The following is a 54436-nucleotide window of genomic DNA, read 5'->3' as shown; positions in this document are numbered from 1 at the left end:
GTGCAGGCGCAGCAGCAGGCGGACCTGGTGCCACGGGGCGTCCTGGGGGTGCGGTGCCGGGTCCGGCGAGAGTCCGTGGACCAGTGCCTGGGCGTTGTAGGGACTGCCCGCGGCGACCAGCGGCAGGGCGGTCACGGCGTCGGCGAGGCGCTCCTCGGCGGCGGCGGCCAGGGGGCGCGGGTCACAGGGCGTGGCCTCGGGAGCGGCGGCGCCGCGGTTCGGGCGGGCGGTGACGCGCAGCGGGACCTCGCTGGCCAGTAACGCGACCTTGTCCGCCACGGCGTGGAAGCGGCTGCTGCCCAGCGCCTGGAGGGCGGTGGAATGCGCCCGGGTACGGGCCAGGGTCAGCTGCCGGTCGAGCAGAGCGCCCGCCTTGGCCGCGCCCACGGTGAGGCTGCCGCGGTCCGGAGAGGCGGGACGGGCGGGGACGGGCACGCTGGTGGTGGTGCCGGTGGTGGCGGAAGCGGTTGGGCCCACCGGGCGCGGGGCCGGGAACGCCGACGAGCCGGAGAGCCGGTGCAGGGCCTGGAGCAGCCGTTCCAGACGGGACGCGTACGCGTGCTCCATGGCCAGCGTGCCGGACAGCCAGGCCAGCTCGGGGCGCATCTCCTCGGCCCAGCTCGCGTCCAGGAGCGGCTGGAAGGTGTGCAGGGTGCCGCTGATGCGGCGGGCCGCACGGCGCAGGGCACGCACCGCGTCCACGTCGTCGGCCGGCGGAGCCGTACGGCCCGGGCCGCCCGTGCCCGCTCCCGGGCCCGACGCTCCCGTTCCCGCCCCGGACCCGGACCCGGACTCGCGGTGCCGGCGCAGGGCGCGCAGGAACTCCGTGGCCTGGGCGCGCAGGTAGTCCGCGAGGGCGTTGATGTCCGCGCCCGTACCGGCCCCGGTGCGGGCGAGCGCGCCCGTGCCCGCCCCGGCACGTGCGCCGCTTGTACCGGTCCCGGCGTGTGTGCTGCTTGAGCCTGTGCGGGCTGTGGGGTGTGTGCTGTCCGAGGTCGTGTGTGCGCCTGCGCCGCTCGTACCCGCCCCGGCGTGTGTGCCGCCTGAGCCCGTCTCGGGTCCGGCGTGTGTGCTGTCCGAGCCCGTCGCCGCCCCGGCGTGTGTGCCGCCCGGGCCCGGACCGGGTCGGGTGCCCGGGCCCGCGCCCTGGTCGGGGCCCGTTTTCCCACGTGCGCCCGCCGGCCGGGGTGGTCCGGCGGTCGCCGTGGGGTTCGTCGGGTGATCCGTCGGGTGATCCGTCGGGTCAAGGTGTCGCTGTGCCACGCCGGCGCCTCCGGGCGTCTATGAGCATCTCCTGGATGTTGCGCAGGGGCTGGCCGTCCGCGTCGGTCGCATGCCGGGTCCACTCGCCGTCCGGGCCGAGGTGCCAGGAGGCGGTGGTGTCGGACATGCCGTTCTCGAGGAGCCGGTTCAGGGCCGCCCGGTGGGCCGGGTCGGTGACCCGGACCAGGGCCTCTATCCGGCGGTCGAGGTTGCGGTGCATCATGTCGGCGCTGCCGAGCCACACCTCGGGCTCGCCGCCGTTGCCGAAGGCGAAGACCCGCGAGTGCTCCAGGAAGCGGCCGAGGACCGAGCGGACCCGGATGTTCTCCGAGAGGCCCGGTACCCCGGGGCGCAGCGCGCAGATGCCGCGCACCCACACGTCGACCGGCACACCGGCCTGGGACGCGCGGTAGCAGGCGTCGACCACGGCCTCGTCGACCATCGAGTTGACCTTGATACGGACGTAGGCGGGACGCCCCGCGCGGTGGTGCTGGATCTCCTTGTGAATGCGGGAGACCAGGCCGTCGCGCAGCGACTTGGGAGCGACGAGCAGGCGACGGTAGGTCTCGCGCCGGGAGTAGCCGGAGAGGCGGTTGAACAGGTCGGAGAGGTCCGCGCCGACCTGCGGGTCCGAGGTGAGCAGGCCCAGGTCCTCGTACAGCCGGGCCGTCTTCGGGTGGTAGTTGCCGGTGCCGACGTGGCTGTACCGGCGCAGCGTCTCGCCCTCCTGCCGTACGACCAGGGAGAGCTTGCAGTGGGTCTTCAGGCCCACCAGGCCGTAGACGACGTGGCAGCCGGCCTCCTCCAGCTTGCGGGCCCACTTGATGTTGGCGGACTCGTCGAAGCGGGCCTTGATCTCGACCAGGACCAGGACCTGCTTGCCGGACTCGGCCGCCTCGATGAGCGCGTCGACTATCGGGGAGTCGCCGGAGGTCCGGTACAGCGTCTGCTTGATCGCGAGGACGTCCGGGTCGGTGGCGGCCTGCTCCAGGAACGCCTGCACGGAGGTGGAGAAGGAGTCGTACGGGTGGTGGAGCAGGACGTCCTTGGTGCGCAGGGCGGCGAAGATGTCCGGCGCGGACGCGGACTCGACCTCGGCGAGGTCGCGGTGGGTGCCGGCGACGAACTTCGGGTACTTCAGCTCGGGCCGGTCCAGGCTGTGGATGCGGAAGAGACCGGTGAGGTCCAGCGGGCCGGCCAGCGGGTAGACCTCCGCCTCGCCGATCTTCAGCTCGCGGACGAGGAGGTCCAGGACCTCGCGATCGACCGACTCCTCGACCTCCAGGCGGACGGGCGGGCCCAGGCGCCGCCGCATCAGCTCCTTCTCCAGGGCCTGGAGCAGGTTCTCCGTGTCGTCCTCCTCCACCTCCAGGTCCTCGTTGCGGGTGAGGCGGAAGGTGTGGTGCTCCAGCACTTCCATGCCCGGGAACAGCTCCTCCAGGTGGGCCGCGATCACGTCCTCGACGGGGACGTAGCGGCCCGGGGAGGCCTCCAGGAAGCGGGAGAGCAGCGGCGGGACCTTGACGCGGGCGAAGTGCCGGTGACCCGTGACGGGGTTGCGGACGACGACCGCGAGGTTGAGGGAGAGGCCCGAGATGTACGGGAAGGGATGCGCCGGGTCCACCGCGAGGGGGGTGAGGACCGGGAAGATGCGGTGCCGGAAGAGGGTGAACAGGCGGGCCTGCTCCTTCTCGGCCAGCTCGTTCCAGCGGACCAGGTGGATGCCCTCCTCGGCCAGCGCCGGGGCGACGTCCTCGTGGAAGCAGGCGGCGTGCCGGGCCATCAGCTCGCGCGAGCGGGCCCAGATCATGTCGAGGACCTCGCGCGGCTTGAGGCCGGAGGCGGAGCGGGTGGCGACACCGGTCGCGATGCGGCGCTTGAGGCCGGCGACGCGGACCATGAAGAACTCGTCCAGGTTGCTGGCGAAGATCGCGAGGAAGTTGGCGCGCTCCAGCAGCGGCGTGCTCGGATCCTCGGCCAGTTCGAGCACACGTTCGTTGAACGCGAGCCAGCTGCGCTCGCGGTCCAGGAAACGGCCCTGCGGGAGCCGGGCGCCGCCGTCCTGGGACTCCTCCGACTCCTCGTACGCGTCGAGGTCGGCGTCGATGTCCGGCTCCAGGCCGGAGACCGCGGCGGCCACGGTGTCCGGGCGGTGCGCCGTGATGGAGCCCACGGAGGGCTGCGGGTGCTGCGTCTGCTGCGGGTGCTGCGTCGGCTGGACCTCTGCCTGGGTGTTCGGCTGCCTCATGAACCCATTCTTCCGCGCCGCGCGCCGGTCAGGCGCGTCGGAAGGCACGGAAGGCCCGGAGGACCTGAAGGGCCCGGAAGGCTGCGGCTCGGTCGGCTTCATTCGGTGAGCCTCGCAAGGCTGTCTGAATCAATGGTTACGGGGACATGACGTGCGGGATAGCTACGGGCCTCCGGTACCCGCCTCGACACCCGCCTCGATGCGGGCCTCCCGTCGGGCCTCCGCAGCGTCCGGCGAACTCCCCTGAGATCGTGTGAACCGATCCGCCGGGCCCGTGCGATGAGGAGATGTGAGCGAGACGAGAAGCGACGGGGAGCTGCTGCGGGCCGTCGCGGCGGATGCCGACCGGCGCGCCTTCGAGGAGCTGTACCGCCGGTACGCGCCCTGGCTGACCGCCCGGATGCGCGGCCGCTGCGCCGACCCCGCCGTGGTCGACGACGTGGTGCAGGAGACCTTCCTCGCGGTGTGGCGCGGCAGCGCCCGCTATCGGGAGGACGGGGACGTGGCCGGGTGGCTGTGGCGGATCGGTTCGCGGCGGCTGATCGACGTGCTGCGCGGCGACGGTGCGCGCGGGCGGCTGCGGCAGGCGCTGGCCCGCCTGCGGCACCGGGACGAGGTCTCGGCGGAGGAGCGCGTCCTCGCCGGGGTCGAGCACGGCGACCTCGCCGGCGCGCTCATAAGGCTCTCGCCGGAGCTGCGCGCGGTGCTCCAGGCCACCGTCGTCGACGGGCTGACCACCCGTGAGGCGGCCGTCCTGCTCGGCATCCCGCCGGGCACGGTCAAGACGCGGGCGATGCGGGCCCGCCGGCAGCTGCGGGAGGCGCTGGCATGACGATCGAGGACAGCCGACGCGGGGACGCCTGGCACGTGGACGAGGACGACCTGCGGGCCTACGCCCGGGGTGAGTTGGCGGCGCCCGCGCTCTGGTCCGCCGACGCCCACCTGACCGCCTGCGCCATCTGCCGAGGCACCCTCGCCGCGGTGAGCGACACCGCAGCGCTGGACGCCGGCTGGGAACGGCTCGACGCCGAGCTGGACGCGCCCCGGCCGGGCCGGTTCGAGCGGCTGCTCGTGCGGTGCGGCGTGGGCGACGGCACGGCGCGGCTGCTCGCGGCCACCCCCGTTCTGCGCCGGTCCTGGTTCGGCGCGCTCGCCGCCGTGCTGCTCGTGACCTTCCTCGTGGCCGTCGCGGCCGGCGCCGCAGACCGGCCCACGCTGTTCCTGGCCTGCGCCCCGCTGCTGCCGCTGGCCTCGGTGGCGCTCGCCTACGGGCCCGCGCTCGACCCGACGCACGAGATGGCCGTCGTCTCGCCGATGCACGGCTTCCGGCTGCTGATGATCCGCACGGTCGCCGTGCTCGTCATGGCGCTCGGGGTGGGCGGCCTGGCCAGCCTCGCGCTGCCCGGGTTCGGACCGGCCGCCCTGGGCTGGCTGCTGCCCGGGCTCGCCCTCGCCACGACCGGGCTCGCGCTGGCTCCCCGGCTGGGGCCGGTGACCGCGCCCTCCGTGCTCGTGATCGCCTGGGCCGCCGTGTTGCTGGCCGCCGACGCGGCGCGCGGGGCCGGGGAGGGCACGCTCGCGCCGTTCACCGCGGCCGGGCAGGGCGTGTCCGGGCTCGTGGCGGTGCTGGGTGCCGGGCTGCTCTTCCTGTTCCGCGACCGGTTCGACGTCTTCGCGCGCGGCCCCGCGTGAGCTTCGCCGATCCCTCCTTCCTCTTCCTGATTCCCTTCACGTACGGGAGTGCCGTATGACCCCCACCGTTTCCGCCTCCGGGCTGAGCCTGCACTACGGGCGCACCCGCGCCCTCGACGACGTGTCGCTGCGGCTCACCCCGGGCGTCACCGGGCTGCTCGGGCCCAACGGCGCCGGGAAGACCACCCTGCTGCGCGTGCTCGCCACCGCCGTCCCCGCCGACCGGGGCGCCTTCACCGTGCTCGGGCACGACCCCGGGACCTCGCGCGGCCGCCAGGAGGTGCGGCGGCGGCTCGGGTACCTGCCGCAGACGCCCGGTTTCCACCCTGACTTCACCGCCTTCGAGTTCGTCGACTACGTGGCGATCCTCAAGGAACTGGCGGACCGCCGGGAACGGCACCGTGAGGTCCGGCGGGTCCTGGAGGAGGTCGACCTCGGGGACGTGCGCGGACGCCGGATCAAGAAGCTGTCCGGCGGCATGCGGCAGCGGGTCGCGCTGGCCGCCGCGCTGGTGGGCGACCCGGGGTTCCTGGTGCTCGACGAGCCGACCGTCGGTCTCGACCCCGAGCAGCGCATGCGGTTCAGAGAGCTGATCGCCGAGGCGGGGGAGGGGCGGACCGTGCTCCTGTCCACCCACCAGACCGAGGACGTGGCGATGCTCTGCCACCGGGTGATCGTCATGGCGGCCGGTGCGGTGCGGTTCGACGGCACCCCGGCCGAGCTGACCGCGCGGGCCGCCGGAAGGGTGTGGAGCAGCGCGGAGAAGGACCCCGGCGCGAAGGCCGGGTGGCGCACCGGCACCGGCTCCTTCCGGAACGTGGGCGACCCGCCCCCGGGAGCCGAGCCCGCCGCCCCCACCCTGGAGGACGGCTACCTGCTCGTCCTGGACGACGCCGGCACGGAGGTGGCCGCGTGAGCGCCGTACGGGTGGAGGAGCCCGCGCCCGTGCGGGCACCGCTCCACGACCGCGGAGCGCGGGCCGTGCTCGCCCTCGCCCGGTTCGAGGCACGCAGGCTGCTGCTGAGCATCCCTGTCGTCATCGCCTTCGTGGCGTACATCGCCTGGATCGTCTGGCGTACGCGCAACTCATGGGACGGCAACCCCGTCCTCCAGGACGCCGACCGCGCCACCCAGTCCATGCCGATGCTCGTCGGGCTCGCCGTCCTGCTGTGCGCCGCCCGCGCGGTCGTGCGCTCCGAACGGCACGGCACCGAAACCCACTTCGCGACGCTGGTCCTGCAGCCCTGGCGCCGTACGGCCGCCCACGCGCTGTCCGTCGTACCGGCCGCCCTGCTCACCGCCGTCTGCGTGGCCGGGCAGTTCGGCTGGGAGGCGCTCAAGCCGGGCGCGGTCGGGCACGGTTCGCCGGCCGAGCTGGCCGTGGGGCCGCTGACGGTGCTGGCCTTCGGGGCGCTCGGGGTGCTGCTCGGCCGCGTGACGATGTCCGCCTTCGCCGCACCGCTGCTGGTGGTCGTGCTCCTGTTCGTCTTCGTCCTCGGGACCGGGCCGAGCGAGGCGAGCGGGCTGTCCTGGCTGGCACCGGCCGTCCCCGTGATCGGCCCCGACTCCCTGCCCTCCGACCTGCTGGGACGCCCCGCCGCCTGGCACGCCCTGTACCTGGTGGGCGCGGCCCTGTGCGTCGCCTTCCTCGCCATGGCCGTCGCGGGCGGGCGCGGTGCGTTCGTCCGGGCCGGCCTCGCCCTGAGCCTCGCCGCCGCGGTGACCGGTGGGGTGCTCCAGGCCCGGGGGGTGACGCCGTCGCCGGAGCTGACCGCGGCCCGCGAGCACGTCTCGGCGGACCCCGACCTCACCTGCGCCGAGCACGGCGGTTCGACGTACTGTGCGCTCCCCGAGTGGGCGCCCCGCACCGGCGCCTGGGCCGAGGTCGTGGACCGGATTCAGGCCGTGGCCGGCGGCTCCGCGCACGACCGGCCACTCGTCGTACGGCAGCGGATCGACGCCCGCTACGGACCGGGCACCGACACCTCGATCCCCGCGTCGACCGAACCGCACCGGGTCACCGTGGGCACCGCCTGGGGCGGCAACCGGGTCCCCGAGTTCTCCAGCGCGGTCGCCGCCGTTCTCGTCGCGGGCACGGAGGCGGCCGGCAGCGAGCTGTGCGACGGGCGGATGGTCACCGTCATGTGGCTCTCCCTGAGCTGGCAGGACGACCCGATGGGCGCCCTGCGACGGGTCCGGCTCGACGACAGCGTGACGGGCTCCGCGATCGTCCTGTCCCCCACCGACCCGCTGTCCATGACCGAGGGCCAGACGGACGTCGTACGCCGCCTGCTGGAGAACCCGCCCGCCGGGACGGGAGCTCGGGTCAAGAAGCACTGGGCCGAACTGACCGCACCGGGCGTCACGACCGCCCGCGTCGCCGAACTCCTCGGTGTGCCCGGCCCGAAGAAGGCGGACTCGTGCGAGGACTGACGGCACCCCGGGGATCGCTGACGGTGGACCTGGTCGGCCCCCTGTGGCGCACGCTCCCCTGGCGTGTCCTGACCGCGGCGGGCGCCCTCGGCCTGCTGGTCGCGGCCACGCCGGCCGTGACCGGCGCCGAACCGGCCCCCTGGCAGACGCTGTTACTGCTGCGGGGCGCCGCCCTGACCGGCGCGCTCGGCCTGGCCTTCCTGCTGGACGACCCGGCCCGTCACCTCACCGCGCCCGTGCCGACGCCGAGGATCGTCCGGCAGGCGATGCGCGTGGCCCTGGTCGCGCCGCTTGCCGCGCTGTGGTGGACGGCCGTACTGCTCCTGACCCCGTCGGCGTCCCGGCCCCCGGCCGGCGGGGTCACCCTGGAGGCGGTGACGGTGGGCGCCTTCGCCCTCGCCGCCGCGGCCCTGGCCGTACGGCTGACGGACGAGGCCCGTCCGGGTCCGTTCGCCGCGGCGGCCCTGCTGCTCACGGCCGTTCTCGCGCCCCTGCTCGCACCGGAGGGCTGGGCGCTGTTCGTCCAGGCCGAGGACCCGCGCTGGTCCGCCGGGCACGAGCGGTGGGCGGTGCTGGCGGCGGCGGTGGGCCTGCTGGGGGCGGCGTGCGGGCCGGAGCCGCTGGGGCGCGGACGCGGCGGCCGGCGACCGGCCCTCATACGGTCGGGCGGCCGGTGACTGCTTTCCGTGCGGGTGGGCGGCCGATCACCGGCCCTCATACGGCCGGACGGCCGGGACCGTTCCCCGGATGGCCCGGCGGCCGGTGACCGGCCCTCATACGGCCGGACGGCCGGGACCGTTCCCCGGACGGCCCGGCGGCCGGTGACCGTTCCCCGGACGGCCCGGCGGCCGGTCATCGCTCCCCGGACGGCCCGGCGGCCGGGACCGCCCGCCGTACGGCCAGGCGGCCGGTGACCGCTCGCCGGACGGCCCGGCGGCCGGTGACCGCTCCCCGGATGGCCCGGCGGCCGGTCATCGCTCCCCGGACGGCCCGGCGGCCGGGACCGCCCGCCGTACGGCCAGGCGGCCGGTGACCGCTCGCCGGACGGCCCGGCGGCCGGTGACCGCTCCCCGGATGGCCCGGCGGCCGGTCATCGCTCCCCGGACGGCCCGGCGGCCGGGACCGCCCGCCGTACGGCCAGGCGGCCGGTGACCGCTCGCCGGACGGCCCGCCGGTGGCTCACGTCTCCGTGCGGTACATCAGGTCCGTCTCGTGGGTGGTGAAACCGAGGCGTTCGTAGACCGACACCGCGGCCTTGTTGTCGGCGTCGACGTACAGCATCGCCGTGGGCAGGCCCTGCCCCTCCAGGTGCCGCAGGCCGATCGTGGTGAGGGCCTTGCCCAGGCCGCCGCCCTGGGTGTCGGGGCGGATGCCGAGGACGTACACCTCGCCGAGCCCCTCCTCCGCGTGCACCTTGGTCCAGTGGAAGCCGATCAGCTCGCCGTCCCGCTCGGCGAGGAAGAAGCCCGCCGGGTCGAACCACGGCTCGGCCTTGCGGTCGTCGAGGTCCCGCTGGGTGAGCGAGCCCTGTTCCGGGTGGTGGGCGAAGGCGGCGGCGTTCACGGCGAGCCAGGCCGCGTCGTCCCGCCCGGGCACGAAGGCGCGCACGCTCACGCCCTCCGGCAGCACCGGCTCCGGCAGCTCCAGTCCGGCCAACGGGCGCCGCATCTGCCGCAGTTCCCGGAAGAGGGAGAGCCCGAGCACCTGCGCGAGATGCCGGGCGGCGGAGTGCCCGCCGTGCGCCCAGACGCGCAGTCGCTTGCCGGAGGCGGCGAGCAGGGCGGAGCCCAGGGCCCGCCCGTGGCCCTGACCCCGGTGCGAGGGGTGGACGACCAGCTCGGCGGCCGGCGGCTCGACCGGGTCGGTGCCCTCCAGCTGGGCGTAGCCGACGAGTTCGCCGTCGCCGACGGTGAGCAGCAGATGCGCGACGCCCTCGCGCGCGGGCCCGCGCAGCTGCAGCCGGCCCTGCTCGGACACGGCGTGCTGCCCGTCGTTCCGGGCCGCATCGGTGAGCAGGGCGAGGACGGCGTCGGTCTGCTCCGGCGTGAGTTCGGCGAGGGTCTCGATCGAGCGGGGGCGGCCGGGCCGCACGGTGTCGTCGCTGGTCATGCATACGAGAGTAAGGGGCGGGCGGGGCGGAGCGGCGGCAGTGGGCGAGGAGGAAGCAGGGGGTGAAGTTAAACCAGGTCGTAACCCGGAAGCCCCTGTCGCGCTACGCGCGTTGACTCTAGGCTGCTGCGCCGACGAGCCGTCTCCTCAGCGGCTCGCGCCACGCACACCCACAGGGGGGCGCATGCCAGCCACAGCACAGTCGCACCAGCCGCGTCGCAGACGCCGTACCAGCCGTCTCCTCGTCGCGGCCGCCACCGTCGTCACCGCCGGGGCGCTCGCCGCGGCGGCCCTGCCGGCCTCGGCGAGCACGGGCGGAGACGGCCGGGGCCACGGCGGCCACGGGAAGGGCCACGGCCGCTACCAGGACGTCCAACTCCTCTCCTTCAACGACCTGCACGGCAACCTGGAGCCGCCCGCCGGATCCTCCGGCCGCGTCACCGAGGCCCAGCCGGACGGCACGACGAAGACGATCGACGCGGGCGGCATCGAGTACCTGGCCACCCACCTGCGCGAGGCCCGCAAGGGCAACCGTTACTCCATCACCGCCGCGGGCGGCGACATGGTCGGCGCGTCGCCCCTGCTGTCCGGCCTCTTCCACGACGAGCCGACGATCGAGGCGCTGAACAAGCTCGACCTGGACGTGACGAGCGTCGGCAACCACGAGTTCGACGAGGGCGCCAGGGAACTGACCCGCCTCCAGAACGGCGGCTGCCACCCCACCGAGGGCTGCTACACGGACAAGAATTTCGAGGGCGCCGACTTCCCCTACCTGGCGGCGAACGTCCTCGACGAGAAGACGGGGAAGCCCCTCCTCAAGCCCTACTGGGTGTGGAAGCAGCGGGGCGTCAAGGTCGGCTTCATCGGCGTGACCCTGGAGGGCACCCCGAACATCGTCTCGGCCGCGGGCGTGAAGGGCCTGAAGTTCAAGGACGAGGTCGAGACGATCAACAAGTACGCCAGGGAGCTGCAGCGCCAGGGCGTGAAGTCGATCGTCGCGCTCATTCACGAGGGCGGCTTCCCGGCCTCGTCCTCCTACAACTACGACTGCGACTCCCCGGGCGCGGGCGACGGCATCTCGGGTCCGATCGTCGACATCGCCAAGCACATCACCCCGCAGGTCGACGCGCTGGTCACCGGCCACACCCACAACGCGTACGTCTGCACGATCCCCGACCCGGCGGGCAACCCGCGCATGGTCACGTCGGCCTCGTCCTTCGGCCGCCTGTACACGGACACCACGCTGACGTACGACCGTGCGACGGGTGACATCGCCCGTACGTCGGTGAAGTCGGCGAACCACGTGGTGACGCGCGACGTGCCCAAGGCGCCGGACATGACCCGCCTGATCGACAGGTGGAGCACCCTGGCCGCACCGATCGGCAACCGCCCCATCGGTTACGTCTCGGCCGACATCGACCGGAACGGCACCGAGTCCCCGCTGGGCGACCTGATCGCCGACGCGCAGTTCGCGTACGGCAAGGCGCAGGACCCGGAGACGGACCTGGCCCTGATGAACCCGGGCGGCATCCGCGCCCCGCTGACCTACACGGCCTCCGGCACCGAGGGCGACGGCGTGGTCACCTACGCCGAGGGCTTCACGGTCCAGCCCTTCGCCAACACGGTGAATCTCAGGGACTACACGGGCGCCCAGCTGGTCCAGGTCCTCAAGGAGCAGGTGAGCGGACCGAACGAGGCGTCCCCGAAGATCCTCCAGATCTCGTCCGGCCTCACCTACACCCTGGACCTGACCAAGTCGGGCGCGGACCGGGTGGTGACGGACTCCATCCGCCTGAACGGCGCCCCGATCGACCCGGCGGCCACCTACCGCGTCGCGTCCAACAGCTTCCTCGCGGGCGGCGGCGACGGCTTCACCACGCTGGGCGAGGGCACGAACGAACGCGTCGGCGCGGACGACCTGGCGGCCTTCGAGCAGTACCTGACGGCCAACTCCTCGGCGACCGACCCGATCACGCCCCCGGCGGCGGACCGGATCACGGTCGTGCAGTAGGTGCGCGCACGGGGCACTCACCCGAGTGCCCCGTGAACGGGGCGCAGCCGCGGCCCCGTGACGCCGCTCAGGCGTCGAAACGTTCCCGCGCTCCCTCGATGTGACCGAGGTGCCGTTGGGTCCAGTCGCAGATCGCGTCGACCGTGGCGCGCAGGGCGCGGCCCGGTTCGGTGAGGGTGTACTCGACCTTCGGCGGCACGGTCGGATGCACCGTGCGGTGGACCAGGCCGTTGCGCTCCAGCATCCGCAGGTTCTGCGTGAGCATCTTGTGGCTGATGCCCTCCACCTCGCCGCGCACCTCGCTGAAGCGCAGGGTGCGCTCGCCCAGCGCCTCGATGATCAGCAGCGCCCACTTGTTGGCGACGTCCGAGAAGATCTCCCGGGCCAGGGAGTCCGCGCGCCGCAGGTCCGCGTCCTCGGGCAGGCCGTTGAGCAGTTGCTTGGTCACCATCAGGTACCCCAGTCACCGAAAAGTGCGTTCTTCCAGTTCAGCCCTCACTCTCCTACGGTTTCCGAGTAACCACAAGAGAGCCAGACGGAAGGGCGAGCGCCATGACCACTCCCGATGTCTTCCGCTTCGACGTGCCGGCCGAGGACGACTTCGGCTACTCCCAGGCGATCAGGTCGGGCGAGCTGGTCCACGTCTCCGGGCAGCTCGCGTTCGACGAGGCGGGTGAGTTCCCGGACGGGGGCGACTTCGCCGCCCAGCTCCGGCGCACGCACGCCAACATGGACCGGGTCCTGGACCACTACGGAGCCACCCGCAACCAGATCGTGTCGCAGACCCTGTACGTCGTGGACCTGCGGCAGCACGCCGCCGCGGTGGCACGGGGCAACCTGGCCTACTTCGGCGGGCACCGTCCGGCCGGCACGGTCCTGGGCGTGACCGGGCTGACCCTGCCCGGTCAGGTCGTCGAGATCGGCTTCGTCATCGATCTTCGGCTGCCTGCCTGAGGTCTCCCTCCGGCGGCGGCACCGGCGCCCCCGGCAGCCGGATCGTGGCGGTGGTGCCGCCGCCCTCGGCCCGGGTCAGGTCCACCGTGCCGCCCGCCTGCTGCACCGTCCTTGCCACGATGGACAGGCCCAGGCCCGAGCCGGGCAGCGCGCGGGCGCTCGGGGAGCGCCAGAAGCGGTCGAAGACGTGGGGGAGTTCGTCGGCGGGGATGCCGGGGCCGTGGTCGCGGACGGTGAGGACGCCGTCGGCTAGGCGGACGTCGATGGTGCCGCCGTCCGGGCTGAACTTCACCGCGTTGTCCAGGATGTTGACCACCGCGCGTTCCAGCGCGGCCGGTTCCGCCCGTACGTACCAGGGGTGCACGTCCGCGTTGATCGTCAGCTCCGGGCCGCGCAGCCGGGCGCGGCGCAGCGCCGACTCGACGACGTCCTGCCAGGCGAGGATGCGGGTGCGGCCCGCGTGCTGGCCGGTGTCGGGGCGGGAGAGTTCCTGGAGGTCGCCGATGAGCGCCGCCAGCTCCGTCATCTGGGCCTTGACCGAGGCGAGGAGCGCCTTGCGGTCGGCCTCCGGGATGGGGCGGCCGGTCTCCTCGCTGCGGGTGAGCAGCTCGATGTTGGTGCGCAGGGAGGTGAGCGGGGTGCGCAGTTCGTGGCCGGCGTCGGCGATCAGCTGCTGCTGGAGGTCGCGGGAGCTGGCCAGGGACGAGGTCATGCTGTTGAAGGAGCGGGAGAGGCGGGCGATCTCGTCGTCGCTGTCGGCCTCGACCGGGATGCGGACGGTGAGGTCCTCGGTGCGGGCGACGTGTTCGACGGCCTCGGTGAGTTCGTCGACGGGACGCAGACCGGTACGCGCCACCCACAGACCGGCGACGCCGGCGCCGAGGACTCCGATTCCGGAGACGAGGAGGAGGATCAGCGCAAGGTCGTTGAGCGTGGTCCGGGTGCCTTTCAGCGGTACGGCGGCGATGAGCGCGGCGCCCGCTCTCTCCTGCGTGACCGGGTTGGTGATGGTCACCGGCAGGGTCAGCACGCGCAGTTCGGTGCCGTCCTCGGCCGTGCCGTTGCGGAAGCTGCCCTCGCGGGGCGAACCGTTCTCGATCACCTCCTGGTCGGCTTCCGTCACCTTGATCTGACCCACCGAGGTGCTGAACAGACAGACCGTCCCGGTCGCCGTGACCACCTGGGAGTAGGTCGTCCGCAGGCCGTTGACGCCTTCCCGCGGGGTCTGCGAGCAGTTGTTGAGCGCTTCCCTGGCCTGGTCACGCTGCTGCGGGTCGTTCAGCATCGTGGCCTTCTTGAGGTCACTGTCGACCTGGTCGTACAGCCGCCCCTGGACGATGAACCAGCACGTCACCGAAACCGCCGCCACCGCGAACGCCACCGCCGCCGCCACCAGCAGCGACAGCCGCGCCCGGATGGGCAGGGCGCGGACCCGGCGGGCGAGAGAGGTCACTCCGCGCCGCCCTGCCGCAGGACGTAGCCGACGCCGCGGACGGTGTGCACGAGGCGCGGCTCGCCGCCCGCCTCGGTCTTGCGGCGCAGGTACATGACGTACACGTCGAGGGAGTTCGAGGACGGTTCGAAGTCGAAGCCCCAGACGGCCTTCAGGATCTGCTCCCGGGTGAGGACCTGGCGCGGGTGCGCCATGAACATCTCCAGCAGGGTGAACTCCGTGCGGGTCAGCTCGACCGGGCGTCCGGCCCGTGTGACCTCGCGCGTCGCCAGGTCCATGGTCAGGTCGGCGAAGGCGAGGGTGTCCTCGTCCTCGGCGGTGGCCTCCACCGCCGCCGCGTAGGAGCTGCGGCGCAGCAGCGCGCGGATACGGGCGAACAGCTCGTCCAGCTCGAACGGCTTGACCAGGTAGTCGTCCGCCCCCGCGTCCAGGCCGGTCACCCGGTCCCCGACCGTGTCGCGGGCCGTCAGCATCAGGATCGGGGTGAGGTCGCCCGCGCCGCGGATGCGGCGGGCGGCGGTCAGGCCGTCCATGCGGGGCATCTGGATGTCCAGGACGACGAGGTCGGGACGGTACGCGGCGGCCTTCTCCAGGGCGTCGGCGCCGTCGACGGCGACCTCGGTGCCGTAGCCCTCGAAGGCGAGGCTGCGCTGGAGGGCCTCGCGGACCGCCGGCTCGTCGTCGACGATCAGGATGCGCTGGGTCTCACGGTCACGGTCGCCGTCTGCGGGGCTCATGGTCTCGGGATCCTCGGATGCGGTGGGTACGGGAGCTGCCAACGACTTCAGCGTCGCACGTTCCGGGGCCTGTATCGGGTTCCCCGTCAGTTGCTCGCACCCGCCCGCAGCCCGGGCAGGTCCGCCTTCACCGTGTTGATCGGGATGGCGAAGCCCAGGCCCACGCTGCCCGCGCTCGCGGAGGACTCGGTCGCCGAGTACATCGCGGAGTTGATGCCGATGATGTTGCCGTTCATGTCGATCAGGGCGCCGCCGGAGTTGCCCGGGTTGAGGGACGCGTCGGTCTGGATCGCCTTGTACGTCGTCGTGGACGAGCCGGTGTCGCCGTTGAACTGCTGCCCGCCGAACTCGAACGGCCACTGGCCGCCCTGCCGCTGCTGCTGTTGCTGCCGGCCCTCGTCGGTCGAGACGGTCACGTCGCGGTCGAGCGCGGAGACGATGCCGCTGGTCACGGTGCCGGTCAGGCCCTCGGGAGAGCCGATGGCGACGACCTGGTCGCCGACCCCGATGCCGTCGGAGTCGCCGAGGGTCGCGGCCTTGAGGCCGGAGGCGTTCTCCAGCTTGATCAGCGCGAGGTCCTTCTTGCTGTCGGTGCCGACGACCTCGGCGGTGTACTGCTTGCCGTCGTTCGTCGTCACCTTGACGGACGAGGCGCCGGCGACGACGTGGTTGTTGGTGACGATCTCGCCGTCGTCGGTGATGATCACGCCGGAACCGGTGGAGGAGCCGGCGTTCGAGGTGGCGTTGATCTCGACGATGCTCGGGCTGACCGCCTTCGCGACCCCGGAGACCGTGCCCTTCTGGCTGGAGGGCACCACGTTGGTGCTGGTGGAGCTGGAGGCGACGGTGTCGCTGCCGGTCAGCTCCTGGATGCCGAACGCGGTGCCGCCACCGACGGCGGCCGCGACGATCGCCACGGCCACGAGCAGGGCGGCGGGGCCGCGCCGCCTGGCCGGGCGCTTGCCGTGCGGCGGCTCGGGCAGCGGCTGCGTGGGGTGGTTCCCGGGCGGCTGCGCCGGCGGGGGCGGCCACTCCGGGTTGACGGGAGAGGAGGCGTGCTGGTGGGTTCCCTGGTACGGGTTCGCGTGCTCGTACTCGCCGTTCGGGCGGAGGCTCTCGGTCATGTCCATGAGCTTCCCGCGCTCGGATGAGAGCGGCCTGAGTGCTGTCTGAGAAGCCCGGCAGAACCTCGTATGCCCGATATAAAGGCGCCTGCCGTGGGGGAGCCGTGGGGGAGGCTACGCGCAGCCGCAGGACTGCCGGACCACCAGCTGCGACGGGAACACCTTCAGCCGCTCGCGCCGGGAGCCCGCCACCCGCAGACCGTCGTCGAGGACCAGGTCCACGGCGGCCCGCGCCATCGCCGAGCGGTCCGAGGCGACCGTCGTCAGGGGCGGGTCGGCGAGATCCGCCTCCTTGATGTCGTCGAAACCGGCCACCGCCAGCTCACCGGGGACGTCGATGCGCAGCTCGCGGGCCGCGCGCAGCAGGCCGATCGCCTGGTCGTCGGTGGAGCAGAAGATCGCGGGCGGGCGCTGCGGCCCGGAGAGCAGCTCCAGGCCCACGCGGTAGGCGTCGTAGCGGTTGTACGGCGCCTCGAAGAGCCGGCCCTCGGTGGAGAGCCCGGCCTCCTTCATCGCGCGCTTCCAGCCCTCGACGTGGTCGGAGACCGGGTCGCCGACGGACGGGGTCTCGGCGGTGCCGCCCATGCAGGCGACGTACTCGTACCCGTGCTCCAGCAGGTGGCGTACGGCGAGCTGGGCGCCGCCCAGGTCGTCGGTGACGACGGCGACGTCGTCGATGGCCTCGGGGCGCTCGTGCAGCAGGACCACCCGGGCGTCCCAGGCGTCGATCTCGGCGGCGGCCAGGTCGTTCAGTGCGTGGCTGACCAGGATCAGGCCGGAGACGCGCATGCCGAGGAAGGCGCGCAGGTAGTGCACCTCGCGTTCGCCGACGTAGTCGCTGTTGCCGACGAGCACCATCTTGCCGCGCTCGGAGGCGGCCCACTCGACCGCGTGCGCCATCTCCGCGAAGAACGGCTGGCGCGCGTCCGGCACGATCAGCCCTATGAGGTCCGTGCGCCGCGACGCCATCGCCTGGGCGACCCGGTCCGGGCGGTACCCCAGTTCCTTGATCGCGGCGAGGACACGCTCGCGCGTGGCCGGGGCGACCGGCCGGGGTCCGTTGTTGATGACGTAGCTGACGACGGCGGTGGAAGTCCCCGCCAGTCGCGCCACGTCATCCCGAGTCACCTTGGCCACGCGCGGAGTCTACGCGGATGGACCCGCTCCGGGCAGGGCGTATCACACCTTGGATGACCTTGCGCCGGCCGCCTCGCTCTGCTCGGCGGCCGGCTTCTCGGGCTTCCCGGCCTGCTCGCTCTTCCCGGCCTGCTCGCTCTTCCCGGCCTGCTCGCTCTTCCCGGCCGTCTCGCCCTTTTCGGAATTCTCCGGCTTCTCCGGCGTCACGAAGCGGTAGCCGACGTTGCGGACGGTGCCGATCAGCGACTCGTGCTCGGGGCCGAGCTTGGCGCGCAGCCGCCGTACGTGCACGTCGACCGTGCGGGTGCCGCCGAAGTAGTCGTAGCCCCACACCTCCTGGAGCAGCTGGGCGCGGGTGAACACGCGGCCCGGGTGCTGGGCGAGGTACTTGAGCAGCTCGAACTCCTTGAAGGTCAGGTCCAGGACCCGGCCCTTGAGCTTCGCGGAGTACGTCGCCTCGTCCACCGACAGGTCGCCGTTGCGGATCTCCATGGGGGAGTCGTCGCCGCCGAGCTGCTGGCGGCCGGTGGCCAGCCGCAGCCGTGCCTCGACCTCCGCGGGGCCGGCGGTGTCGAGCAGTACGTCGTCGATGCCCCAGTCGGCGGTGACGGCGGCGAGCCCGCCCTCGGTGACGATGAGGACCAGCGGACAGCTGAGCCCCGTGGAGCGCAGCAGCTGGCACAGGCTGCGGATCTGGGGAAGGTCGCGGCGGCCGTCGACGAGGATGACGTCGGCGCCCGGGGTGTCGACGAGGGCGGGGCCCTCGGCGGGGGCGACGCGCACGTTGTGCAGCAGCAGGCCGAGAGCGGGGAGCACCTCCGTCGACGGCTGGAGGGCGTTGGTCAGGAGCAGCAGAGAACTCATCGCGCCCCACCTGCCTGGGACGGTTTGTGGTCGTGCCCGGTTCGCTCGCCCATAACGTCTGGTTCCTCCTGGGTCCCTGCGAGGACGTTTGCGGCACTGCTTCGTACATGTGGCGTCCGGGAGGTGAATGCCCGACGACCGCCCGACGACCGCCCGGCATCGCTCCCGAAAGCACAAAAGGACCCGGGGGCTACGTTGCCCGAGTCCTCTGCCCAGCAGAATAGCCGATATGAGCAACCGACCGGCGGGCCATGTGGCGCGTTCCACCCGTCGTCCAGAGAATCGTCCGCATCCCGAGACGCCCCGGGGAGCGCCGCGCCGCACGCCCGCGCGCACCTTCCTCCGTACGGCCGACGGTGTCCCGGTCGACGCCGTGTACGAGCCGGGACCGAACCGGCGCGACCCCTCTGACCTGGTCTTCGTCGTCGCGCACGGTTTCACGGGCGACGCCGACCGACCGCACGTACGGCGGATCGCGGCGGCGTTGGCGCGGCACGGCGCCGTCGTCACGTTCTCCTTCCGGGGCCACGGAGCCTCCGGCGGACGGTCCACGGTCGGGGACCGCGAGGTGCTCGACCTGGCCGCGGCGGTGGCGTGGGCGCGCGGCTTCGGGCACGCGCGCGTGGCCACCGTCGGCTTCTCCATGGGCGGCTCGGTGGTCCTGCGGCACGCCGCGCTGTACGCCGGCGACGAGGAGGCGGGCACGGACGCCGTCGTGTCGGTCAGCTCCCCCGCCCGCTGGTACTACCGGGGCACGGCACCCATGCGCCGGCTGCACTGGCTGGTGATGCGCCCCGCCGGTCGCCTGGTGGGCCGCTACGGCCTGCGCACCCGGATCCACCACCGGGACTGGGACCCGGTGCCGCTGTCGCCCGTGGAGGCGGTGGAGCGGATCGCGCCGACGCCACTGCTGGTCGTGCACGGCGACCGGGACGGCTACTTCCCCCTCGACCACCCCCGGATGCTGGCCGAGGCGGCCGGCGACCACGGCGAACTCTGGCTGGAACCCGGCATGGGCCACGCCGAGAACGCCTCCGACGAGGCGCTGCTGCACCGCATCGGCGACTGGGCGGTGGCGGCGGCGGGCTAGCCTGACGTTGTTCATCGCCGACGACGAAGGAACGAGATGGCAAAGGTCACGGTGCGCTACTGGGCCGCCGCGAAGGCCGCGGCGGGGGTGGCCGAGGAGCCGTACGACGCGGCGACGCTCGCCGACGCGCTGGACGCGGTGCGCGAGCGCCACCCCGGCGAACTCACGCGCGTGCTGCTGCGCTGCTCGTTCCTGGTCGACGGCGACCCCGTGGGCACCCGCGGGCATGAGACGGTACGGCTGGCCGAGGGCGGCACGGTCGAGGTGCTCCCGCCGTTCGCAGGAGGGTGAGCGATGACCGACCAGCCGCATCAGCCGTACGGGCAGCAGCCGTACGAGGGACACGACGCGCAGGCGTGGCCCGGGCAGCAGCCGTACCAGCCGAACCAGTCGTACCAGGGCTACGGGGAGCAGCAGCCGGACCCGAACGCCGACCAGTACACGCAGCAGTGGCAGGGGCAGACCTGGGAGACGCAGGTGCAGCCGCCGGTCTCCGCGGAGGAGACGGCGTACCTGCCGCCGTACGCCCAGCCACAGCCTGAGCCGTACCCGCCGCAGGGGTATGGACAGCCGCAGCCGCAGCCGCAGCCGTACCAGTCCCAGGCACAGCCACAGCCGTACCAGTCCCAGGCACAGCCACAGTCGTACGCGCCGCAGGCACAGCCGTACGCGCCGCAGCCGCAGCCGCAGCCGCAGCCGCAGCCACAGCCGTACGAGTCCCCCGCGCCCGCACCGGCGCCCGCACCGTCCCCGGCTTCCGCCTCGTCCTCTGCCTCCGCCTCCCCCTCCGACGAGCCCGGTTACGGCCCGGCGACCGTCGCCGGGAACACGCGGATCACCGACGCGCAGCGGGCCCGGGCCGAAGGGCGATCGCCGATCATCGACCCGGGCATGCAGCCGGCCGGTCTCACCGCGCTGCTCGGGCTGCTGCTGTCCGGAGCGGCGGCGCTCGGTACGTACGCCCTCCTCGTCCCGCTCGTCGTCCTGCAGGCGGTCACCGCGGCGGGCTGGTTCCGGCTGAACGGCATGTGGCCGGCCCGGCAGGGCATCGCGCTGGGCTTCCTGGGCGCGCTCGCCGCCGACGTGGCGCTGCTGGTGTCGGACCGCTCCCCGGCGGCGATCCTCGGCACGCTCGGGGTGTGGGTGCTGCTCTCCCTCGTCCTCCAGCTCCGCTCGCACGCCGACCCCGACGAGCGGATGTACGGCCTGATGGCGACGATCGCCGCGGCGGCCCTGGCCGTCGTCGCGGGCGGATACCTCGCCGCGGACGCGGACGCGGTGGCCGTCGGCGGGATCGCGGTGGCCGTGGCCGCCGTGGCCCGCGCGCTGCCGTTGCCGACCCCGGCGTCCGTGGTGGTCGCGCTACTCGCGGCGGCCGGGGCGGGGATCGCGGTCGGCTCGACGACGGACTTCGGGGCGTCGGGTGCGCTGCTCGGCGCGGGCGCGGCGGTCTGCGCGCTGATCGGCCTGCGGGTCGCGGCGTACGACTACCCCTCCCGCTTCGTCCACTTCACGGCGGGCGTGGCCCTGCCCCTCGCGGCGGCGGCCCCGGCCGTGTACGTCCTGGGCCGGGCCCTGGCCTGAGCCCGGCGCGGCACCGCGTCCCCGGGCGACGGCGGCCCCCGTCACAGGTGTCGGCGCCCCCTGTCACAGCTGTTCGACAAAACCCGGGGAGTGCCGGGGGCCCGCGTTACGCTCGCGCTGGACGGCCGCCGGTCGTCGGGTCCGCCGCCGTCGAGCGTCCAGGGTTGGGAACACCGCATGCGCGCACTGCGAATACTGTTGATCGTCGTCGTGATCCTGGGCGGCCTCTTCGTGATCGCCGACCGTGTCGCCGTCAACTTCGCCGAGGGCGAGGCGGCGGACAAGCTGCGCAGCACCGAGAACCTGCCCTCGACGCCGGACGTCTCGATCAACGGCTTTCCCTTCCTCACGCAGCTCGTCGGCGGTTCGCTGGACGACGTGGAGGTCGGCATCGACGACTACGAGGCGTCCACCGGCAAGGGCGGCGAGAAGATCCGCATCGCCGAGCTGCGGGCGCACATGAAGGGCGTCGAGTTCTCCGGCGACTACAGCTCCGCCACGGCGGCCAGCGCCACCGGCACCGCGACCGTCGGCTACGACGAGCTGATGAAGGCCACCAAGTCCGAGCCCACGGAGATCGTGTCCGGCATCGACGCCAAGGTCGTCGGCCTCTCCGACGGCGGCAACGGGAAGATCAAGGTGTCGCTGCAGGCCACGGTCCTCGGCGTCGAGGTGCCCGAGCCGATCGAGGTGCTCAGCTCGGTCAAGGTGGAGGACGACGACGTGGAGGTCGTCGCCGACGGGCTGCCCAGGATCGCCGGCCGGCAGCTCGCCGAGTCCCGCATCCGGGCCATCACCGACTTCCAGCAGACCATCGACGAACTGCCGGGCGGCATCGAGCTGGACAAGGTCGAGGCGGCGAAGGACGGCGTCGAGATCACGGTGAAGGGTTCCGACGTCAAGCTGGCCGGGTAGGACGAGGGACGGCGCGGGCGAGGCACGCCCCCGGCGGTCGGGAACTGGCGGACCGGCGGCATCGCCGTCCGACTGGCGAGACGGCGCTGTCCGTACCGCAGATGCGAGGCCACCCGCGCCGACCCCCGCAGCCCTCCGGGGCGGCCCGACGCAAGACGCCATCCCGCATAACGGACGATCCCGTCTCATCATGCGACACGTCGGTGACACGGCCCGCCCTCAATCCTTACGATCGGGACCTATGAAGCAACAGGCGGATCTCACCAAGCGGCGGGCAGTGGACCTGTGCCGCGTTGCCGCCATGCTCTGTCGCACCTTCTGAGGCGGACGGCGACGTCGCCGTCCGTGTGCCCCTCATCCCCCGCCCCGGCCTGCCCCGGAGCACCCGCGCGCCGCCGCACGGCCAGAGCGCGCGCACCCTCTCATCGCACGCCCCGCCGCCAACTGCCCCGGAGGAGAAAACATGAGCCGCAGCGACGTCCTGGTCGACGCCGACTGGCTGCAGGACCACCTGGACGACCCGACCATCGCGATCGTCGAGGTGGACGAGGACACGTCCGCCTACGAGAAGAACCACATCAAGAACGCGATCCGGATCGACTGGACCCAGGACCTCCAGGACCCGGTCCGCCGCGACTTCGTCGACCAGGAGGGCTTCGAGAAGCTCCTGTCGAAGAAGGGCATCTCCAACGACCACACCGTGGTCCTCTACGGCGGCAACAACAACTGGTTCGCGTCCTACGCCTACTGGTACTTCAAGCTGTACGGCCACGACGCCGTCAAGCTCCTCGACGGCGGCCGCAAGAAGTGGGAGCTGGACGCCCGCGAGCTGGTCGCCGGCGACGAGGTGCCCCAGCGTGCCGCCACCGACTACAAGGCCAAGCCGCAGAACACCGCGATCCGCGCCTTCCGCGACGACGTGGTCCAGGCGATCGGCACGCAGAACCTGGTCGACGTCCGCTCGCCCGACGAGTTCTCCGGCAAGCTGCTCGCCCCGGCCCACCTCCCGCAGGAGCAGTCGCAGCGTCCGGGCCACGTCCCGTCCGCCCGCAACATCCCGTGGTCGAAGAACGCCAACGACGACGGCACCTTCAAGTCGGACGACGAGCTCAAGCAGCTCTACACCGACGAGCAGGTCGACCTGGCGAAGGACACCATCGCCTACTGCCGCATCGGTGAGCGCTCGGCCCTGACCTGGTTCGTCCTGCACGAGCTGCTCGGTGTGGAGAACGTCAAGAACTACGACGGCTCCTGGACCGAGTACGGCTCCCTCGTCGGCGTGCCGATCGAGCTCGGCGCCGCGAAGTAAGCGACACGGGTACGGCACCCGCCGACCTTTCCCAACACACCTCAGGAGTAACGACATGTGCGGAGCGAAGGCCGGCGGCCCCGACGCCTCGACGATCAAGCCCGGTGAGACCACGATCCAGGGTCAGGTGACCCGCGACGGCGAGCCGGTGACGGGCTACGTCCGTCTGCTGGACGCCACCGGCGAGTTCACGGCGGAGGTCCCGACCTCCGCGACGGGCCAGTTCCGCTTCTACGCGGCCGAGGGCACCTGGACCGTCCGCGCGCTGATCCCGGGCGGCACCGCCGACCGCACGGTCGTCGCCCAGCAGGGCGGCCTCGCGGAGGTCGCGATCGCCGTCTGACGGCAGGCAACGGCGCGCACGGCAGGTACGGCGCGCGACGGCCGAGGGGCCGCACCCACCGGGTTGGACGCCTGGGGTGCGGCCCCTCCGGCATGCCGGGCGTGTGAGGCCTACGCTGGAGACATGTACGCGCGGCGGCGGCACGTCTACTTCGCCATGATGGGCACCTGCATCGTGCTCTTCGTCCTGGCCTGGGGAGTCGTGCGCATCTGGTCCGTCCCGGCGGCCGTGGGCCTGTGCGTGTTCGCGATGCTCATCCCGCCGGTGGCCGCGATGGTCGCCAACCGGCGCGGCCCGGACGACCGCTGGTGGGACGACCCGTCGGGCGACGCCCAGTCCGACGAGTGGTGGGACGAACTGGACGGCAGGAAGCGCCCGCGCTGACCCCCGTGTCGGGAGCCGGTCCCCGGGCATGATGGCGGGCATGTCTCCGGCGAAGCTGTCCACCGTCGTGCTGGACGCGCACGACGCCCGCGAACTCGCCGGTTTCTACCTGCGGCTGCTGGGCTACGTGATACGCGCCGAGGAACCGCACTGGGTGCTCATCGGCCCGCCGCCCGGCACCGGCGGCACGTCCCTGGCCTTCGAGACGGAACCCGCGTACGTGCCGCCCGTTTGGCCGACCCGGCATCCGGGCGACCAGCAGATGATGCTGCACCTCGACATCGAGGTCGACGACCTGGCGGCGGAGACCGCGCGGGCCGTGGCCGAGGGCGCCCGGCTCGCCGAGTACCAGCCCCAGGACGACGTACGCGTGCTGCTCGATCCGTCCGGTCACCCCTTCTGCCTGTGGACGCGGACGGCCCCGTAGCTCAGCCGCTCATGGGACGAGCGTCGCTCTGTCACGGACTCCTCCTTTCGCCGTGGCCGGATCGTCATCAAGATCGCTACAACCCCGGCGCCCGGCTGTGTGTCTCCTGAGTGCGCGCATACGGAACGCGCGCTTCACGTTCTGTGGGGGGACGTCATGGAAGAGGAACCGGCAAGACCCGCGGCGCCTGCCGCGCCGACGACACCGGAGAGGCCCGCGACGGAAGCGGAGGGCCGCGAGCCGGCGGACGGGCCCGTGGTGCCGGACGAACCCGCGTCGCCGACCGGCGATTCGGCCGTACTCGCCGAGGAGGCCGGACGACACCGACGGCGCGGGCGTACGGCCTTGCTCATCACGGCCGCAGCGGCGTTGGGGCTGGTCGCCGGCGCCTGCACCGGGGTGCTCGTGCAGGCGGGCCGGGAGCCGGTGAAGCTGCCGCCGCTGTCGCAGTCCGCGCTCGCGCGAGGCACGGGGAAGGCACCGAAGCCGCTCTCCGCCGACCAGGACCGCCAGGTGCGCACCGAGGGCGACCTCCGCGATCTGCTGCTGAAGAAGCCTCGCGAGGCGGAGGAGGTCGACTGGCTGGAAAGCTCCGACGGCTGGATGGACCTGGTGGGCTACGCCGGGACCTTCAAGAATCCGCAGCGTGCGTTCGAGCACCTGCTGCGCAGCGAGTTCCGCCGGGCCGCCGTCACCGGCTGGGAGGTCGAGGGAGCGTACTCCGTGGAAATCCGGCTGCTCCAGTACCGGCAGGAAGAGGTCCGCGGCGCCGCCGGGGCCAATGCGAGCGGCCAGCGCTTCGCGGGTGGGGAAGGCGCCGACGACTGGACGATCCCGGGCACGGGAGACGGCCGGGTGTTCATCGACGAACAGCCCCGCTCCGGCCCCGGGGCCTCGCCGTATCCCTACACGGCGCAAGCGCACGCCCGGCGGGGTGACATCGCCGTGGAGATCTGGGTGAGCGGGGCCAAGCGGATCGAGAAGAAGACGATCATGAGTCTGGCCGAGCGGCAGATGGAGCGGCTGTGAACGAGAACCACGACGACGCCCCGCCCACGACCGACGCCTCCTCCGGTACGACCGCCGCCACGTCCGCTGCTGTGGGCGCGGCAGACGCGGCAGACGCGGCAGACGCGGCAGACGCGGCAGAGGCAGCGGAGGCAGCAGACACGGTGGACGCCGTGGACGCGCAGGCCACGGAACCTGTCGCCGGACCAGCCCCTTCCGCCCCCGCACGGCGCAGCCGTCGCCGGATCGCCGTCGCCACCGGGGCAGTCCTGCTGACCGGCGCCCTCGTCGGAGCCGTCGCGTGCACCGCCGTGGCCGTCGCGCACGCCGACCGGGATCCGGGCGCCCCCTCCTGGGCGCACCCCGAACCCGCCGGGGACCGTCCGGCGAGGGCGGCCGAGCCCGGCAGCCTGGCCTGGTCCCTCGTGCCGTACCGGCCCGGCAACTGGTCGCGCGGCCCCGACCTGGGGGAGTTCGGCTCCGACGCCGTGCTGAGCGGCGACCGGACGGCCGCCCTGCTCAAGGAGTCGCTGGCCGGGCTGCCTCGAACCGAGCGCAAGCAGCTGGAGAAGGAGATCGACCGCAAGCCCATCAAGGAGATGGCGATCCGCAGCTACGCCTTCACGGGTGAGAACGCCGACCGCGTGGCGGGCGCGGCCACCATGACCGTCATTCTGGCCCGCATGGAGGACCCGGCCGCCGCCCGTGCCGCGGCGAAGGGCCGGAACACGTTCCTGGACGCCCTGGACGTCTTGCGCGACGGCCCCGAGATAGAGGGCCACAAGGACGCCGAGTGTTACCGCACGCCCTCCGATTCCGGTGACGACGAGGATCTCGCCGCGATGTTCTGCTCCGCCTCCTCGGCGGACATCACGGTCACCGCCACCGCGGAGGGACTGCAGCCGTTCGACGCCGAGGGCGTCGCCGCGCTGTTGAAGGACCAGTTGGACCGCATCGTCGAACCCGGGGAGTCCGTGTGACCGAGCAGATCGCCCCGTCGGCACCCGTCACGCCTGCGCCTGCGCCGTCGCCCCTGCCGGACGCCCCGCGGCCCGTCGCCCCGGACCCGTCGGGCAAGGACCGCCGCGTCCTGCGCGCAGCGCTGCGCTGGACCGCGGCGGTCGCCGTCTTCGCGGCTGTCGGGTCGGCCGCGGCGTACGGCATCACGCGGATGGACCGGTCGGACGTGCCCGGACTCGCGACCGCGTCGGACGGGCGCTGGGCGTACCCGGTCCTCACCGCGGCACCCCTGCCGACGGGCAGCCCGGGTCCGTTCGCCGAGGGAAACACGGCCGGTGCCCACTACGCCGACCTGCGCGCCCTGCTCCTGCCCGCGCCCGAGGGAGCGACGGCGGACCGGGGGCTGCGCGGCACGGACGGTTGGCTGAAGACGGAGACCTTCCTCGCGGAGTACGAGGAGGAGTCCGACCGTGACGAGCTGCGGTACAAGGTCGTCGACGCGGGGCTGCGCCACATCGCCGCCCGTGGCTGGACCACCCCTGACGGGACGCACACGCGGATCTACCTGCTCCAGTTCGGCACAGCGGCCGTCGTGGACGACCTGCACACCATGCAGCTCGCCCCGTACGACGGGCCGGGCTACGCCGTGCGAGGCACGGAAACCGTGGAGCCCGACGAGGACTTCCCGGAGGCCGCCGAGTCCGATGACGTGCTCACCTCCGTCTATGCCGAGTCCGAGCCCTACGGCGGTGAACAGGTCCGCGAGGCGTACCTCGGCGCGGGCGACGTGCTGGCGGTGGTGTTGCAGAGCCGCGCAGGTGGGGCAGACGAGGTGCCGTTCCAGCAGACCGTGGCACTGCAGACCCGGCTGCTCCTCTGAGACCGTGAGCATTTCGCCCGTGCTGTCCTCGGGGTGCTCAGCTGAGTGTCCCGAGGACAGTTCTCCGTCGAGTGCTCGCGCTTTTCAGGGGGTCAGTAGACGAGGGCCTGCGTGTCGTCGGCCAGCGCCTCCTGCACGAAGACCTGCGCGCCCGCGATGCGCACGCCCTCGATGACGTCCTTCTCGGTGAGGTCGCGCCGGGCCGCGCACTGGGTGCAGAGCGTGACCCGGCCGCCCGCCAGGAGGGAGTCGAGCAGGTCGGGCAGCGGCGCGGCGTGCGGCAGCTCGAACTCGGCCGCGCGCCCCGGCACCGCGAACCACGCGGACTCACCGGTCAGCCACAGCGACACGTCCACCCCACTGGCCACGGCCACCGCCGCCACGGTGAACGCCTGCGAGCAGCGCTCCGGGGCGTCGGCCCCCGCCGTCACCTTGATCACGAGCTTCTTCGCCATGCCGGAAGCGTAGCCCGCGCGGGCGGCGTCAGAGGGCGAAGGTGATCGTCACCAGCAGCGTCGCGACACACAGGACGGTCAGCAGGCCGCTGACCGTGGCGCCGTCCAGCCGGGTGCGCCGCCGGGGCGGGGCCTTGTGCTTCGGCGCGGGCCGGGGCGGGTGGCCCGGATGGAACGGCGGCATCGTGAAGCCGGGGGAGAGGGCAGCCCGGTCCCGCCGGGGCGAGAGCCGCTGCGCCCGCCGGCACTCCTCGTAGGGCAGCCCGCCGTCGTACGTCATCCCTCGTGCTCCTTGCGCTGGTGCTGGCGCAGCAGGACGTTCGCGTCCGTCACCGCGCTGTGGTCGAACGCCGCGCGTGCGGTCTCCCGCCGGTCGGCCAGCCAGGAGCAGGCCTCGCAGCCCGGCACCGGCGCGGGCGGCCGGTGGGGGGCGCCGACGCCCGTCCCGGGGGCCGGGGGCGCGGCGAGCGTGCGGGCGTTCGCGGCGCGCAGGCTCGCCCCGAGGCGCTCGCGGTCGGTGGCAGGGCGCAGCGCGGCCGGCTCCGCCTCCCACTCCCGCCCGCCGCCGAGCGGCCGGAGCATCACCCGCGCCCCGCTGCGGCCCCGGTACTCACCGACCTTCGCGGCGGCGGTGTCGTAGAGCACGGTGCCGGGCTCATAGGTGGCCGGTTCTGTTCTCACGGGTCCGCTCCCTTACGTCAACGTCTGTACGGAATGCGACAGTTGCCCTACTCTGCGTAGTGGTGGGCAGTTACGAGCATGACCCACGGCGGGGGTCGCCAAGCCCGGAACGGCCGCTAGTGCCACAACGGGCGCTCCAAATTCCACACATTCCACAGCAGGGAGGGGTGCGGTGCCGCAGCGGAGGGCGATCACGGGTCGCAGTCAGGAGCCGAGGGCACGGTTCGCGGAGGAGCTGCGGCTGCTCCGGCAGGCCCGGGGCGTGTCCCTGCGGGGCATGGCGGAGGCGGTGGGGTGGGACGCGTCCCAGTTCGGAAAGATGGAGAACGGCCACACGCTGGGCGGCCCGGAGATCGTGGAGGCGCTGGACCAGTACTACGGCACGGGCGGCATGCTGCTCACGCTGTGGGAGCTGGCGGTGGCCGATCCGACGCAGTTCCGGGAGCAGTACCGGCGGTACATGATCCTGGAGGCCGAGGCGATCAGCCTGTGGCACTACGCGGTGAGCACGCCGCCGGGCCTGTTGCAGACCGCCGGATATGCGCGCGAGGCGCTTGCCGCGGGCTGGCTCCAGGGCTCTGAACTGGACCAGCAGGTTGAGGCGCGTCTCGGTCGCCGGCAGCTCTTGGAGGGGGAGGCCCCACCGTCGTTTCGCGCCATTCTCTCTGAGGCGGTGCTGCGCACTTGGCTGCGCGACATGGGGGCATGGCGAGAGCAGTTGACCCACTTGGCGGAGATGGCTGAGCGCGCGAGCATCACGCTCCAGGTGCTGCCTTTCAGCGCGGGGCGGCACGGGCTGACGAATACCACCGTGATGTTCCTGCGGCTGCCGAGTGGCCGCGTGGTCGCCTATACCGAGAACGACCTGCGCGGTGAACTCGTGGAGGAAAACGCCTCAGTTGAGCTGCTGCAACGTAGGTACGATGCGATGCGGGACTTGGCCCTGTCACCGGCCGAGTCGCGCGAGTTCATCCTGCGGACGTTGGAGGAAGCGCCGTGCGAGCCATCGATCTGAGCGCCGTCTCGTGGCGTAAGAGCAGCTACAGCAACGCGAGCGGCGGCGAGTGCGTCGAGGTCTCCGACGACCTCCTCCACGCCGCCGACTGGCGCAAGAGCAGCTACAGCAACCAGGACGGCGGTCAGTGCGTCGAGGTCGCCCCCAACCTCCCCTCCCTCGTCCCGGTCCGCGACAGCAAGGACCCCGCCCGCGGAGCCCTCCTCTTCGCAGCTCCCGCGTGGGCCGCCTTCCTGGACGGAGTCCGGCGAGAAGAGCCGGGGCGGGCCGCGTAAGCTGGGGCCGGCCCTGTCGTATGCCCCCCGCTCAAGGAGCACCCCGTGGAGATCTTCTTCGAAGCCCTGCTGGTCCTGGTCTGCGTCGGCGTCCTCGCCTTCGCCGGTCTGACCGTGAAGAAGCTGTACCAGGGCCAGCGCTGATCACCGACGCCAGGAAGTAAGACCCCTCATGATCGAGATCCCGTCCGACCTGCACAAGGACCTCGTCCCCCTCGCCTTCCTCCTCGGTGACTGGGCGGGCGCGGGCGTGCACGACTTCCCCGGTGCCGAGAAGTGCAACTTCGGCCAGGAGGTCTCCTTCACCCACGACGGCCGGGACTTCCTGGAGTACCAGTCGCACACCTGGGTGCTGGACAACGACGGCAACAAGGTCCGCCCGCTGGAGTCCGAGCACGGCTTCTGGCGCATCGACGCGAACCGCAAGGTCGAGGTGACGATGACCCGCGACGACGGCGTCATCGAGATCTGGTACGGCGAGATGGCCGACCAGAAGCCCCAGATCGACCTGGTCACGGACGCGGTGGCCCGCACGGCGGCCTCGCAGCCCTACACCGGCGGCAAGCGGCTGTACGGCTACGTCAAGAGCGACCTGATGTGGGTCGGCGAGAAGCAGACCCCCGAGGTCGAGCTGCGCCCCTACATGTCGGCGCACCTGAAGAAGGTCGTCACCCCGGAGGACGTCGAGCGCTGGGCCAAGGCCCTGCCGGACGACATGCCGGACGACGGGATCGCTTTCTTCAAGTAGTCCTAGACTCGTGGTGTGGTGAGCACCGACTGGAAGAGCGACCTCAGACAGCGTGGCTACCGGCTGACCCCGCAGCGGCAGCTGGTGCTCGAAGCCGTGGACACCCTGGAGCACGCGACCCCGGACGACATCCTCGGCCAGGTGCGCAAGACCGCCTCCGGGGTCAACATCTCCACCGTGTACCGCACGCTGGAGCTGCTGGAGGAGCTGGGGCTGGTCAGCCACGCCCACCTGGGGCACGGCGCTCCCACCTACCACCTGGCCGACCGGCACCACCACATCCACCTGGTCTGCCGGGACTGCACCAACGTGATCGAGGCCGATCTGTCGGTGGCCGCCGACTTCACCGCCAAGCTGCGCGAGCAGTTCGGCTTCGACACGGACCTGAAGCACTTCGCGATCTTCGGCCGGTGCGAGAGCTGTTCCCTGAAGGGTTCAACTACCGACTCGTAAGCGAGTCGTAGGCTGGGCGTATGAAGAGCCCTCTGCTGTCCCTGCCCGGCGCCGTTCCCGCCGAGGGTGTGGACGAAGGCGTCGCCGCCCACTACGGCGACCTGTTCCGCGAGCAGCGTGCCCTCGCCGACGGCACCGGCTTCGTCGACCTCTCCCACCGCGGTGTGGTCACCGTCACCGGCGAGGACCGGCTGAGCTGGCTGCACCTGCTGCTCACCCAGCACGTCAGCGACCTGCCCACCGGCCAGGCCACCGAGGCGCTGATCCTCTCCGCGAACGGCCACATCGAACACGCCCTGTACCTCGTCGACGACGGCACGACCGTCTGGGCCCACGTCGAGCCCGGCACCCAGGAGGCGCTGATCGCCTACCTGGAGTCGATGAAGTTCTTCTACCGGGTCGAGGTCGCCGACCGCACCGCCGACACCGCCGTCGTGCACCTGCCGGCCGGGTCGATCGCCCAGGCCCCGGCCTCCGCCGTGGTCCGCGAGACGCCGTACGGGCGTGACCTCTTCCTGCCGCGGGAGGAGCTGGAGAGCTTCGCCGCCCAGGCCGGGCCCGCGGCCGGGATCCTCGCCCACGAGGCGCTGCGCGTCGAGCAGCACCGGCCGCGCCTCGGCTTCGAGACCGACCACCGGACCATCCCGCACGAGCTGGGCTGGATCGGCACGGCCGTGCACCTGCAGAAGGGCTGCTACCGCGGCCAGGAGACCGTCGCCCGGGTGCAGAACCTCGGCAAGCCGCCGCGCCGGCTGGTCTTCCTGCACCTGGACGGCAGCGAGGTCCACCTGCCGCCGAACGGGGCGGAGATCCGGCTCGCGGACGAGGGGGGCGACGGCCGGAAGATCGGCTTCGTCACCACGGCCGTGCGCCACCACGAGCTGGGCCCGGTCGCGCTCGCCCTGGTGAAGCGGAACGTGCCGGTCGACGCCCGGCTGACGGCCGAGGAGACCGCGGCCGCGCAGGAGACCGTCGTCGAGCCCTGAGAGACGGGGCTCAGACCTCCACGAGGACCGTGAACGGGCCGTCGTTCGTCAGGGACACCCGCATCTGCGCGCCGAACCGGCCCGTCGCCACGGTCGCGCCCAGCGCGCGCAGGTGCGCGACGACCTCGTCGACCAGCGGCTCGGCGACGTCGCCGGGGGCGGCGGCGTTCCAGGTGGGGCGGCGGCCCTTGCGGGCGTCGCCGTAAAGGGTGAACTGGCTGATGACCAGGAGCGGGGCGTCCAGGTCGCTGCAGGACTTCTCGTCGTGCAGGATCCGTACCGACCAGAGCTTGCGGGCCAGCTGTGCCGCCTTCTCCTTGGTGTCCTCGTGGGTGACCCCGACCAGGACGCACAGGCCCTCGCCGTCGATCGCGCCCACCGTCTCGCCGTCCACGACGACGCTCGCGCCGTCCACCCTCTGCACCACTGCACGCATCCCGCAATGATGCCGTGCGCCCCCAGGGTGTGGACGGGCGGGACCGTAGGGGTTTCCTATCCCGGCGAACCCCCCATCTGGGGCCGATCGGGGCCGATCGGGGGCACTCGGTCACATAGTGGCCACTTGGAGTGGCACGATGCTCCCAGACGCCGGGCGAGGGGACGGTTGAGGCACATGAGCACACCGAGTACGGGGCGGTCGTTCGGGACTGCAGCGTTGACATGTCCCGGCGGGGCGGGTGGTCCCGGCGGGCCGGGCGGACCGGCCGGTCTGGAGGCGCCCAGGGCGCCCGTGCAGCGCACGGACAGTCCGGAGCTGCCGAAGGATCCCCCGGAACGGGACCTGACCGCGCTGAGCCTGCCGGAGCTGCGCACGCTGCGCCGGGACGCCCAGCGCGAGGAGGCCGACCTCAGCTACGTACGGCGGCTGCTGCAGGGGCGTATCGACATCCTGCGCGCGGAGCTGGCGGAGCGCGGGTCGACGACGTCGTCGGCCGTGGTCACCACCGCGGCGACCGGGTCCGTGGTCGAGCGGCTCTCGGAGATCCTGGCCGACGCACCGGCCCGGCAGCGTTCCTCCGCCCGCCACGTGACGCTGGCCACCCCGCGCAGCGAGGAGTGCCGGCGGCTGGCCGCGGAGATGCTCGGCGAGGTGGAGCTGTCCGACCTGACGGCCCGCACCGACGGCGAGCTGACCGCCGGGATGGGGCGGCTCGTGCGCTACGAGCAGCAGGTCTCTGGGAACCGGCAACGGCTCCAGCGCACGGCGGACGGCTGCAGCGCGGAGATCGCCCGCCGGTACCGTGAAGGGGAAGCACACGTAGACGACCTGCTGGTGTGACACGGGGGGCGGCCATCCGCGCCGCCTCCGGGACCCGGTGATCCCGGGCCGTCGCAGTGGGGGGTCGCCCGTTCGGAAGGCCACCGCCGATGCCCGCGCCCCAGCCCCAGCCGCAGCCGTCTCAGCCGTCTCAGCCCTCGTACGAGGGCCAGTCGTCGCCCGCGGACCTGCCGTCGCCGACGGACCGGTCCGCGCCCACGTCCGCGCTCTCGCCCGTCGTGCCGCCCGTTCTCGCCGAGGTCGTCCGGTCCGGCTTCGTCGAGGGGCGGCACCGGGGCAGTCTGGTGGTGCTGGGCGCCGACGGGGCCGTGGAGCTGGCCCTGGGGGACGTGACGGCGCCGGTCTTCCCGCGCTCCTCCAACAAGCCGATGCAGGCGGCCGGCGTCCTGCGGGCCGGCCTCGACCTCGCCGGTGAGCGGCTGGCGCTGGCCGCCGCCAGCCACTCCGGAGAACCGTTTCACCGCGACCTGGTCCGCACGATGCTGGACGAGTACGGCCTGGACCCGGCGCTGCTCCAGTGCCCGCCCGACCTGCCGCTGGACGCCGAGGAGCGGGACACGTACCTGGCGTCGGGCGCCGTGCCCGACCGCGTCACCATGAACTGCTCCGGCAAGCACACCGCGATGCTGGCGGTCTGCGCGCAGCGGGGCTGGCCGCTGGAGACCTACCTCGACCCGGACCACCCGCTCCAGCGGACCATCCACCGGGTGGTGGAGGACGCGGCGGGCGAGCCGGTGGCGTCCGTCGGCACGGACGGGTGCGGGGCGCCGCTGATGGCGATCAGCCTGGTCGGCCTGGCCCGCGCCTTCCGGTCCTTCGTCGCCGCCGAGCCCGGTTCGGCCGAGCGCAGGGTCGCCGACGCGATGCGCGCCCACCCCGAGTACGTCGCCGGCAGCCGCCGCGCGGACACCTGGCTGATGCGCGAGGTGCCCGGCACCCTCTCCAAGATGGGCGCCGAGGCCGTCCAGGCGGTGGCCCTGCCGGACGGCCGCGCCCTCGCCTTCAAGGTCGAGGACGGTGCCACCCGGGCGCTCGGCCCGGTCCTGGCCCGCGCCCTGACGCTGCTCGGGGTGGCAGGCCCGGTCGTCGATCGCATCGGCCGGACGCCGCTGCTGGGCGGCGGCCGCGAGGTGGGGGAGATCCGGGCGGCGTTCTGAGGCCCCGGGGCCTCGGGTAATCCCCGCGACGCGGGCGGGGACGGCGCTCTACGGTGAGCGCATGAGCCCCCGCACCGAGATCGACGTACACCCCGTCACCGACGACGAGTTCCCCGACTGGAACCGGGCCCTGAACACCGGGTTCCTGCAGCCGCCCCTGGTGGCCGCGGAACAACTGGAGGCCCGGCGACGGCAGTTCGTGCCCGGCCGGTCGCTCGGCGCCTTCGACGGCGACCGGTGCGTGGCGACCTTCCGCTCCTTCGACCAGGAGCTGACGGCCGTCGGGGGCCGTCCGGTCCAGGCCGACGCGATCTCCAACGTCACCGTCACCGCGACCCACCGCCGCCGCGGACTGCTCACCCGGATGATGGCGCAGGACCTGGCCGCGGCGAAGGAGCGCGGGGACGTCGTCGCGACGCTGATCGCGGCGGAGTACCCGATCTACGGCCGGTACGGCTTCGGTCCCGCCACCACCATGACCGAGTGGACGGTCGACGTGCCCCGCGCCGGTCTGGACCGCCGCTGGGCCGCCCCGGAGGACGGCGGACGGATCGACCTCGTGGACGGCGAGGACGTCCGCAAGCTGGGTCCCGAGCTGCACGAGCGGCTGCGCCGGGCCCAGCCGGGCGCGGTCAGCCGCACCGAGCTGTGGTGGCAGTCCCGGACCGGCGTGGTGAACGTGAACGGCACGCCCTGGACGGAGCCCTGTCACGTCATGTACCGCTCGGCGGACGGCGAGGTCGAGGGGCTGGCCTCGTACCGGACCGACGACCACTGGGGCGACGCGAAGCAGCCGCTGAACACGGCGACCGTCGAGTGGCTGATCGGCGTGACCCCGGCCGCCGAGCGCGCGCTGTGGCACTACCTGTGCTCGATCGACTGGGTCCAGACGGTGAAGAGCGGCTGGCGTTCTCCGGACGACCTTCTCCCGCTCCTCCTGCCGGACCCGCGCGCGGCCCGCATCACCACGCAGGCCGACTGGCTGTGGGTGCGGATCCTGGACGTCGCGGCGGCGCTCGAGGCGCGGACGTACGACGGGCAGGGAGCGGTGGTGCTCGAGGTGGTGGACCGGGGAGGGCTCACCGGCGGGCGGTGGCGGCTGGAGGCGGGGCCGGACGGGGCGTCCTGCGCGCCGACCACCGAGAGCGCCCATGTCGTGCTCGACGTCGGCGACCTGGCGGCGCTCTGGCTCGGCGACGAGTCGGCCGTACGGCTGGCCGCGCTCGGCCGGGTGCGGGAAGAACGAGCGGGCGCCGCCCGTGTGGTCGACGCCCTGCTGCGTACGTCCGGGCGGCCTTGGTGCCCGGACATGTTCTGAGGCGACCCCCTTCCGCCAGTGGCGGTGGACGCGTGCGCGTCCGTAGCGCGTGCACTTCTGCGTGCTCTTCAGTTGTGGTTGTTGTGCGTGGTGCCCGCCGCCGGCCGGGCTCCCGGCTCCCCTCCGGAAGGGGGCCCGGCCGGCGGTGCGTCGGTTCAGCCGGACTGGGCGAGCAGCATGACGAGGATCACCGCGCCCACACCGCTGATCGTGGTGTTCTTCGCCTTGATGCCGACGGACAGCGCGACGAACGCGATGAGGCCCATCGGTCCGTACTTCCACTGCACGAGCTGCTCGAACCCGATGGCCAGAGCCGCGACGGCGATGGCGATGAGCGGCATGGTGGACCCCCTGTCACCGTGGTGGCCAACCCCCGTGAGGCTCGACCACGTTGCTCAAGTTGGCTACCAACTTAGTTCTACTTATCTCCGCTTGGAATGACTCGTAACCATCTTTCAGCGGGCAGTCCGAAGATGGCGAGAAGTTGTGGTGCGCGGGGCGGCGTGACCGACCCTGCCGACCGCCCCGGGTCTCACAGTGCGGGCCCCGCGACCAGGAGGACCAGCAGCACCGCGCCGACGGAACTGACGGAGGGGCTCTTGGCCTTGATGCCCACGGTGAGCAGGAGCAGGCCGACGATGCCGGTGGCGCCGTACTTCCACTGGACGAGCTGCTCGAAGGCGAGGACGAGGACGGCGGAGACCAGGGCGAGGACGGGCATGGGTCGTTTCCCCCCTTTTCAGGACGTGCGGGAGGCCGAGCTTCCGCCAACCGCGCGAAGTTGGCAACCAACTTCTGTTATGTTGTCCCCACTTGGCTGCTATCTATAAACAAGTTTCAAACAACTCCCTGTAGGTAGGTCGAAGTTGTAACGTTTGGTCGTGACTCAGGAGAACGTGTCCGTGAACGGCAGCAGAAGGCTCTCGTCCCAGGAGATCGCCGAGGCCTTGCGGGAGCGGATCCGCGGGGGAGACCTCAAGGCCGGCGACCGCCTGCCCACCCAGGCGGAGCTGGCCGAGGAGTTCGGCGTGGAGCGCGGCACCGTCCGCCAGGCCCTGCGCGCACTCCAGGAGGACGGGCTGCTCACCAACGTCAGCAAGGGCAGCCCGCCCCGCATCGCCGAGCCCGAACCTGCCCGGGGTGATCTGCCGCAGCAGGCGATGCAGGCTCTGGGGCCCCGCCTGGCCGAGGCGTTCTCGGCGCCCCACGTGCGGGTCGACGTCGTGAGTCACACCTCAGAGACGTTGGGGCTCGCGCTCAGTGAACCGCTGCGCCTGATCCAGGAGGGACGGCTGCATCCGGAGACGATCGAATTCCGGATCATGCTTCCGGCGCGGGACATCGCACTGGCCTTCCCCGTCCTGGTCGAGGACGAGCAGGACGATCCGGTACACCGGCGCTGGCTCGAGATGCGTAACGCGCAGGCCCACGTCCTCCGGCACAACCTGCGCTCCGCCGGCTCCACCCACCGCATCGACGTGCGCATCGCCTTCCGCGCTCTGCCGTTCACCCCGCCGATGAAGCTGTACCTGCTCAACGGCGAGGAGGCCCTCCACGGCTACTACACGGTGACCCGGCGCGAGGAGGAGTACGAGAACCGGACCCTGGAGATGTACGACGCGCTCGGCTCCGAGTCGCTGCTGTTCTCGTTCGTGAAGCGGGCCGGTCGCCGGGACGCGGTGTTCGTGGAGGAGTCACAGAAGTGGTTCGACGCGCTCTGGGAAACCATCACCACGGACCTGACACTCTCCTAGTGACTTCCCATACGGAGCAGAAGACGGCGCCGGTGAGCGAGCGGGACGAACGGCGCGAGCAGTCCGAGCAGGAGAGGCCCGAGGGCCTGCGGGACCTGGTCCTGGGCGCCCGGGTCGTCCTGTGGGACTTCGACGGCCCCCTCTGCAGACTGTTCGCGGGCTACTCGGCCGCCCGGGTGGCGGGCGAACTCTTGGACTGGATGGAGACACAGGGACTCGGGGAACTGCTGACCCAGGAGGAGCGGGCCCGTCCCGACCCGTACGTCCTGCTGGATGCGGTCAATCGCAGGCACTGCCAGAGCGACCTGGTCGCCGAGTTCGAGGAACGGCTGACCCGGGAGGAACTGCGCGCCGTGCCCACCGCGTGGCCGACCGCGTACGCGGACGCCCTGATCCGCACCTGGTCCGCGCTCGGCGTCGGTCTCGCGGTCACCACCAACAACTCGCCCCGCGTGGTGAGCGAGTACCTGGCGACCCGGGACCTGCTGGGCTGCTTCGCCCCGCACCTCTACGGCCGCACCCGGGACCCGCACCTGCTCAAGCCGGACCCCCACTGCCTCAACCGCGCCCTCGGCGCGACGGGCGCCGCGCCCGCGGACGCCCTGATGGTCGGCGATTCCGCATCCGATCTGGCCGCCGCACAGCGGGCCGGCGTGCCCTTCCTGGGGTACGGCCACAACGAGCGCAAGACGAAGATCCTGGAAGAGGCGGGGGCGCAAACGGTCGTGCACTCTTTGGAGCCGGTCCTGCGGCTGCTCTGGGAGTGCCGAGGCCGCTGAAGCGGATGTCAATCGGGAAGCGGCAACGCGTCGGCGGCCCGCAGGACGGGGAGGTACGAGGCCAGCACCGCGTCCGCGCCGCCCTGCGCCATCCGCAGCGCGCGCCCCGGGTGGTGGGTGAGTCCGAGGAAGCCGGTCCCGGCCGACCGGGCGGCCTCGAGGTCGGTGAGCTGGTCACCGACGAGCAGGCAGTCGGAGGCGGGCAGGGCCAGGTGGCGCACGGCCCGGTGCACGCAGTCCGGATGCGGCTTCATGAGCCGGGCGTCGTCGGGTGACCGGCCGAAGACCCCGTCGAACTTCGGCGCCAGTCCGAGACCGGCGAGGTACTCCCTGATCGGCCCTTCCGCGTTGTTGCTGACCAGGGCCAGGCGCTTGCCGTGGTCGAGCAGCAGGCCCACCAGGACGTGCAGGTGCGGTGTGGGGAGCGCGGTGCGCACGGCCCGTCGCTCCAGGGCGGTGACGGCGGCCTCGGCGCGTTCCAGCGGGAGGGCGCTGGGCCTGGGGACGGATCGCTCGTACATGTCCCTGAGGGGAGGGAGGACGCCGTGGGAGTCGTCGCACTTCTCGACCGCGGGGTCGAGCGGTCCCCAGTACCGCCGGGCCGTCCGCTTGATCCGATCCGCCACCTTCGCCGTGGTGGAACCCGCGAACAGATCGCAGACGGGACCGTCGAAGTCGAACAGCACCGCACGGGCAGACCCGAACGCGCGCAGTGGCGCGGCCGGGTCGTCGAAGGTCCCCCGGCCGAGGTCGGTGTCGGTCACCGCGGCAGTCTCCCGCACCGGGCGCGAACGGGTCATCACGACACGGAACTTCGGAGCAGGGTGACGCACCCTGTCACCGCACCGGCTCCTCCAGGTTGAGCGGAGCACAGAGTACGAACCGGCCACCCATCTGCACCTGATGCGCTACCCGGCCTGGCAGCGCCGTCAGGTGACGGAGGGCTGGCGGCGCGCGGTCGAGGCGGCCCGCCCCGGCGGTACGCACGGCTGGCGGCACGACCTGGACCTGATCCTCGGATACAAGCGGGCCCAGTCGGTCTTCACCGACGTCGTCCGGGAGGCCGTCTCGCTGGGGCGCGCCGCGGGCTCGCCCGGCCCCCGGGTCGCGCTCGCGGCGGTCCGTCTGCACGGCATCCTGTCCGCCGCGGTCCTGCCCCTCGGGCTCGATTCGGTGCCCGGCCCCGCCGAGATCGGCACCGCCCTGGTGCGGTGGGGCCGCGCGCACACGGAGGAGGGGCACCTGCCGGGCACCCTCTAGGCTCGGCCCATGAACGCCCCCGTCCCCGCCCCCGGCCTGCGCGAGCGCAAGAAGCAGCGGATGTTCCAGACGCTCTCGGACACCGCCGTCGAACTCTTCCTGGAGAAGGGCTTCGACGCGGTGTCCGTTGCGGAGGTGGCCGCCGCGGCCGAGGTCTCCAAGCCGACGCTCTTCCGGTACTTCCCGGCCAAGGAGGACCTCGTCCTGCACCGGATCGCCGACCACGAGGACGAGGCGGCCCGGGTGGCGCGCGGCGCACCGGCGCCGCTCGACGCGCTGCGCCGGCACTTCCTGGCCGGGCTGGAGCGGTGCGACCCGGTGACCGGGCTCAACGACCACCCCGCCGTACTCGCCTTCCACCGGCTGCTCTACGGCACCCCTGCCCTGGTCGCCCGGATGCACACGCAGCTGGAGCGGTCCGAGGCCGCGCTCGCCGAGGTGCTCGGCGGCGACCTGGCGGCCAGGCTGGCCGCCGGGCAGATCATCGCCGTACAGCGTGTCCTCGCGCTGGACAACTGGCGGCGGATCGCCGACGGGGAACGGGTGGAGGACGTGCGGGCGGACGCGGTGGCGGCGGCGGAGCGGGCGTTCGCGGGGCTGGCGGCCGGACTGCCCGGGTTCACCACGGCGCGGGGCGGCAAGGCCAAGTAACGAGGTAAAAAATTTAACCGAGTAACGTCATTCCGCTATGCTTGCCGGAATGACGCCGACCGAACCCGCCCTCCAGCGCGCCCTCGACCGCGAACGCGCCCACCACGAGCACTGCCGCACCGTCCTCGCCGCGATGGTCCAGGGCGCCCAGGAGCACGTCGTCACCGGCGAGGACGTCTCCGCGTCCGGCGCCGACGCCGAGATCCTCGGGTACCGGCTGCGCAGCCGGGCCAGGGAGATGAGCGAACTGCCCGAAGGGCCGCTGTTCTTCGGCCGGCTCGACTTCGCCGAGCCGGAGGGGGAGGGGGAGAGGACCGGGCGGGCGCTGCACATCGGGCGGCTGCGGATCACCGAGCACCCGGCCGCCCCGCCCCTCGTCGTCGACTGGCGCGCACCCGTCTCCCGCGCCTTCTACCAGGCCACCGCCGGCGACCCCCGGGGCGTCGCCGTCCGCCGCCGCTTCGGATGGGCGCCCGGCAGCCGCGGCGACTTGGCCGACCTCACCGGCCTGGAGGACGAGCACCTCGGCCGGGGCGAGTCCCGGGACAGCGGGATCGTCGCCCGGGAGATCGAGCGGCCCCGTGTCGGTCCCATGCGGGACATCGCCGCCACCATCCAGCCCGACCAGGACGACCTCGTCCGCGCCGGCCTCGGTGACACCGTCTGCGTCCAGGGCGCCCCGGGCACCGGCAAGACCGCCGTCGGGCTGCACCGGGCCGCGTACCTGCTCTACACCCACCCGCAGCGCATCCGCCGTGGCGGCCTGCTCATCCTCGGCCCCAACCCGACCTTCCTCTCCTACATCGCCGAAGTGCTCCCCGCCCTCGGCGAGACCGGCGTACGGCAGTCGACCCTGGCCGAGGAGATCGCCCGGCACCCGGTCACCCGCACCGACGACGCCCGGGCCGCCGCCCTCAAGCACGACGCCAGGACGGCCGAGGTGCTGCGCCGCGCCCTGTACGCGCGCGTGGACCCCGACGCCGCGGGCGACCTCGCCGTGCCGGACGGCTCCTACCGCTGGCGCGTCCCGGCCGGCGCGCTGGCCCGCGTGGTCGCGGACGTCCGGGACGAGCAGCCGCCGTACACGGTCGGGCGGGAACGGATCCGGGCCCGGATCGTGCGGTACGTCCAGGAACGGGCCGAACGGCGCGCCGGGCCGCGGACCAACGCCTGGCTGCGCCGCGTCGAGCGGTCCCGGGCCGTCGGGGCCGCCCTGGACGCCGTATGGCCCCGGGTGCGGCCGGAGGAGGTCCTCGCGCCGCTGCTCACCGACCCGGACGTGCTGGCCCGGGCGGCCGACGGGGTCCTCGCCGCCGACGAGCAGCAGGCGCTGCTGTGGACGGGGCGGGCACCCCGGTCGTGGAAGTCGGCGCGCTGGTCCGCCGCCGACCTCGTCCTGCTCGACGAGGTCGCCGGACTCCTCGAACACCCCGAGGGCTACGGCCACATCGTCGTCGACGAGGCCCAGGACCTCTCCCCGATGGAGTGCCGGGCCATCGCCCGCCGCTCCGCCTTCGGCTCGCTCACCGTCCTCGGCGACCTCGCGCAGGGGACCACGCCGTGGGCCGCGCGCTCCTGGCGCACCGTCCTGGCCCACCTGGGCCGCCCGGACGCGGCGGTGTCGCCGCTGACCACGGGATTCCGGGTGCCGCAGGAGGTCGTGGGCCTCACCAACCGGCTCCTGGCCCGGCTCGGCGTGGACGTGCCGCCGGCCCGGTCCCTGCGCGGCGACGGTGAGCTGACGCTGCGCCAGACCGAGCCCGGCGCGGAGACGGAGGCGGTGGTGGACGCCGTACGGCACGCGCTCGCCGGTCAGGGGTCGGTGGGCGTCGTCGCCGCCGACCCGGACGTTCCCCGGCTGCGTGCGGCCCTCGCCGCGGCCGGCATCCCGGCGGCGGGCCCCGAGGCGCTGGACGCCCGGGTCGCCGTGGTCCCGGCGAGCGTGGTCAAGGGCCTGGAGTACGACCACGTCGTCGCCGTCGAACCGGCGGCGATCGCAGCGGCGGAAGGCCCCGGCGGACGCGGCCTGCACCGCCTGTACGTGGTCCTCACCCGCGCGATGTCCCGCCTCACCGTGATCCACGCACGGCCACTGCCGTTCTGAGCCCGGGCCCGCTCACCCCCGGACACCGGGCGCGGGGCCCGGTGTCCGGCATGTCGCTCGTCGGTCCCGGTGGGGGTGCCTCCTAGGCTGGATGCACTATTGCAAGCAGAGCGCTTGCAATAGTTAGCAAAGTGCTGCATGGTGGAGGCATGGCATCGCTCAGCGTCGGCAATCTCGGTGAGTATCTGCGCGAGCAGCGGCGCAACGCGCAGCTGTCCCTGCGGCAGCTCGCCGATGCCGCGGGCGTGTCCAACCCGTACCTGAGCCAGATCGAGCGCGGGCTGCGCAAGCCGAGCGCGGAGGTGCTCCAGCAGGTCGCCAAGGCGCTGCGGATTTCCGCCGAGACGCTGTACGTCCGCGCGGGGATCCTCGACGCCGAGCGGGACCGGGACGACGTGGAGACGCGTGCGGTCATCCTCGCCGACCCCTCGCTGAACGAGCGGCAGAAGCAGGTACTGCTCCAGGTCTACGAGTCCTTCCGCAAGGAGAACGGGTTCGGGGCCGACGCCGAGAGCGATACCGGCTCGGGCGCCGATGTCGATGTCGATGCCGCTGTCGACGGGGCTGAATCAGTAAAAAACCCTCATTCGTAAGCAATTCCGGAGGACCATCACCATGGCCATCACCGACGACCTGCGCAAGACCTTCAGCGACCCCACCCCGCTCTACTTCGCCGCGGGCACCGCCGACCTCGCCTTCCAGCAGGCCAAGAAGGTGCCGGTGCTGGTGGAGCAGCTGCGCGCGGAGGCCCCGGCGCGGATCGACGCCGTACGCAACACCGACCCGAAGGCCGTCCAGGAGAAGGCGACGGCCCGCGTCAAGGAGACCCAGGGCAGCCTCCAGGCCAAGGCCAACGAGCTCTTCGGCTCCCTCGACGCCGACTTCAAGAAGCTCGGCGAGAGCGCCCAGGACCTCGCGCTGCGCTCCGTCGGCATCGCCGCCGAGTACGCCGTCAAGGCCCGCGAGACCTACGAGAAGGTCGCCGAGCGCGGCGAGCACGCGGTGCGCACCTGGCGCGGCCAGGCCGCCGACGGCATCGAGGACCTCGCCGAGGACGTGGAGGACCTCGCGGTGGCCGTCGAGCCGGCCAAACCCGCCCCGGCCAAGCCCGCGACGCCCAAGTCCGAGCCGGTCCGGGTCTCCGAGGACAAGTCCGCCACGGCGAAGAAGGCCCCCGCTCCGCGCAAGGCGCCGGCGAAGAAGTCCACCACCGCCAAGAAGACGACGCCGCCCGCCAAGTAGTGGGGCGCGTCACGGCTGGGGAGCGGCCGGGCACCCCAGGGATGCCCGGCTCGTTCTGCGGGTACGGTGACCGCGTAATGAAGAACCGAGTCTGGTGGTGGACGTTGTGCTGATGCAGGGGTTCGCGAACTTCCTGGGGCTGCTGAACCTCGCCCTGATGGTCTTCACCGGCTTCGCGTTGATCGACGCCGCCATCCGCCGCGAGGACGCCTACCGCGCGGCGGACAAGAAGACCAAGCCGTTCTGGCTGATCATCCTCGGGCTCGCCTTCGTGGTGAGCCTGATCTTCCCGATCCTGTCGTTCCTGCCGATCATCGGCCTCATCGCGGCGATCGTGTACATGGTCGACGTACGGCCCGCCCTGCGCGGCCTGTCCGGCGGCGGCCGCAGCAGCCGCCGCGGCTCCAGCAGCGACGGCCCGTACGGCCCGTACAACGGCGGACGCTGACCCCGTACGACGGGCAGTCCGCGCGGGCGGTCCCCGCGCCGGGCCACTGGGACCGGGCGGCTCAGGCCGTCCGGTCCAGCAGGACCACAGCGACGTCGTCGGCCAGTTCGCCGCCGTTGAGTTCGCGGACCTCGTTGACGGCCGCCCGCAGCAGCTCCTCGCCCCGCAGCCCCTCGGCGCGCTGGCGACGGACCATCTCCACCATGCCCTCCTGGCCGAGCCGCTCCCGGCCCTCGCCGACGTGGCCCTCGATCAGACCGTCGGTGTAGAGCATCAGGCTCCACTCGGCGCCCAGCTCCACCTGCATCCGCGGCCAGCGGGCGCCCGGCAGCAGCCCCAGCGCCGGGCCGTTGTTGTCGTACGGCAGCAGGCGCGCCGGCACGCCCGGCGCGGCGACCAGCGGGGACGGGTGCCCGGCCAGGCACAGGCCGGCGCGGCGGCCGTCCGGGGAGATGTCCACGGCGCACAGCGTCGCGAAGATCTCGTCGTCCGAGCGCTCGTGCTCCAGCACCTGCTGCAGCGTGCCGAGCAGCTCGTCGCCGCAGAGCCCCGCCAGCGTCAGCGCCCGCCAGGCGATCCGCAGCTCCACACCGAGCGCCGCCTCGTCCGGGCCGTGCCCGCAGACGTCGCCGATCATGGCGTGCACGGTGCCGTCCGGGGTGCGGACGACGTCGTAGAAGTCGCCGCCGAGCAGCGCGCGCGAGCGGCCCGGACGGTAGCGGGCGGCAAAGCGCAGCGGCGAGCCGGCGAGCAGCGGGGTCGGCAGCAGACCGCGCTCCAGACGGCGGTTCTCCTGCGCCCGCACCCGGCCCTCGGCCAGCCGCCGCTCCGCCGAGTCCGACCGCTTGCGCTCGACGGCGTAGCGGATCGCCCGGCTCAGCAGGCGCCCGTCCAGCTCGTCGCGGAACAGGTAGTCCTGCGCGCCGACCGCCACGGCCTCGGCGCCGCGCTCGGCGTCGCTGGAGGAGGTCAGCGCGAGCACGGCGTGCCGGGGCGCGAGCTCCAGGACGTGCCGGAGCACCGACAGCTCGTCCTCTTCCTCCGCGTCACCGTTGCCGTGGGCCGGCGTCGACAGGGCGAGGTCCAGCAGGATGCAGTGGACGTCGTCGGTCAGCAGCCGGCCGGCCTCGGTGAGGTTGCGGGCGGTGCGGACGCGGATCGGCTTGCCGGCCTGGTCGAGCAGGTCGGGCACGATCGGCGAGCCGGCCGGGTCGTCCTCGATCAGCAGCACCGTCAGGTTCGTGGGCGCCGCGCTCTGGGACCGGGCGCTTCGGGGCCGGTCGGTGCCGGTGTCCGTGCCGGTGGGAGTGCCGGTACCGGTGTCGGTGTGAGTGCCTGTGCTGGTGTCCGTGGGGTTCTCGCGCTTCTCCGTGGTGGTCTCCCGGGCCTTCTCGCGCCGGGTGGCGGGGTTCTCGGCCGGGTGTGTCCTGGGCGCGGCCTGTTCCTTGGGAGGGCCGCTGTCCGGGGACGCGGCGGGCGCCTGACCGCACTCCACGGCCGGGATCGCCCTCTGCCGCGGTACGGGTACGGGCATGGTGTCGGTTTCCTTCCCTCCCCCCGAGGGCATGGCGGGGCGAGGGACCTCGACCCACCGACGGGGACCATAGCGGGTGACGGCACCGCTGCGGAATGGTCCAGAACACGTCGGGCGACCTTCGGCCACTGTCATATGCCGCGTTATCCCCCGCAGTTGGACACGTCGGCCGGGGGCCCGGGATGACGAACGTCACGCGGGGCGGGGCGCCGGGCGTGGACTGGGTCACGTGGCCCGCCTCACGCCCCCGGGGCGAGCCGGCCGCCGGGCGGCCCCCAGCCCGGCGGCCGGCGGGGCCGCGTCACTCCTTGGGGGCGGGCGTCTGCTCCGGGGCCGTGTCCGGCCGGACCACGCCGAGGATCGGCATCGAACCGGCGCCCGCGAGGGTGATCGAGCGCCCCGGACGCGGCGCGTGCACCATGGAGCCGTCGCCGACGTACATGCCGACGTGGCTGGCGTCGTCGAAGTAGATGATCAGGTCGCCGGGGCGCATGTCCTCGACGGCGACGTGCCTGAGCTGCTTCCACTGCTGCTGCGAGGTGCGCGGGATCGCCTGCCCGGCCGACACCCAGGCCTGCGAGGTCAGACCGGAGCAGTCGTACGACTTCGGGCCCTCGGCGCCCCACTGGTACGGCTTGCCGATCTGGGCCGTGGCGTACTCGACCGCCTTGCGGCCCCGCCCGGTCGCCTCGGCGTCGAGGTCCTTCAGGATTCCGGAGTCGAGCCAGGCGGTCTGGGCCTTGGCCTGCGCCTCCCGCTCCAGCTTGGCGAGGCGCTCCTTCTCCTCCTTCTCCAGCTCGGACTCCAGCTTCTCGGCCGCCGCGATCTGCTTCTCGACCTTCTTCCGGGCCTTGGCCTTGGCCTTGCGGTTCGCCTCCAGCTCCTTGAAGCGGGCGGAGGCGTCCGCCGCGTAGGTCTTCAGGTCCTCCTGGGCGCGGGTCAGCTCGCCGAGCAGACCCTTGGTGGCGCGCTGGCCCTGGATCACCCGGCCGGTGCCGTCGAGGAAGTCCTCGGGGTCGTCGCTCAGGACCAGCTTGGCCCCGTCGGGCAGGCCGCCGGTGCGGTACTGGGCGCGGGCCGCGGCCCCCGCGCGGTCCTTGAGGCCGTCCAGCCTCTCCTGACCTTTGACGATCTTCTTGGCCAGCTCGACGATCTGGGCGTTCTGCTTCTCGGCCTTCTCCTCGGCCGCGTTGTACTCCTCGGTGGCCGAGGCCGCCGCGCGGTAGAGGGCGTCGAGCTTCTTGCGTACGGCCTCCAGGTCCTTGCCGGGCGTGGCGGCCGGGGTGGCCGGGGCGGCCGACGACGGTGACGGAGAGGGCGACGAAGAAGGCGAGGGCGAAGGGCCCGGGTCCGCGAACGCCGTGCCCGGTGCGGCCAGCACGGTGACCGCGCAGACCACGGCCACGGCCGCGGTCGTCAAGCCACGCTTCCCCGTACGCATACCTCGCCCCCAAACTGGTTAACCGTCAGTAACATAGCCCGCTCGTGGGATCGTGCCATGCCGGCGTGAAAAGCGACAGAGGGCGACGGAGGCCGTGCCTTCCTGTTGCTTGCCTCCCGCTTCCCTCCCGCTTCTCCCGGGGTGTGACGAACGTCGTACGGAGATCGTTCCCGGCTCGCCCGTCGCCCGTCGCCCGTCGCCCGTCGCCCGTCGCCGCCGTACCCGGTTCACGCGCGGGGCGCCAACGCCTCCCACCGCACCGTCACTTCGCCCTGCCGCCACCGCACCGGCCCGTCCGTCACCGGCCAGTCGGCCGTCAGATCCCGCACGGCCCGCATCCAGCGCTGCCGGGCGCCGTAGGAGGCATAAGGCGCGGCGGCGGCCCAGGCCCGGTCGAAGTCGCGCAGGAAAGCGTGCACGGGCTCCCCGGGGACATTGCGGTGGATGAGCGCCTTCGGCAGCCGTTCGGCCAGGTCGGAAGGGCGGTCCAGGGAGCCGAGCCGGGTGGCGAAGGTGACCGTGCGCGGCCCCTCGGGGCCGAGGGCCACCCACACGTGCCGGCGCCCGATCTCGTCGCAGGTGCCCTCGACCAGCAGCCCTCCGCGCGAAGTCTCCGACGCCGGTGCGAGTCGCGCGCACAGCCGCTGCCAGACGGCGGCGACCTCGCCCTCGTCGTACTGGCGCAGCACGTTCGCCGCCCGGATCAGCAGCGGGGGCGCGGAGACGGGGACCTCGAAGCCGCCGTGCCGGAAATCGAGCCCCACGCGCGCGTACGGCTGGGCCGCCGCCACCCGGGCCGGGTCGATCTCGACGCCCACCACGTGCGCGTGCGGCGCGACCGTGCGCAGGCGCAGCAGCAGTTCCACGGCCGTCCAGGGGGCCGCGCCGTAGCCGAGGTCGACGGCGACGGGAGCGGCGGCGCGGCGCAGCTCGGCGCCGTGCACGGCCGCGATCCAGCGGTCCATGCGGCGCAGTCGGTTGGGATTCGTCGTCCCGCGCGTGACCGTGCCCACGGGGCGGGTGGCGGGGGCGCGGGACGGCATGTCTACGAGGGTAGGCGGCCGTCCGCGGCATCGGCCCACGGGAAGGGGGGACCCGCAAGGATCTCGAACGGTTGAGCGATAGGCGGTAATGATTCGGCAAAGGCCAGAAAATCGGAATGGAGGACCGCCCGCCCGGTGTTCCCACCCCTTGGAGGGCACGGCAGGTCCTCCCACCGGCATGCCCGCAGCGAGGAGGAACGGCTCGTGAGCCAGTACGTCAGCAGGCTCGGGCGTCGCTCACCGGCGGCCTCCCCGCGGCTCCGGCTGCTGCGCAGGCCCCGCCGCGTCGCCATGCTCTCCGTGCACACCTCACCGCTGCACCAGCCCGGCACGGGCGACGCCGGCGGCATGAACGTCTACATCGTCGAGCTCGCGCAGCGCCTCGCCGCGATCAACATCGAGGTCGAGATCTTCACGCGGTCGACCACCGCCGCCCTCCCGCCCTCCGTCGAGCTGGCCCCCGGCGTCCTCGTCCGGCACGTCGACGCCGGCCCCTACGAGGGTCTGGCCAAGGAGGAGCTGCCCGCCCAGCTGTGCGCCTTCACCCACGGGGTGATGCAGGCCTGGGCCGGTCACCGCCCCGGCCACTACGACCTCGTGCACTCCCACTACTGGCTCTCCGGCCACGTCGGCTGGCTCGCCGCCCAGCGCTGGGGCGCCCCCCTCGTGCACGCCATGCACACCATGGCCAAGGTCAAGAACGCCAACCTGGCCGACGGCGACACCCCCGAGCCCGCCGCCCGCGTCATCGGCGAGACCCAGATCGTCGCCGCCTCCGACCGGCTGATCGCCAACACGGCGGAGGAGGCCGAGCAGCTCGTCCACCACTACGCCGCCGACCCCGGCAAGGTCGCCGTCGTCCACCCCGGCGTCAACCTCGACCGGTTCCGCCCCTTCCCCAGGGGCTCCGTGCCCGGCCCGGGACAGCACGGCAACGCCCGCGCCGCCGCCCGCGCCCGCCTCGGCCTGCCCCAGGACGCGCTGATCCCGCTCTTCGCCGGCCGCATACAGCCCCTGAAGGCGCCGGACATCCTGCTGCGCGCCGTCGCCGTACTCCTCGACGAGCGCCCCGAGCTGCGCTCCCGCATCGTCGTCCCGGTCGTCGGAGGGCCCAGCGGCAGCGGCCTCGCCAAGCCGGAGGGCCTGCAGAAGCTCGCCGCGCGGCTCGGCATCGCCGACGTCGTGCGCTTCCGCCCACCGGTGGGGCAGGAACAGCTCGCCGACTGGTTCCGGGCCGCGTCCGTCCTCGTCATGCCCTCCTACAGCGAGTCCTTCGGCCTGGTCGCCATCGAGGCCCAGGCGGCCGGTACGCCGGTGCTCGCCGCGGCGGTGGGCGGCCTCCCGGTCGCCGTGCGGGACGGGGTCACCGGTCGCCTCGTCGAGGGCCACGACCCCGCCGCGTACGCGCGCGTGCTGCGGGACTTCGCCGACAACCCCGAGCTGACGCCCCGCATGGGCGACGCCGCCGCCCGGCACGCCCAGTCCTTCGGCTGGGACAGCGCCGCCGCCGCGACGGCCGACGTCTACACGGCCGCGATCCAGTCGCACCGCCGTCGCGTACGCTCGCACCATGGCTGAGGCACCGGAGAAGGCAGCAGAGGTCGTCGAGGCGGCCCTGAAGGACGCCGACCTGGAGTGGGAGCGCCCCGAACCCGGCAACTACGTCGTCAAACTCCCCGGCACCCGCAAGCTCTCGACGACGGTCTCCCTCCTTCTCGGCCGCCACTCCCTCTCCCTCAACGCGTTCGTCATCCGCCACCCCGACGAGAACGAACCGGCCGTCCACCGCTGGCTCCTGGAACGCAACCTCAAGCTCTACGGCGTCGGTTACGCCGTCGACCGCCTCGGCGACATCTACGTCACCGCGAAGCTCCCCCTGGCCGTCGTCGCCCCCGACGAGATCGACCGCCTCCTCGGCCAGGTCCTGGAGGCCGCCGACGGCGCCTTCAACACCCTGCTGGAGCTGGGCTTCGCGTCCGCCATCCGCAAGGAGTACGCGTGGCGGACCTCGCGCGGCGAGTCGACGCGGAACCTGGAGGCGTTCCAGCACCTCATCGAGCGCTCCGGCGACTGACCGGACTCAGCCTGCTGGGGCTCCTCGCGCGCCACTCGCCCGGTACCGCCCGGGGGTGACCCCCACCAGGCGCTTGAAGTGCCGGGTCAGATGGGCCTGGTCGTAGAACCCGGCGGCGCCCGCCACGTCCGCCGGGGGCCGTCCGGCCAGCAGCAGTCGCCGGGCCCGGTCGACGCGGCGGGACATCAGGTACTGGTGCGGCGCGATGCCGTAGGCCCCGCTGAACGCCCGTACGAGATGCGCCGGATGGGCGGGCACGAGCGTGGCCGCCTCCTCGAGTCCGATGCCCGCGACGACCCGCTCGTCGAGCAGTTCGCGCAGCCGCCGGGCGAGCGCGGGGTCCCGGCGTGCGGGGTCCGTGGTCTGCGTGGGGCGCAGATGGGCGCGGAGCCGCTCGCCGATCAGCGTCAGCCGGCTCTCGGCCTCCAGCTCGTCGCCCGGGAGGGCGAGCGCGGCGTGCAGCTGCCCGACCCGCCGCCGCAGCACCGGATCACGCAGGTCGGGCGCGTCCACGGCCGGCCCGATCAGCTCGTCGCCCAGCCGGGAGGCGTCCAGGTACAGGACGCGCTTGCGGAAACCGTGCGGGGTGGCGGGGGAGCCGTTGTGCGGCACGTGCGGCGGCAGCAGCGACACCGTGTCGTGCGGGGTGCCGTGCTCGTGCCGGTCCAGGTCGTACCGTACGGCGCCGTCGTCGACGATGAGCAGCGTCCAGGCGTCGTGGACGTGCATCGGGTAGGCGTACTCGGTGTAGTGGGCGTGGAAGACCTCGACGACGCCCGGGACACGGGGCCGCCAGGCGAAGACGTCCGGCTGGGCGCTCCGCTGGTCCTTCCGTCGGCCGGGCATGCAAAAAACGTACAAGACCGGGCGGCGCGCGGGTCGGCAGTCTCACCGTATGAGCACGCACGACGCAGCCCATGAGGCCCCCGAATCCGAGGCCCCCGTCCGCTTCGACACCAAGATCGCCGTACTGCTGCGCGAGGACCTGGAGACCTGGCAGCGCCTCAACGTCACGGCCTTCCTGGTCAGCGGCCTGGGCAGCCAGTTCCCCGAGATCATCGGGGAGCCGTACGAAGACGCCGACGCGGTCGGCTACCTGCCGATGTTCCGCCAGCCGGTGCTGGTCTTCGAGGGCACGAAGGAGACGCTGACGACGGCCCACGCGCGCGTGCTGTCCCGCGCCCTGCCCCGCGCCCTGTTCACGTCCGACCTCTTCGCCACGGGCAACGACCGCGACAACCGCGCGGCGGTACGTGCCGTGGCGACGGCGGACCTGGACCTGGTGGGCCTCGCCGTGTACGGCCCGAAGAACGCGGTGGACAAGGTGCTGAAGGGGGCGCGGATGCACCCGTGAGCGGGGGCGCCGGTCAGACGGCGCCGGCGTCGACGCGGGGTGCCGGGGCCTCCGACGTGCCCCGGGTCACCGGCGTGTCGTCCGGCAGGCCCCGCATGAGCCCCCAGTACCCGGCCGCCGCCACCGTGCCGACGACGGCGCAGACGCCCCACAGCCACTCGGCGCCCCAGTGGTCGATGACGAACCCGGACATCAGCGGCGCGACGAGGGCGGCGACCGCCCAGGACATGGTGTACATGCCCTGGTAGCGACCGCGCCCGTGCACGGGCGAGAGACGGACGACGAGCCCGGTCTGGGTCGGCGCGTTGACGATCTCGGCCAGCGTCCACACGCACACGGTGAGAGCGAAGACGCCGACCGACCCGGCGAAGGCGGTGAGCCCGAAGCCGTACCCGGCCAGCAGGGAGGACCCGAGGAGCAGCAGCCGCGGGTCGCGGTGCTGGATGAACCGGGTGACGGGTATCTGCAGGACGACGATCAGCACGCCGTTGACGGCGATCGCGAGCCCGAAGTCGGCGGGCGTGAACCCGGCCTCGCCCATCGCGACGGGCAGCCCGACGTAGGCCTGCTGGAAGATCAGCGCGATGAGGAAGGACAGCCCGACGACACCCATGTACCGCCCGTCGCGCAGCACGGTCAGGAGGGAGACGGCGGCTTCCTTGCCATCGGGGCCACCGGTCCCCGCCGACTGGGGCGGCCGGGACTCGGGCAGCTTCACGAAGACGAGGACGGCGCAGACAAGCGTCATTCCGGCCTCGATCATGAACCCGGCGAGATAGCTGACCTCGGCGATGAATCCGGCCGCCATGGAGGAGACCGCGAAGCCGAGGTTGATCGCCCAGTAGTTGAGCGAGAACGCCCGGACCCTGTCCTCGGGCCGCACGATGTCCGCCATCATCGCCTGCACGGCCGGCCGGGAGGCGTTGCTCGCCATGCCGACCAGGAAGGCGACGGCGGCGATGGCCACCGGGTCCCGCACGAACCCGAGCAGCGCGACCGACAGCGCGGTGGAGGTCTGCGCGACGAGCAGCGTCGGCCGCCGCCCCATCCGGTCGGTCATCACCCCCGCGCCCAGCGAGGACACGACCCCGCCGAGCCCGTGCAGGGCAGCGACCAGACCGGCGTACGAGGCGGAGTAGCCGCGGTCGATGGTCAGGTACAGCGCCATGAAGGTGGCGACGAAGGCACCGAGCCGGTTGACGAGGGTGCTGGTCCACAGCCACCAGAACTCGCGGGGGAGCCCGGAGACGGTCTCGCGTGCGGCACGTCTGAGTCCGGCGACTGACATGGGTCCCCCGAGGTGGCTGAGGCGGTGTAAGCGTCCGATGCGGTGAGCACAACTTACGAACCCGTGCGGGTGGGGGGCCACTCGATTAACACTTCCCGTCAACCGTCCGCCCACCGGGCGCCCGCGCGGGGGATCGAGCCGTTGGATTACGCTCGGGCGTATGGCCGACGCACCGTACAAGCTGATCCTCCTCCGCCACGGCGAGAGCGAGTGGAACGAGAAGAACCTGTTCACCGGCTGGGTGGACGTCAACCTCACCCCGAAGGGCGAGAAGGAGGCGACGCGCGGCGGCGAGCTGCTCAAGGACGCCGGCCTGCTGCCCGACGTGGTCCACACGTCCGTCCAGAAGCGCGCGATCCGCACGGCCCAGCTCGCCCTGGAGGCCGCCGACCGCCACTGGATCCCGGTCCACCGCCACTGGCGCCTCAACGAGCGCCACTACGGCGCCCTCCAGGGCAAGGACAAGGCCCAGACCCTCGCGGAGTTCGGCGAGGAGCAGTTCATGCTGTGGCGCCGCTCCTACGACACCCCGCCGCCGCCCCTGGACCGCGACGCCGAGTACTCCCAGTTCTCCGACCCGCGCTACGCGATGCTCCCGCCCGAGCTGCGCCCGCAGACGGAGTGCCTGAAGGACGTCGTCGGCCGGATGCTCCCGTACTGGTTCGACGCGATCGTCCCCGACCTCCTCACCGGCCGCACGGTCCTGGTCGCCGCCCACGGCAACTCGCTCCGCGCCCTGGTCAAGCACCTCGACGGCATCTCGGACGCGGACATCGCGGGCTTGAACATCCCGACGGGCATCCCGCTGTCCTACGAACTGGACGCCGAGTTCAAGCCGCTGAACCCCGGCGGCACGTACCTCGACCCGGACGCGGCGGCGGCAGCGATCGAGGCCGTGAAGAACCAGGGCAAGAAGAAGTAGGCCCACGTCGGTCGGCCTCCGTCCTGCGGTTGCTTCGCGGGGTGGGGGCCGACTGGTGTTTCCGGGCTGCTCGCGGGACGGGGCCTGGGTGGTTGGGGCCGTGTCAGGACGGCGGCCAGGCGTCGGCCATCTCGAAGGAGACCACCGTTCCACCGAAGCGGCTGGGCCCGGTGTGCCAAGAGTCGGCCACGGAGTCGACCAGCAGCAGCCCGCGGCCGTGCGCGTCGTCGGCGTCGGGGCGCCTGAGCCGCACGCTCTCGGGGAACCCTTGATTGTGCACCTCGACCCGGAGCGAGGTCCCTGCGCGGAACCATTCCACCCGCACCAGCCAGGGCGCGTCCGACGTGCCGTGGACGACGGCGTTGGTCACCAGCTCCGAGAGCAACAGGACGCAGTCGTCGACGGAGCAGGCCGGCTGGTACGGCGTGAGGAACTTCCGGAACCAGCGCCTGGCCCTCGGTACGGACTCGGCGACGGGGTGCAAGGTCATCGCCCCGAGCCTCGGCGAGTCCTCACACGGATCACGGTCGATCGCGTAGGTCACGCGCACTCACTCCCCGCCGCTGCTCCCACGGCAGCCGATGGACCGATTCCGTACGACGCCATAAAGCACCCCTCATTCAGGAAGACATCCGTGACATCTCCAGACAGGTACTGTGGTCAACATCTCTAGAGACGTCAAGTCGTCTGTGTGGAAACGCCCTTGAGGGAGCGGGTCCGTTACTCGCAGCGAGCGAGCCCCCAAGCTGTGGCCTAAGGTGTCTAGAGAAGGAGAGGAGGCCCACGGGATGGCCAACACCGGAGACGACCGTCGCCCCAAGTACCAGCGGATCGCCGACACGCTGCGTGAAGCGATCCGGTCGGGCGAGTACGGCCCCGGTGACCGGCTCCCGGGGGAGAACGACCTCATGACCGCGCACGGCGTGGCCCGCATGACGGCCCGTCAGGCCCTGAGCGTCCTCCGGGACGAAGGCGTCGCCGAGGCCCGCAAGGGTGCCGGCGTGTTCGTCCGGGAGTTCCGCCCGCTGCGCCGACGGGGCATCCAGCGTCTGGCTCAGCAGCAGTGGGGCGACGGCCGGTCCATCTGGTCGGCCGACATCGAGAACCGCTCCCTTGAGGTGGACCAGGTCACGGTGTCCGAGGAAGCGGCTTCTGAGAGGGCGGTTCGTGAGGCTTTGACGGGTTCTGTCGTCGCCTGATGGTGTGGGTGTGGGGCGGAATCCGCCAGTCCGTAGCGGCTCGTCTGCTGG

The 54436-nt window shown here is 72.7% G+C and carries 60 protein-coding genes and 1 pseudogene (1 of these 61 cut by a window edge); 39 read left to right on the top strand and 22 right to left on the bottom strand.

The genetic code is table 11. The features are described 5' to 3' along the window. Both AB0P07_RS33115 and AB0P07_RS33110 read right to left on the bottom strand, forming a co-directional pair. Window positions 1-864, bottom strand: the 5' portion of a protein-coding gene (locus tag AB0P07_RS33115) for a CHAD domain-containing protein (protein ID WP_365557258.1). Its footprint begins 282 nt before the window's first position; only the first 864 of its 1146 coding nucleotides appear in the window; it begins with the start codon at window positions 862-864; its stop codon lies off the left edge, out of view. A 379-nt stretch (window positions 865-1243) separates the two neighbouring features. Beyond that, window positions 1244-3511 (bottom strand): RNA degradosome polyphosphate kinase, encoded by a 2268-nt coding sequence (locus tag AB0P07_RS33110; protein ID WP_365557209.1) that lies wholly within the window; start codon window positions 3509-3511, stop codon window positions 1244-1246. A 289-nt stretch (window positions 3512-3800) separates the two neighbouring features. On the opposite strand from AB0P07_RS33110, the gene AB0P07_RS33105 reads away from it, so the two are divergent. Genes AB0P07_RS33105 through AB0P07_RS33085 form a run of 5 tightly spaced genes read left to right on the top strand, consistent with a single transcriptional unit; the run spans window position 3801 to window position 8313 of the window. Next, the gene (locus tag AB0P07_RS33105) at window positions 3801-4343 is read left to right on the top strand and encodes an RNA polymerase sigma factor (RefSeq protein ID WP_061443955.1); all 543 of its coding nucleotides are present in this window, start codon (window positions 3801-3803) and stop codon (window positions 4341-4343) included. Then, on the top strand, window positions 4340-5203 hold the full coding sequence (locus AB0P07_RS33100; protein WP_365557205.1) for a zf-HC2 domain-containing protein: 864 nt from the start codon (window positions 4340-4342) through the stop codon (window positions 5201-5203). The genes AB0P07_RS33105 and AB0P07_RS33100 overlap by 4 nt, the downstream gene beginning before the upstream one ends. Window positions 5204-5258: 55 nt before the next feature. After that, window positions 5259-6119, top strand: coding sequence for an ABC transporter ATP-binding protein (locus AB0P07_RS33095; protein ID WP_365557202.1), 861 nt, complete (start codon window positions 5259-5261; stop codon window positions 6117-6119). 11 nt (window positions 6120-6130) lie between these two features. Next, a complete protein-coding gene (locus AB0P07_RS33090) occupies window positions 6131-7636 on the top strand; it encodes an ABC transporter permease (RefSeq protein ID WP_365557255.1) in 1506 nt (501 codons plus the stop codon). Continuing rightward, window positions 7624-8313 (top strand): ABC transporter, encoded by a 690-nt coding sequence (locus AB0P07_RS33085; protein WP_365557199.1) that lies wholly within the window; start codon window positions 7624-7626, stop codon window positions 8311-8313. Before AB0P07_RS33090 ends, AB0P07_RS33085 begins: the two co-directional genes overlap by 13 nt. A gap of 502 nt (window positions 8314-8815) precedes the next feature. Here the strand turns inward: AB0P07_RS33085 and mshD are convergent. Beyond that, window positions 8816-9745: a mycothiol synthase gene (gene mshD / locus AB0P07_RS33080; RefSeq protein ID WP_365557196.1), complete on the bottom strand. Its 930-nt coding sequence runs from the start codon at window positions 9743-9745 to the stop codon at window positions 8816-8818. Between the two features lie 184 nt (window positions 9746-9929). Here mshD and AB0P07_RS33075 point away from each other — a divergent pair, with 184 nt between their 5' ends. Further along, on the top strand, window positions 9930-11756 hold the full coding sequence (locus tag AB0P07_RS33075; protein WP_365557193.1) for a bifunctional metallophosphatase/5'-nucleotidase: 1827 nt from the start codon (window positions 9930-9932) through the stop codon (window positions 11754-11756). A gap of 67 nt (window positions 11757-11823) precedes the next feature. Here the strand turns inward: AB0P07_RS33075 and AB0P07_RS33070 are convergent, their stop codons facing one another. Beyond that, a complete protein-coding gene (locus AB0P07_RS33070; RefSeq protein WP_102931284.1) occupies window positions 11824-12207 on the bottom strand; it encodes a helix-turn-helix domain-containing protein in 384 nt (127 codons plus the stop codon). 101 nt (window positions 12208-12308) lie between these two features. Here AB0P07_RS33070 and AB0P07_RS33065 point away from each other — a divergent pair, with 101 nt between their 5' ends. Beyond that, entirely contained in the window at window positions 12309-12710 is a 402-nt protein-coding gene (locus AB0P07_RS33065; protein ID WP_365557190.1) for a RidA family protein, read from the top strand. Here the strand turns inward: AB0P07_RS33065 and AB0P07_RS33060 are convergent. The 5 genes from AB0P07_RS33060 to AB0P07_RS33040 form a co-directional block, all read right to left on the bottom strand. Beyond that, window positions 12685-14163, bottom strand: coding sequence for a HAMP domain-containing sensor histidine kinase (locus AB0P07_RS33060; RefSeq protein ID WP_365557188.1), 1479 nt, complete (start codon window positions 14161-14163; stop codon window positions 12685-12687). The genes AB0P07_RS33065 and AB0P07_RS33060 overlap by 26 nt on opposite strands. Then, window positions 14160-14900: a response regulator transcription factor gene (locus tag AB0P07_RS33055; RefSeq protein ID WP_164419519.1), complete on the bottom strand. Its 741-nt coding sequence runs from the start codon at window positions 14898-14900 to the stop codon at window positions 14160-14162. The genes AB0P07_RS33060 and AB0P07_RS33055 overlap by 4 nt, the downstream gene beginning before the upstream one ends. A gap of 86 nt (window positions 14901-14986) precedes the next feature. After that, window positions 14987-16024: a trypsin-like peptidase domain-containing protein gene (locus AB0P07_RS33050; RefSeq protein WP_365557184.1), complete on the bottom strand. Its 1038-nt coding sequence runs from the start codon at window positions 16022-16024 to the stop codon at window positions 14987-14989. Window positions 16025-16138: 114 nt separating this feature from the next. Then, window positions 16139-17161, bottom strand: coding sequence for a LacI family DNA-binding transcriptional regulator (locus AB0P07_RS33045; RefSeq protein WP_365557181.1), 1023 nt, complete (start codon window positions 17159-17161; stop codon window positions 16139-16141). 42 nt (window positions 17162-17203) lie between these two features. Beyond that, on the bottom strand, window positions 17204-18025 hold the full coding sequence (locus tag AB0P07_RS33040) for a response regulator transcription factor (protein WP_365557178.1): 822 nt from the start codon (window positions 18023-18025) through the stop codon (window positions 17204-17206). Window positions 18026-18254: 229 nt separating this feature from the next. Here AB0P07_RS33040 and AB0P07_RS33035 point away from each other — a divergent pair, with 229 nt between their 5' ends. From AB0P07_RS33035 to AB0P07_RS32985, 11 genes are all read left to right on the top strand, one after another. Further along, complete coding sequence (locus AB0P07_RS33035) at window positions 18255-19115, top strand: alpha/beta fold hydrolase (protein WP_365557175.1); 861 nt, start codon at window positions 18255-18257, stop codon at window positions 19113-19115. A 36-nt stretch (window positions 19116-19151) separates the two neighbouring features. Beyond that, window positions 19152-19406 carry a MoaD/ThiS family protein gene (locus tag AB0P07_RS33030; protein WP_030403605.1) on the top strand — a complete coding sequence of 85 codons (255 nt, stop codon included), beginning with the start codon at window positions 19152-19154 and terminating at the stop codon, window positions 19404-19406. Between the two features lie 3 nt (window positions 19407-19409). Beyond that, complete coding sequence (locus tag AB0P07_RS33025) at window positions 19410-20699, top strand: hypothetical protein (RefSeq protein WP_365557171.1); 1290 nt, start codon at window positions 19410-19412, stop codon at window positions 20697-20699. 177 nt (window positions 20700-20876) lie between these two features. After that, window positions 20877-21614: a DUF2993 domain-containing protein gene (locus AB0P07_RS33020; RefSeq protein WP_365557168.1), complete on the top strand. Its 738-nt coding sequence runs from the start codon at window positions 20877-20879 to the stop codon at window positions 21612-21614. 463 nt (window positions 21615-22077) lie between these two features. After that, a complete protein-coding gene (locus AB0P07_RS33015; RefSeq protein WP_365557166.1) occupies window positions 22078-22923 on the top strand; it encodes a sulfurtransferase in 846 nt (281 codons plus the stop codon). 55 nt (window positions 22924-22978) lie between these two features. Beyond that, window positions 22979-23266 carry a DUF1416 domain-containing protein gene (locus tag AB0P07_RS33010; RefSeq protein ID WP_003974805.1) on the top strand — a complete coding sequence of 96 codons (288 nt, stop codon included), beginning with the start codon at window positions 22979-22981 and terminating at the stop codon, window positions 23264-23266. Window positions 23267-23389: 123 nt separating this feature from the next. Continuing rightward, window positions 23390-23650 carry a DUF3099 domain-containing protein gene (locus AB0P07_RS33005; protein WP_365557162.1) on the top strand — a complete coding sequence of 87 codons (261 nt, stop codon included), beginning with the start codon at window positions 23390-23392 and terminating at the stop codon, window positions 23648-23650. A 40-nt stretch (window positions 23651-23690) separates the two neighbouring features. Further along, window positions 23691-24077, top strand: coding sequence for a VOC family protein (locus AB0P07_RS33000; RefSeq protein WP_365557159.1), 387 nt, complete (start codon window positions 23691-23693; stop codon window positions 24075-24077). Window positions 24078-24335: 258 nt separating this feature from the next. After that, window positions 24336-25106: a hypothetical protein gene (locus AB0P07_RS32995; RefSeq protein WP_365557156.1), complete on the top strand. Its 771-nt coding sequence runs from the start codon at window positions 24336-24338 to the stop codon at window positions 25104-25106. Then, window positions 25103-26065: a hypothetical protein gene (locus tag AB0P07_RS32990; protein WP_365557153.1), complete on the top strand. Its 963-nt coding sequence runs from the start codon at window positions 25103-25105 to the stop codon at window positions 26063-26065. The genes AB0P07_RS32995 and AB0P07_RS32990 overlap by 4 nt, the downstream gene beginning before the upstream one ends. Before the next feature lie 53 nt (window positions 26066-26118). Then, entirely contained in the window at window positions 26119-26925 is an 807-nt protein-coding gene (locus AB0P07_RS32985) for a hypothetical protein (RefSeq protein WP_365557252.1), read from the top strand. Between the two features lie 92 nt (window positions 26926-27017). Here AB0P07_RS32985 and AB0P07_RS32980 read toward each other — a convergent pair whose 3' ends face one another. From AB0P07_RS32980 to AB0P07_RS32970, 3 genes are read right to left on the bottom strand one after another with little or no spacing between them, the layout of a single operon-like run. Then, window positions 27018-27380 (bottom strand): DsrE family protein, encoded by a 363-nt coding sequence (locus AB0P07_RS32980; protein ID WP_003974797.1) that lies wholly within the window; start codon window positions 27378-27380, stop codon window positions 27018-27020. A gap of 28 nt (window positions 27381-27408) precedes the next feature. Beyond that, entirely contained in the window at window positions 27409-27660 is a 252-nt protein-coding gene (locus tag AB0P07_RS32975; RefSeq protein ID WP_365557150.1) for a hypothetical protein, read from the bottom strand. Continuing rightward, window positions 27657-28061, bottom strand: coding sequence for a hypothetical protein (locus AB0P07_RS32970; RefSeq protein WP_365557147.1), 405 nt, complete (start codon window positions 28059-28061; stop codon window positions 27657-27659). Before AB0P07_RS32970 ends, AB0P07_RS32975 begins: the two co-directional genes overlap by 4 nt. Before the next feature lie 172 nt (window positions 28062-28233). On the opposite strand from AB0P07_RS32970, the gene AB0P07_RS32965 reads away from it, so the two are divergent. The 5 genes from AB0P07_RS32965 to AB0P07_RS32945 all read left to right on the top strand — a co-directional run bounded on the left by AB0P07_RS32965 (window position 28234) and on the right by AB0P07_RS32945 (window position 31538). Further along, entirely contained in the window at window positions 28234-29076 is an 843-nt protein-coding gene (locus tag AB0P07_RS32965; RefSeq protein WP_365557144.1) for a helix-turn-helix transcriptional regulator, read from the top strand. Further along, window positions 29058-29351 carry a DUF397 domain-containing protein gene (locus AB0P07_RS32960; RefSeq protein WP_365557141.1) on the top strand — a complete coding sequence of 98 codons (294 nt, stop codon included), beginning with the start codon at window positions 29058-29060 and terminating at the stop codon, window positions 29349-29351. Before AB0P07_RS32965 ends, AB0P07_RS32960 begins: the two co-directional genes overlap by 19 nt. 172 nt (window positions 29352-29523) lie before the next feature. Next, window positions 29524-30099: an FABP family protein gene (locus AB0P07_RS32955; RefSeq protein WP_102929145.1), complete on the top strand. Its 576-nt coding sequence runs from the start codon at window positions 29524-29526 to the stop codon at window positions 30097-30099. A gap of 15 nt (window positions 30100-30114) precedes the next feature. Beyond that, entirely contained in the window at window positions 30115-30552 is a 438-nt protein-coding gene (locus AB0P07_RS32950) for a transcriptional repressor (RefSeq protein WP_365557139.1), read from the top strand. Window positions 30553-30572: 20 nt separating this feature from the next. Further along, window positions 30573-31538: a folate-binding protein gene (locus AB0P07_RS32945; protein ID WP_365557136.1), complete on the top strand. Its 966-nt coding sequence runs from the start codon at window positions 30573-30575 to the stop codon at window positions 31536-31538. 10 nt (window positions 31539-31548) lie between these two features. Here the strand turns inward: AB0P07_RS32945 and dtd are convergent, their stop codons facing one another. Then, a complete protein-coding gene (gene dtd / locus AB0P07_RS32940) occupies window positions 31549-31974 on the bottom strand; it encodes a D-aminoacyl-tRNA deacylase (protein WP_250759874.1) in 426 nt (141 codons plus the stop codon). Window positions 31975-32151: 177 nt separating this feature from the next. Between dtd and AB0P07_RS32935 the strand changes: the two genes are divergently transcribed. From AB0P07_RS32935 to AB0P07_RS32925, 3 genes are all read left to right on the top strand, one after another. Further along, a complete protein-coding gene (locus AB0P07_RS32935) occupies window positions 32152-32817 on the top strand; it encodes an aerial mycelium formation protein (protein WP_365557132.1) in 666 nt (221 codons plus the stop codon). A gap of 89 nt (window positions 32818-32906) precedes the next feature. Further along, on the top strand, window positions 32907-33974 hold the full coding sequence (locus tag AB0P07_RS32930; protein WP_365557130.1) for an asparaginase: 1068 nt from the start codon (window positions 32907-32909) through the stop codon (window positions 33972-33974). Between the two features lie 61 nt (window positions 33975-34035). Next, a complete protein-coding gene (locus tag AB0P07_RS32925) occupies window positions 34036-35292 on the top strand; it encodes a GNAT family N-acetyltransferase (protein WP_365557127.1) in 1257 nt (418 codons plus the stop codon). A 155-nt stretch (window positions 35293-35447) separates the two neighbouring features. Here the strand turns inward: AB0P07_RS32925 and AB0P07_RS32920 are convergent, their stop codons facing one another. Further along, window positions 35448-35633 carry a hypothetical protein gene (locus tag AB0P07_RS32920; protein ID WP_365557124.1) on the bottom strand — a complete coding sequence of 62 codons (186 nt, stop codon included), beginning with the start codon at window positions 35631-35633 and terminating at the stop codon, window positions 35448-35450. Between the two features lie 191 nt (window positions 35634-35824). Next, window positions 35825-36013 (bottom strand): hypothetical protein, encoded by a 189-nt coding sequence (locus tag AB0P07_RS32915; protein ID WP_365557122.1) that lies wholly within the window; start codon window positions 36011-36013, stop codon window positions 35825-35827. Window positions 36014-36167: 154 nt separating this feature from the next. Here AB0P07_RS32915 and AB0P07_RS32910 point away from each other — a divergent pair, with 154 nt between their 5' ends. After that, window positions 36168-37046: a winged helix-turn-helix domain-containing protein gene (locus AB0P07_RS32910; protein WP_365557119.1), complete on the top strand. Its 879-nt coding sequence runs from the start codon at window positions 36168-36170 to the stop codon at window positions 37044-37046. Further along, complete coding sequence (locus tag AB0P07_RS32905; RefSeq protein ID WP_365557116.1) at window positions 37046-37825, top strand: HAD family hydrolase; 780 nt, start codon at window positions 37046-37048, stop codon at window positions 37823-37825. The genes AB0P07_RS32910 and AB0P07_RS32905 overlap by 1 nt, the downstream gene beginning before the upstream one ends. An 8-nt stretch (window positions 37826-37833) precedes the next feature. Here the strand turns inward: AB0P07_RS32905 and AB0P07_RS32900 are convergent, their stop codons facing one another. Continuing rightward, window positions 37834-38589 (bottom strand): HAD family hydrolase, encoded by a 756-nt coding sequence (locus AB0P07_RS32900; RefSeq protein WP_365557113.1) that lies wholly within the window; start codon window positions 38587-38589, stop codon window positions 37834-37836. A gap of 139 nt (window positions 38590-38728) precedes the next feature. Between AB0P07_RS32900 and AB0P07_RS32895 the strand changes: the two genes are divergently transcribed. From AB0P07_RS32895 to AB0P07_RS32870, 6 genes are all read left to right on the top strand, one after another. Then, the gene (locus AB0P07_RS32895) at window positions 38729-39085 is read left to right on the top strand and encodes a hypothetical protein (protein WP_365557109.1); all 357 of its coding nucleotides are present in this window, start codon (window positions 38729-38731) and stop codon (window positions 39083-39085) included. 9 nt (window positions 39086-39094) lie between these two features. Further along, window positions 39095-39736 carry a TetR family transcriptional regulator gene (locus AB0P07_RS32890; protein WP_365557106.1) on the top strand — a complete coding sequence of 214 codons (642 nt, stop codon included), beginning with the start codon at window positions 39095-39097 and terminating at the stop codon, window positions 39734-39736. A 49-nt stretch (window positions 39737-39785) separates the two neighbouring features. After that, a complete protein-coding gene (locus AB0P07_RS32885; protein ID WP_365557103.1) occupies window positions 39786-41840 on the top strand; it encodes an AAA family ATPase in 2055 nt (684 codons plus the stop codon). Between the two features lie 149 nt (window positions 41841-41989). Beyond that, window positions 41990-42433, top strand: coding sequence for a helix-turn-helix transcriptional regulator (locus tag AB0P07_RS32880; RefSeq protein WP_365557100.1), 444 nt, complete (start codon window positions 41990-41992; stop codon window positions 42431-42433). 22 nt (window positions 42434-42455) lie between these two features. Beyond that, entirely contained in the window at window positions 42456-43082 is a 627-nt protein-coding gene (locus AB0P07_RS32875) for a hypothetical protein (protein WP_365557097.1), read from the top strand. A 112-nt stretch (window positions 43083-43194) separates the two neighbouring features. Next, a complete protein-coding gene (locus AB0P07_RS32870) occupies window positions 43195-43530 on the top strand; it encodes a DUF2516 family protein (protein ID WP_164419587.1) in 336 nt (111 codons plus the stop codon). Between the two features lie 61 nt (window positions 43531-43591). Here the strand turns inward: AB0P07_RS32870 and AB0P07_RS32865 are convergent, their stop codons facing one another. The 3 genes from AB0P07_RS32865 to AB0P07_RS32855 form a co-directional block, all read right to left on the bottom strand. Next, on the bottom strand, window positions 43592-45064 hold the full coding sequence (locus tag AB0P07_RS32865; protein WP_365557095.1) for a fused response regulator/phosphatase: 1473 nt from the start codon (window positions 45062-45064) through the stop codon (window positions 43592-43594). Window positions 45065-45365: 301 nt separating this feature from the next. After that, window positions 45366-46505, bottom strand: a complete 1140-nt coding sequence (locus AB0P07_RS32860; protein ID WP_365557092.1) for an NlpC/P60 family protein — start codon at window positions 46503-46505, stop codon at window positions 45366-45368. Window positions 46506-46732: 227 nt separating this feature from the next. After that, entirely contained in the window at window positions 46733-47548 is an 816-nt protein-coding gene (locus tag AB0P07_RS32855; RefSeq protein ID WP_365557091.1) for a class I SAM-dependent methyltransferase, read from the bottom strand. A 204-nt stretch (window positions 47549-47752) separates the two neighbouring features. On the opposite strand from AB0P07_RS32855, the gene mshA reads away from it, so the two are divergent. After that, window positions 47753-49126, top strand: coding sequence for a D-inositol-3-phosphate glycosyltransferase (gene mshA, locus AB0P07_RS32850; protein WP_365557088.1), 1374 nt, complete (start codon window positions 47753-47755; stop codon window positions 49124-49126). Further along, complete coding sequence (locus tag AB0P07_RS32845; RefSeq protein ID WP_365557085.1) at window positions 49119-49622, top strand: YbjN domain-containing protein; 504 nt, start codon at window positions 49119-49121, stop codon at window positions 49620-49622. The genes mshA and AB0P07_RS32845 overlap by 8 nt, the downstream gene beginning before the upstream one ends. Window positions 49623-49628: 6 nt before the next feature. Here the strand turns inward: AB0P07_RS32845 and AB0P07_RS32840 are convergent, their stop codons facing one another. Continuing rightward, window positions 49629-50468: an AraC family transcriptional regulator gene (locus AB0P07_RS32840; RefSeq protein ID WP_365557082.1), complete on the bottom strand. Its 840-nt coding sequence runs from the start codon at window positions 50466-50468 to the stop codon at window positions 49629-49631. A 49-nt stretch (window positions 50469-50517) separates the two neighbouring features. Between AB0P07_RS32840 and AB0P07_RS32835 the strand changes: the two genes are divergently transcribed. Next, window positions 50518-50976, top strand: coding sequence for a DUF2000 domain-containing protein (locus AB0P07_RS32835; RefSeq protein ID WP_365557079.1), 459 nt, complete (start codon window positions 50518-50520; stop codon window positions 50974-50976). Window positions 50977-50989: 13 nt separating this feature from the next. On the opposite strand, the gene AB0P07_RS32830 is transcribed toward AB0P07_RS32835, so the two are convergent. Continuing rightward, the gene (locus AB0P07_RS32830) at window positions 50990-52264 is read right to left on the bottom strand and encodes an MFS transporter (protein WP_365557076.1); all 1275 of its coding nucleotides are present in this window, start codon (window positions 52262-52264) and stop codon (window positions 50990-50992) included. A gap of 160 nt (window positions 52265-52424) precedes the next feature. Here AB0P07_RS32830 and AB0P07_RS32825 point away from each other — a divergent pair, with 160 nt between their 5' ends. Beyond that, complete coding sequence (locus AB0P07_RS32825; RefSeq protein ID WP_226027490.1) at window positions 52425-53186, top strand: phosphoglyceromutase; 762 nt, start codon at window positions 52425-52427, stop codon at window positions 53184-53186. A gap of 103 nt (window positions 53187-53289) precedes the next feature. Here AB0P07_RS32825 and AB0P07_RS32820 read toward each other — a convergent pair whose 3' ends face one another. Further along, window positions 53290-53730: an ATP-binding protein gene (locus AB0P07_RS32820; RefSeq protein WP_365557073.1), complete on the bottom strand. Its 441-nt coding sequence runs from the start codon at window positions 53728-53730 to the stop codon at window positions 53290-53292. Window positions 53731-53974: 244 nt separating this feature from the next. Here AB0P07_RS32820 and AB0P07_RS32815 point away from each other — a divergent pair. After that, window positions 53975-54346, top strand: a pseudogene (locus AB0P07_RS32815) (GntR family transcriptional regulator); the annotation flags it as partial. Window positions 54347-54436 lie beyond the last annotated feature (90 nt).

The sequence above is a fragment of the Streptomyces sp. NPDC085944 genome (assembly GCF_040686295.1).
GTDB classification, from domain to species: Bacteria; Actinomycetota; Actinomycetes; order Streptomycetales; family Streptomycetaceae; genus Streptomyces; species Streptomyces salinarius.
The sequence above is the reverse complement of the archived record's forward strand: the minus strand, read 5'-3'. Positions and strand labels throughout refer to the sequence as shown.

Bases quoted from the DNA above. Each gene is read 5' to 3' on its own strand.
- AB0P07_RS32885 (WP_365557103.1), top strand. From the start codon at position 39,786: ATGACGCCGACCGAACCCGCCCTCCAGCGCGCCCTCGACCGCGAACGC.
- AB0P07_RS33075 (WP_365557193.1), top strand. From the start codon at position 9,930: ATGCCAGCCACAGCACAGTCGCACCAGCCGCGTCGCAGACGCCGTACC.
- AB0P07_RS32875 (WP_365557097.1), top strand. From the start codon at position 42,456: ATGGCCATCACCGACGACCTGCGCAAGACCTTCAGCGACCCCACCCCG.
- AB0P07_RS32925 (WP_365557127.1), top strand. From the start codon at position 34,036: ATGAGCCCCCGCACCGAGATCGACGTACACCCCGTCACCGACGACGAG.
- AB0P07_RS33055 (WP_164419519.1), bottom strand. From the start codon at position 14,900: ATGAGCCCCGCAGACGGCGACCGTGACCGTGAGACCCAGCGCATCCTG.
- mshD (WP_365557196.1), bottom strand. From the start codon at position 9,745: ATGACCAGCGACGACACCGTGCGGCCCGGCCGCCCCCGCTCGATCGAG.
- AB0P07_RS33100 (WP_365557205.1), top strand. From the start codon at position 4,340: ATGACGATCGAGGACAGCCGACGCGGGGACGCCTGGCACGTGGACGAG.
- AB0P07_RS32825 (WP_226027490.1), top strand. From the start codon at position 52,425: ATGGCCGACGCACCGTACAAGCTGATCCTCCTCCGCCACGGCGAGAGC.
- dtd (WP_250759874.1), bottom strand. From the start codon at position 31,974: ATGCGTGCAGTGGTGCAGAGGGTGGACGGCGCGAGCGTCGTCGTGGAC.
- AB0P07_RS32945 (WP_365557136.1), top strand. From the start codon at position 30,573: ATGAAGAGCCCTCTGCTGTCCCTGCCCGGCGCCGTTCCCGCCGAGGGT.
- AB0P07_RS33025 (WP_365557171.1), top strand. From the start codon at position 19,410: ATGACCGACCAGCCGCATCAGCCGTACGGGCAGCAGCCGTACGAGGGA.
- AB0P07_RS32915 (WP_365557122.1), bottom strand. From the start codon at position 36,013: ATGCCCGTCCTCGCCCTGGTCTCCGCCGTCCTCGTCCTCGCCTTCGAG.
- AB0P07_RS33020 (WP_365557168.1), top strand. From the start codon at position 20,877: ATGCGCGCACTGCGAATACTGTTGATCGTCGTCGTGATCCTGGGCGGC.
- AB0P07_RS33035 (WP_365557175.1), top strand. From the start codon at position 18,255: ATGAGCAACCGACCGGCGGGCCATGTGGCGCGTTCCACCCGTCGTCCA.
- AB0P07_RS32890 (WP_365557106.1), top strand. From the start codon at position 39,095: ATGAACGCCCCCGTCCCCGCCCCCGGCCTGCGCGAGCGCAAGAAGCAG.
- AB0P07_RS32935 (WP_365557132.1), top strand. From the start codon at position 32,152: ATGAGCACACCGAGTACGGGGCGGTCGTTCGGGACTGCAGCGTTGACA.
- AB0P07_RS33000 (WP_365557159.1), top strand. From the start codon at position 23,691: ATGTCTCCGGCGAAGCTGTCCACCGTCGTGCTGGACGCGCACGACGCC.
- AB0P07_RS32870 (WP_164419587.1), top strand. From the start codon at position 43,195: ATGCAGGGGTTCGCGAACTTCCTGGGGCTGCTGAACCTCGCCCTGATG.
- AB0P07_RS33005 (WP_365557162.1), top strand. From the start codon at position 23,390: ATGTACGCGCGGCGGCGGCACGTCTACTTCGCCATGATGGGCACCTGC.
- AB0P07_RS33040 (WP_365557178.1), bottom strand. From the start codon at position 18,025: ATGAGTTCTCTGCTGCTCCTGACCAACGCCCTCCAGCCGTCGACGGAG.
- AB0P07_RS32955 (WP_102929145.1), top strand. From the start codon at position 29,524: ATGATCGAGATCCCGTCCGACCTGCACAAGGACCTCGTCCCCCTCGCC.
- AB0P07_RS32830 (WP_365557076.1), bottom strand. From the start codon at position 52,264: ATGTCAGTCGCCGGACTCAGACGTGCCGCACGCGAGACCGTCTCCGGG.
- AB0P07_RS33070 (WP_102931284.1), bottom strand. From the start codon at position 12,207: ATGGTGACCAAGCAACTGCTCAACGGCCTGCCCGAGGACGCGGACCTG.
- AB0P07_RS33015 (WP_365557166.1), top strand. From the start codon at position 22,078: ATGAGCCGCAGCGACGTCCTGGTCGACGCCGACTGGCTGCAGGACCAC.
- AB0P07_RS32930 (WP_365557130.1), top strand. From the start codon at position 32,907: ATGCCCGCGCCCCAGCCCCAGCCGCAGCCGTCTCAGCCGTCTCAGCCC.
- AB0P07_RS32895 (WP_365557109.1), top strand. From the start codon at position 38,729: ATGCGCTACCCGGCCTGGCAGCGCCGTCAGGTGACGGAGGGCTGGCGG.
- AB0P07_RS32860 (WP_365557092.1), bottom strand. From the start codon at position 46,505: ATGCGTACGGGGAAGCGTGGCTTGACGACCGCGGCCGTGGCCGTGGTC.
- AB0P07_RS33095 (WP_365557202.1), top strand. From the start codon at position 5,259: ATGACCCCCACCGTTTCCGCCTCCGGGCTGAGCCTGCACTACGGGCGC.
- AB0P07_RS33010 (WP_003974805.1), top strand. From the start codon at position 22,979: ATGTGCGGAGCGAAGGCCGGCGGCCCCGACGCCTCGACGATCAAGCCC.
- AB0P07_RS33065 (WP_365557190.1), top strand. From the start codon at position 12,309: ATGACCACTCCCGATGTCTTCCGCTTCGACGTGCCGGCCGAGGACGAC.
- AB0P07_RS32975 (WP_365557150.1), bottom strand. From the start codon at position 27,660: ATGACGTACGACGGCGGGCTGCCCTACGAGGAGTGCCGGCGGGCGCAG.
- AB0P07_RS32855 (WP_365557091.1), bottom strand. From the start codon at position 47,548: ATGCCGTCCCGCGCCCCCGCCACCCGCCCCGTGGGCACGGTCACGCGC.
- AB0P07_RS33110 (WP_365557209.1), bottom strand. From the start codon at position 3,511: ATGAGGCAGCCGAACACCCAGGCAGAGGTCCAGCCGACGCAGCACCCG.
- AB0P07_RS32980 (WP_003974797.1), bottom strand. From the start codon at position 27,380: ATGGCGAAGAAGCTCGTGATCAAGGTGACGGCGGGGGCCGACGCCCCG.
- AB0P07_RS32920 (WP_365557124.1), bottom strand. From the start codon at position 35,633: ATGCCGCTCATCGCCATCGCCGTCGCGGCTCTGGCCATCGGGTTCGAG.
- AB0P07_RS32865 (WP_365557095.1), bottom strand. From the start codon at position 45,064: ATGCCCGTACCCGTACCGCGGCAGAGGGCGATCCCGGCCGTGGAGTGC.
- AB0P07_RS32835 (WP_365557079.1), top strand. From the start codon at position 50,518: ATGAGCACGCACGACGCAGCCCATGAGGCCCCCGAATCCGAGGCCCCC.
- AB0P07_RS32840 (WP_365557082.1), bottom strand. From the start codon at position 50,468: ATGCCCGGCCGACGGAAGGACCAGCGGAGCGCCCAGCCGGACGTCTTC.
- AB0P07_RS32845 (WP_365557085.1), top strand. From the start codon at position 49,119: ATGGCTGAGGCACCGGAGAAGGCAGCAGAGGTCGTCGAGGCGGCCCTG.
- AB0P07_RS32880 (WP_365557100.1), top strand. From the start codon at position 41,990: ATGGCATCGCTCAGCGTCGGCAATCTCGGTGAGTATCTGCGCGAGCAG.
- AB0P07_RS33050 (WP_365557184.1), bottom strand. From the start codon at position 16,024: ATGACCGAGAGCCTCCGCCCGAACGGCGAGTACGAGCACGCGAACCCG.
- AB0P07_RS33030 (WP_030403605.1), top strand. From the start codon at position 19,152: ATGGCAAAGGTCACGGTGCGCTACTGGGCCGCCGCGAAGGCCGCGGCG.